Consider the following 48,911-nt stretch of genomic DNA (forward strand, 5'->3'; position numbering starts at 1 on the left):
CGCGGAAATGGGAAATAATGCTACACATGAGTTAGATATAGCGAGATGGGCTCTAGGTGTTAATTACCCAATATATGTTAATGTATTAGCTGATAAAAGATATTTTTTAGGTGATGGATGGGAAATGTATGATGAAATGCTAGCCAATTACAAGTTTGAAAATAATAAAATTATACAATGGGATGGAATAAGTAGGAATGCCTTTAATAAATACGGTAGAGATCGAGGAACCTTAATTTATGGGACAGATGGATCGGTTATGGTAGATCGAAATGGATATGAACTTTATGATCGACAAGGTAAATTAATAGAAGAAATGAAGTCGAGAAGCAGTGAAGGAGGAATTGCTCTTGGTGGTGGGGGGGATCTTTCGACAAGACATACAGTTAATTTCTTTAATGCTATAAGAGGTAAGGAAGCGTTAACATCTCCTATTAATATTGGGGCACTTTCTCAAATGTTAACACATTATGCAAATATTTCTTTCAGAATCAATAAAGGTTTTGATATAGATGGTATATCCGGAAGAATATTTGATAGAGAGGCTATGAAGCTATGGTCAAGAACTTATGAACCAGGTTGGGAACCAAAAATATAGATAGATGAAAAGAAGAAATTTTATAAAAGATGGAACTATCGCATCAGCATCTATATTGGTAGCTCCCTATGTTTTCAGTGATGTATTAAAGAGGTCTAGTCTCAATAAAATTAATGTTGGTGTTATAGGTACAGGAAATAGAGGGGCAGGGTTAATAAATATGATGAATGGAATTGAAAACCTTAATGTAATGGCAGGTTGCGATATTCTTCCATTTCATTTAAAAAATGGATTATCAAAAATACAAAGCAAAAAAGAAGCTTATCAGGACTATAGAAAATTATTAGAGAATAAAGATATTGATGCTGTAATCGTTTCAACACCAATTTATAACCATTCTCAAATAGCTGCAGATGCAATGGATGCAGGAAAACATGTGTATTGCGAAAAAACACTAGCTAAAGGTTACCCAGCCATTGGCAAATTGCTTAAACAGGAAAAAAGCTTTAATGGAATTTTTCAAACTGGACATCAATACCATAGCTCTCGTCTCTATACCCATATTGTAGATTTAATACAACAAGGAAAAGTAGGTGAAATTGTAGCGTTTGAATGCCAATGGAACAGACATGGGAATTGGAGAAGACCTGTTCCGGATCCTAGCTTTGAAAAGGCCATTAATTGGCGAATGTATAAAGAATATTCCGGAGGTTTAGTGGCCGAGTTATGTTCGCATCAAATTGATTTTGTAAACTGGGTATTGAAATCGACTCCTGAGCAGGTAATAGGGGTGGGAGGTATAGATTATTGGAAAGATGGCAGAGAAACCTATGATAATATTCATGTTATTTATAGTTATTCTAATGGTGTAAAAGCAAAATTTACATGCTTAACTAATAATGCTAAAGATGGTTATCAAATAAAAGTAATTGGTGATAAGGGTACTATAATTATAGATATGCATAAAGCATGGTTTTATCCAGAAGGAAGTTATAAAAATGAATTAACAGAGGTCGATGGCGTAAGTGGCGCTACTGTGCAATGGGATGGTCAAAAAGGAATTCCAATTCAGGTAAACCATTTAAACCCTACAAAACAAGCTTTGATTGATTTTAGCGAATCTATTAATAATAGTATTATGCCAAGGTCTAATCTTATTTCGGGCGCAAAAACAGCAGTTTGTGTACAAATGGCATTAGATGCGATGTACAACAATCAAACAGTGTCATGGAATACTAATTTATTTTCTAATTAAAATGATCAGAACATTAATTTTATGTCTATTCGTAAGCGCTACCGTTTTTGCTAAAACCAATTTGCCTTCCGTTTTTGGAAATCATATGGTTTTGCAGCAACAAGAAAATGTTTCGATTTGGGGTTGGGATACGCCGAATACAGAAATAGTTATTACCACAACTTGGGGCAAAAATGCCATTACAAAAACAAATGATGATGGGTCTTGGAGAACAAAGATTAGAACTCCCAAAGCCACTTTTAATCCTCAAACATTAACCATAAGAGGATCTTCATTGGTAACTTTTACCGATGTTTTAATTGGAGAAGTTTGGTTTTGTTCAGGGCAATCGAATATGGAAATGCCTTTAATTGGATTTAATAAATCATATGTTTTTAATTCTGAGGAATTTATTAATGCCGCAGAAAAAACAGATATCAGGCTTTTTAACAATGGAAGAGAAGCTAGCGTGATGCCTGAAGAAGGCCTAAATGGGAAATGGGAAAAATCCAGTAAAAATTCGGTAAGTAAATTTAGTGCCATTGGCTATATGTTTGGATTAAAGTTGTTTCAAAAGCTTAAAGTTCCTATAGGAATTATAGAATCTTCTTGGGGTGGCACACAAATACAATCTTGGATATCTCGAGAAGGACTATTAAAGTATAAAGACGTTAAAATACCAGAGGTTTTACCTTCTGATATAAATAAACAAAAGCGGCCAACATGTCTTTATAATGCAATGATTTTTCCATTTCAAGATTTTGCTATTAAGGGAATATTATGGTATCAGGGAGAATCAAACAGAGGCACCCCAGCACCCTATAAAGATTATTTGAAAACATTAATAAAAGATTGGAGATTACAATGGAAAGATAAAACATTGCCGTTTTATCTGGTTCAAATAGCACCTTATGCATACGATAAGAATAGGAATACAAATACTATTAATGCAGATTTAATTCGTGAAGCTCAAAAACAAGTTGCAAATGAGGTTTCAAACACAGGAATTGTAATTACTACTGATGTTGGAAATTGCGATGATATTCATCCACCACAAAAGGAGACTATTGCAGAAAGATTGTTAAACCTAGCGCTAGCGGAACAATATCACTTAAAAGGATTTGACTATAAAAGTCCAGAATACAAATCCTTGAAAATTAAAGAAAATAAAGCGGTTCTTAGATTTAAGTTTTTTAGTGATAAAAAAAGTAACAAAGCTTTTGATACCAATCAAGAAATTAAAAGTTTTTATGTAGCAGGTAAAGATCGACAATTTTATGAAGCCAAAGTTGTCGTAAATAAAAATCAAACCCTTACCGTTTTTAGTCCTCAAGTAAATGAAATAATAGCAGTACGATATGGCTTTGAAGATTGTTTGAAAGGAAGTCTGTTTAGTGTTTCCGGTTTGCCAGTTTCACCTTTTAGAACGGATAGTTGGAGCAAATAATAACGAGTACTTCTTTAAATCTGTTGGATAAATAGTTATAAGATATATAAAATGCAAAAAGAAAGATTCTTAATAAGCCTGGTGCTTTATATAAATATTTTAAATATTGGTTTTTCACAGGAAAACATTAAAAAAAGTGAAAAACCAAACATAATTTTTATTTTAACAGATGACCAACGTTTTGATGCTATTGGTTATGCAGGTAACAAATTTGTTGAAACGCCACAAATGGACGATTTAGCAAAATCAGGTACGTACTTTAGTACCGCCATTGTAACCACTCCTATTTGTGCCGCTAGTAGGGCAAGTATTTTAACTGGACTACATGAAAGAACCCATAATTTTAATTTTCAGACAGGTAATGTACGTGAGGAATACATGGCGAATTCGTATCCAGTATTATTAAAACAAAGCGGATACAAAACTGCATTTTTTGGTAAATATGGAGTACGATATGATGATTTGGAAAAACAATTTGATGTTTATGAATCCTATGACCGTAACAATGCCTATAATGATAAAAGAGGATATTTTTATAAGACTATAGACAAAGATACCGTTCATTTAACTAGGTATACAGGACAAAAAGCATTGGATTATTTAGATAATATAGATACAAATTGTCCTTTTAGTCTTTCATTGTGTTTTAGTGCTCCTCATGCACACGATAGTGCTGTAGATCAATATTTTTGGCAAAATACAACCGATAAATTATTACAAAATACAGTAATTCCAGAAGCAGATTTATCTAAGGATAAATATTTTGAATCACAACCAAAGTTTGTAAGAGACGGCTTTAATAGGTTAAGATGGACATGGCGATATGATACTCCAGAAAAATACCAACATAGCTTGAAAGGGTATTACAGAATGATTTCAGGAATAGACCTTGAAATAGCTAAAATTCGCGAAAAATTACAAGAAAAAGGATTAGATAAAAATACCGTAATTATTGTAATGGGTGATAATGGATATTTTTTAGGAGAACGTCAATTTGCTGGAAAGTGGATGATGTATGATAACTCCATTCGAGTGCCATTAATTATTTACGACCCACGAGTAAACCAACACCACGATGTTGAAGAGATGGTATTAAATATAGATGTTCCTAGCACTATTGCTGATCTTGCAGGAATAACTCCTCCAAAAACTTGGCAAGGAAAAAGTTTATTACCATTAGTGCAAAAAAGAGCTAAGACCATAGAAAGAGATACCATTTTAATAGAACATATCTGGGAGTTTGAACATATTCCACCAAGTGAAGGGGTTCGTACTAAGAATTGGAAATACTTCAGATATGTAAATGATAAATCTTTTGAAGAATTATATAACCTTAAAAAAGATCCCAAAGAAGTAAATAATCTAATCAATAATCCAAAATATAAAGCCATTGCTGCAGATTTAAGAGCCAAATGCGATGAATTAATTAAAAAGAATAGTGATTTATATAGAAGTGCTCCCTCTAATTTATCAGTAGAATTAATTAGAGACCCTAAGGATGTCTCGATTATAGATTTGCAGCCAGAGTTTAGTTGGACAATAGCTAAAGAATCTGTTTTTCAATCGGCATATCAAGTATTAGTTGCTTCATCAGAAGAAGAACTAGCTTTGAACCAAGGCAATATTTGGGACAGTAAACAGGTGCGTTCCAATATTTCAAGCAATGTAGAGTATAATGGAGCTCCTTTGGAAATAGGAAAAACATACTTTTGGAAAGTCCGAATTTGGGATGAAGACAATCGGCTGGTTGACTATTCAAATCCGCAAGCTTTTACTGTGGGAAAAGCCGATAAAATGATTTCTACTGAAAATAAATATCTGGTTGATAGAATACACCCCGTTAAATTTGAGAAAAGAGGACATGTTTATTTTATGGATTTTGGAAAAGATGCTTTTTCAACGTTGGAATTTACTTATAAGACCCAAAAAGTAGACACCTTAACAATTAGAATTGGAGAACAGTTGAATGGTAAAATCATTAACAGTAATCCAATAGAAAAAAGCCATATTCGTTATCAAGAATTAAAAGTAGAGGTAAGCCCAAGTCAAACCCATTACCAAATTAAAATAAAGGCAGATAAAAGAAATACATTGCCCAACAAAGCATTGGCATTACCGATAGGGTTTCCTGTTTTAATGCCTTTCAGATATGTAGAAATAGAAGGATTACAAGGAGATATTTCTAAAGATGACTTTCAACAATTAGCGTACCATGGATATTGGGAAGATAATGCAAGTAGCTTTAGCAGTTCAAATGATGTATTAAACCAAGTTTGGGATCTTTGCAAATACACAATTAAGGCAACTACATTTAATGGCCTATATGTAGATGGCGATAGAGAACGTATTCCTTATGAAGCAGATGCGTATTTAAACCAATTAAGTCATTATGCAACGGACAGGGAGTATGCAATTGCAAGAAGAACTATTGAGTATTTTATGGAACATCCAACATGGCCAACAGAATGGCAACTACATGTTGCCTTAATGTTTTATGCAGATTACATGTACACGGGAAATACAGAACTAATAGAAAAATATTATGATAAGTTAAAATACAAAACACTTTATGAGTTAGCGAATGAAGATGGTTTAATTTCCTCTGCTAATGTGACTCCTGAGTACATGAAAAAATTAGGTTTCGGCCCACTAGAAACAGAATTGAGAGATATTGTAGATTGGCCTTCTGCGGGTTGGGGAGGCGATCCTGAAAATAAAGGAGAAAGAGACGGATATGTATTTAAACCTTACAATACAGTTGTAAATGCTTTTTACTATCAAAACATGACAATTATGGCCAAATTTGCTGAAGTTTTGGGGAAATCTAAAGAAGCCGAGGATTTTAAAATAAGAGCTTTAAAAGTGAAACAAGCGCTTAACCAGAAAATGTTCAATAGTGAGCGTGGTATATATGTAGATGGTATTGGAACAGAGCATGCCTCTTTACATTCAAATATGTTGCCTTTAGCCTTTAATATGGTGCCTCAAGACAAATTAGGAACTGTTGTAAACTTTATAAAGTCAAGAGGAATGGCTTGTAGTGTTTATGGTGCTCAATATCTTCTAGAGGGCTTGTATAATGCAGGGGAAGAAGAATATACTTTACAACTTTTAACAAATAAAAGCGATAGAAGTTGGTACAATATGATTAGAGTTGGATCTACTATGACTATGGAGGCTTGGGATATAAAATATAAAAATAATTTAGATTGGAATCATGCTTGGGGTGCTGTGCCAGCAAACATCGTAACAAGGGAATTATGGGGAATTACACCTAAAACACCAGGCTTTAGAATTGCCAATATTAATCCTCAAATGGGAAATTTAAAAGAAAGTAGTATTCAGGTGCCTACTGTGCTGGGAGACATTAAGGCAAGTTATACTTTTAATTCTCCACGTTTACAGACTTACATTATTGAAATTCCAGCCAATATGGTTGCAGAATTCTCAATAAATCCATCTCCAGGTAAAGAACTAATGCATAACGGTAAAAAAGTAGCATCAGCATTTGGTTCAGTAAGATTAACCCCAGGGAAACATGAAATTAAGTTAGTAATCAATTCATTTTAATAGCCCCTAATAAGTTAATTTTTAAAACGGCCTCTTAACAAACTAAAGTATTGGGTAGCATTTTTAGATTAAGCTAATTGATGATTATGCTGTAATTAATCAGATATTATAACGCCGGTAAAAATATTTAAAACAAAAAAAGAAGAGAATGACGAATTTTAGAAATAATATCATTAGTTATTCAATAATATTTTGTTGTTCTTTTGCTTTTACACAAGAATTTGAACGCCCATTTATTTGGGTGAAAAAGGAAGATAAAAAGGAAATTCTTAGTAAAATCAAGGAACAAGAATGGGCTACTTCTTTTTATGGAGAATTTATTCAAAGAATAAATGATGATATTTCCGAATACAACAATAATCCCCAAAAGTTTTTAAATAATATCCCTTTTGATTGGTCTAAACAAAAAAAAGGGAAAACCCCTCCCTTAAAAACGTATCAAATTTTTAACAAATCAAATAATCTAGAGAGAAATCAGCTAAAAAATTATCTGCAAATAGGAATAGATTGTGGTGTACTTTATTTCTTAACAGAAAGAAAGGAATATGGGCAATGCGCTTTAGATATTTTGTATGCTTATATTGAGGGAATCACACAATTAAGTCCTTCAAAGGATAAACGAAATGGAGGCTGGGTTTATCCAAGCGACCATTTAAGAGAAGCTCGCGTTGTTGGAGCACAACTTCCTGTTTTATATGATTTTGTGGTTTCATATTTAAAGAAAGGAAATAAGCCTTATGATATAGGAGCAAAAACTAATGTTAAATTTCCTTATGAAAAAGCTCAATTTGTTTTTAGAACATATGCAAAATTAGCTATTGAGCATGGTCATACAGGGTCTAATTGGTCGGTTTTAGAATCTGTTAGTTTAATTCAAAATGCTTTAGCTCTGGAAAATGTTAATGATAGGAATTATTATTTAAGTTATTTTTTAAAACAAGGAACAGACCAACAAGATGCTTTACCGGATGTGGCAAAAAAATATATAAAAGAAGGCGATGTTTTTCCAGAAACCTCCCAATATTCAAACGTAGTATCAGAATATTTAACCAGGATGTTTTGGGTTTTAGAACGATATAATCCTGATTTAAAACTGACACAAGAATATGATAAAATTCTGTTTGCATTAGATAGATGGAACAGTATTAGTTACCCTAATGGCGAAATTATAAGGTTCGGCGATGGAAAACGCCATTTAGAAACACCTTATGAGGTTTATGAAATTGCATATTCTTTAGGTGAAAAAAACTCTGTACCATCATTAACACAAAAGTTTGGACCCTTAATTTCAGAAGTTTTAATACATGAAAAATACAATAAAGGGAATGTAGGAAAAAGATCAGTAAAGGTTGAGCCTTATTTTACGCCAACAAGATTACTTTGGTTGCAAAAAACAGAATCTTACTCTTTAGATCAGGCCGAACTACCTAGAACAGATGTTTTCGAGCATGCAGGCATTTATTTACAACGTAATTTAAGTGCAACAAAAGGACCTGAATATGGCTTGATGTGTTTTGTAGGAGGCGGGCACATGGTGCATGGTCATGCTAATGGTATGGATATGGAATTATATGGTTTGGGTGAAGTACTTGGTGTTGACAACGGAAGAGGAAAATATAGAGAAGACATTCATGAAAATTATTCAAGATTATATGCTGCACATAATACGGTTGTTGTAAATGGAGCAAGCCAAGGAGAAGGAGGATGGGCAAATTTAGGAATCAATAAAACCGAACTCTTGGTAATGGAACCTAAGCCATTGGAAAAAGCGTTGTCCCCTAATTATTCCTTTACAATTACGAGTTTTAAGGATGATAAAGGAGAAAAAGCAGAAGCTTTACAAACACGAACTCTAGCTCTAGTTAGAACATCTGATAAAACGGGTTATTATGTCGATGTATTTCGTTCAAAATCATCTTTATCCAATCAATATCACGATTATATATACCATAACATTGGCGATAAGCTGTTGTTTTTAAATAAAGATTTAAAATTAAGAAACGATGAAGAACGCTATCAAGCCAATGTTAAAGGAGATTGGCAACAACATAGAACATACAGAAATCCAGGTTGGCATTTTTTTAAGGATGTAAAGTCTTCAAATGTTTATAATAATGATGTTAGAGCTCAATTTGAAATTGAAAATATAAAAGAGAAAAGAGGATATATGAATCTTTTTATTATTGGGAATGATAATAGAGAGTATACCAAAGTAAAAGCACCACATACTTTTGAAGGCCCTAAACCATATGATACGTTGTCTACACCAACATTAGTAATCCGGCAAAAAGGGGCTGCATGGAATAACCCCTTTGCTGTTGTTTATGAACCCAATTTTAATAAAAATAACAATGAAGGAATTCAATCTGTAACTAAGTTACAGGAAAATGGTGTTTTTAAAGGTTTTAATATTATTAGCATTATAAATGGAAAAAAGATACAGCAATATGTTCTTATTCAAGAAAAGGATCAAGTGTATAGTAGCAAGGAGCTTGAATTGACCTTTAAAGGAACTTTTGCCATTATTACACAAAACTCTTTAAATAAACTTCAAGATGTTTATATAGGGGATGGAGAAAAACTGGTTTATCGAAATATTGTTATTGAACCCAATAATAAAAGTAAGCTTGAAGTCTATATTAATTTTTTAAAAAATAGGCCAGAGATAAATTCAAGAAACACTAATGTAAAGATTTATGAAAATTAAATATAATACATGGCTTTTCATGGTCCAAGGGGTAATATTTTTTAGTGTTTTTACCCTTTTTGGTCAACAATTGGAAAACGGTTTTAAAAATCCGCCGGAACGTGCTAAACCAAGAACCTGGATGCATGCTATGAGTGGGAATATTTCTAAACCCGGGCTAACCAAAGATTTGGAGGCTATAAAAGAAGTTGGTATAGGTGGAGTCCTGTTGTTTAATGTGTCTCATACTATTCCTCAAGGTAATGTGAATTTTAATTCAGAGAATCATCAAGAATTAATAGGACATGCAGCTAAAGAATGTGAACGTTTGGGCTTAAGTTTTGGTGTACATAATTGTGATGGATGGACTTCTAGTGGAGGGCCTTGGAATACCCCAGAAAATTCCATGAAGCAAGTCGTTTGGAATGAGAAAATTATTGAAGGTGGAAAAAAAAGCAATTTAACCTTAGAAAAACCAACAGTTAGAGAAGGATTTTATAAAGATATAGCGGTGGTTGCCTATCCATCATTATTTGCAGAATTAGAAGATAATTCAGTGAAACCCATCATCACATCATCCGATAAAACGTTCGACATCAAATTGGTTTCAGATGGAAAATGGGATAAAACATCTGTTTTACACGCTTCAGAGAAAGATAAAAACTGGGTTCAGTTTGATTTTGGAAAACCTTATGGAGTAAAATCAATATATATGCCACTCACAAAGGCGATTAACGGAAGTAGAAAATCAACTCTTTTAATATCAGATGATGGGGTAAATTTTAATGAAGCTCAAGCTTTTAATTTAAAACGATTGGGGAAGCGTGAATTTGCGATAGATGAGAGTTTTTCCGAAATAAAAGCAAGGTATTTTAGAATTATAATCGAGGATAATTATGAGATTATGGAAGTGAGCCTTAATAAAAGGCAAAATTATCCTAATTTTTTGGCCAAAACCTCCTTGTTTAAAATAGAAGATAGCAGATTAAAGCCTTTAGAAAGTGACGATGCATCTTCTATTATTAATATAAATGACATCATAGATTTAACACATGCGATGAATAGCGATGGTAATTTGAGTGTAAAGCTTCCTAAAGGGAATTGGACGATTTTGCGTTTTGGATTTACTTCAACAGGTGCCGTTAATTCTCCAGCCTCTGATGAAGGAAGAGGTCTTGAAGTTGATAAAATGAGTAAATCTGCTTTAAAAATCCACTACGATGCTTATGTAGGTAAAGTTGTTGAAAATACTAAAAATATTGCTCCAAGTGCTATGCAATATCTGGAGATTGATAGCTTTGAGGTAGGAGGGCAAAATTGGACAGATGGTTATGAGGCTATTTTCCTTGAAACATATGGGCATTCACTGATTCCTTTTTTGCCAGTTTATGCTGGTAGAATGGTAGAAAGTGCGCAGGCTACCGATGCGGTTTTATGGGAAATTAGAAAGCTTAACAGCGATTTAATTACCGAAAATTATTTTGGAGAATTCACAAAATTGACGCATGATGATGGACTTATTAGTTACATAGAACCGTATTCTTTTAATGCCCCTTTTAATGAATTAGACGCCGCAAAGCAAACCGATATACCTATGGGCGAGTTCTGGATGCACCAACGCTATCAAACAGAAACTGCTGTGTCTGGAGCACGCATTTATGGAAAAAAAATAATTTCAGCCGAGTCTTTTTCAGCGCAATCGCAAATCAATTGGAAAGGTCATCCGGGGATGTCCAAGACTACTGGAGATATGGCTTGGATTTTAGGAATCAATGAGTTTATGTTTCATCGATTTGCTCATCAAGCAAATACCAAAGTATTACCAGGTATGACGATGAGTCAGTGGGGTTCTCATATCGATAGAACTCAGACCTGGTGGTACAATGCCGGCGCCGCCTGGTTTAAATATTTAGCAAGAGGGTCATATTTGCTAAGGCAAGGCAATCCTGTATCCGATATGTTAGTTTATGTTGGTGAAGGTTCTCCCAATTCTGTGACTTCCAGAAATAGTTTTTCACATAACATTCCAGTAACAATTAATTACGATAATATAAACACGGATGCTCTGTTGAATAGGATAGAAGCTAAAGAAGGCATGCTGGTGTTGCCAGAAGGTACAAGCTATAAGTTATTGGCTTTGCACAACTGCGATATGCTAACTTTAAAGACTTTGAGGAAGCTAAATGAATTCTCTGAGCAGGGTATTATAATTGTGGGAAACAAGCCTAATGGGTTAGCTGGGTATTTAAAGTCTAGAGAAGAAACAGATGCATTCAATTATTTGGTAAATAAAATATGGAGTAGTAAAACCACGTTTTCTTCTTTTGATTGGAACACTATTTTCAGTACTAATAACTTAAGTTACGACCTAATAGTTTCTACACCAAGTAAAGAGATTCCTTATATACACAGAAAAACACAAAATGAAGATATTTACTTCATTTATAATCAAGATTCTATAGCCCAAAACGTTCATTTAAAATTTTCTATAAAAGGTAAACAGCCTGAATTATGGAATCCTATGACAGGGGATATTACTAGGCTGGCCTGTTATCAGGAAAATGACCAAGGCATGGTAACAGATGTTCAATTGAAGCCATTGGAATCTGTTTTTATAATTTTAAAAGAGCGCTCAAAAGACATCCATTCTATTGTGTCAATTAAAAGTTCATCAGAATCAAAGCCTACTTTTTACTACAATAAAAAGGATGAGATTGAAATGTTGGTTAACCAGAATGGAGATTACTCAGTGGTTTTTAATGATGAATCAGAAAAGACTGTTAAGGTTAACAATCTTCCTGAGAATAAAATTTTGAACAGTTCATGGCTACTACAATTTAAAGCGCCATACGGTTATGAAAATACTATTGTTATAGATTCACTTTATAATTTGACCAATTCGGAAATTTTTGATATTAAACATTTTTCGGGTACGGTGGACTATAGTTCGTCATTTACTTTATCTGAAAAAGAAATAAAACCAGATATTAAAATAAACTTAGACTTAGGAAAGGTAAGCATTGCGGCCAAGGTTTTTGTGAATGATAAAGAGGTCTCGGTTTTATGGGTTATGCCATATGCTGTTGATATAACAGACTATGTTAAGAAAGGAAAGAATACACTTAGAATAGAAGTCACAAATACATGGACTAACAGACTTATTGGTGATGAACATTATGAGAGAACTGATGGTTACAGTATTTCTGATTCTAAAATGCCAGATTGGTATATTAATAATGAACCAATGCCATTAGGAAAAAGGGTAACTTTTTCTGCCTATCCTTTTTATAAGAAGAACGACCCCTTAATGTCTTCAGGTTTGATTGGCCCAATTACTATTAACTTCAGTAAAGTAGTTATAAATAGTAATTAATAGTAAAGTATTTATAAGTAATGAAACAGGAATTTATGCACACAATTAAAACGAGTTTAATAATAGTTGTTATTATAACAAATACATTAGTCGTTGCTCAAAACCCAATAGTTCCAAACAAAGGATTGAACGATCCGCATATTCATATTTTTGATGATATAGCTTATTTGTATGCTTCACATGATAAGTCTATAGAGAATAAAGGGTTTGTTATGGAAGATTGGTGGGTTTGGTCATCTCCAGACCTAGTTAACTGGACAAGGCGTAGTACTTTAAAACCAGATAATACTTATATAGGAAAGTCTTTCCAGAGTTGTTGGGCAACAGATGTTGGTTATAAAAATGGTAAGTATTATTGGTATTTTTCTGAAGGTAATGAGCAAACAGGTGTTGTTGTTGGAGATTCTCCTGTTGGTCCTTGGAACGATCCATTAGGTAAACCTTTATTATCCTCTGAATTAACTCCAACGCACGAGTATGATATGGCCGTTTTCGAAGAAGATAATGGTGAACATTACATCTTTTTTGGAGTTTGGGATTATTACGTGGCCAAGTTAAATAACGATATGATCAGTCTTGCCGAGACACCAAAAAAAATCATCATCAATAATCCAAGAGGGCCTTATAATAGAGATGGGAATAATAAGAGTATGCCTACAGACGATAAACCATTTGTGCATAAATACAATAACAAATATTATTTGTCTTGGGGCTGTTTTTATGCCATGTCCGATAATTTGTATGGCCCATATGATTATGTTGATACAATTATTAAAGAAAGCAGTTTTGCAAAAGGTTATGCTAACCCAACATGGCCAAATGGGTTTTTACAAGGGCGACATGGTAGTTTTTTTGAGTGGCATAACCAGTGGTATTTTGCATACTGTGACATTAGCCAAACAAATAACAGATGGTTTAGGGATACATTTATAAGTTACGTGCATTATAAGGACAATGGAGAAATAGCAACTATTCGTGTGGATGGTGTAGGGGTAGGGCAATATGATGCTAATCAAGGTTTTATAGAAGCGGAAGATTATTTTAAAGCCAATGGAATACAAAAAACAGAAAATGTAATGGGTGGGTTTTCAATAAGGAGCAATGAGAATAGTGCTTTTGTAGTTTATCCAAACATTGAAAACTTAAAAGCTAAAAGCACCATTGAATTTGAAGTCCTGTCCAAAACAGAAACCGAAGTAGAAGTTAGAGATGGGTCCCCAACAGGAAAACTTTTATCTACTTGTAAGTTGCCAGGGAATACTACTAATGCCTTTATAAATGAAAGTTTTAAAATAAATGAGTTATATAACGGACAAACAATATGTTTGGTGTTTAAATCTTCGGCAAACTCTAATTTAAAACTAAACAGATTTAGGTTTAAATAAAATTTAAAAAACAAAAACATAATACTTTATATATTATCAATATGAAAATAAATTTATTAATTGTATTTACAATTTTAGGATTATTAACAACTTCCTGTTCTAAACCATCTCAAAAAGATTATAAAGATGCCTCACTTTCTATAGATGAGCGTGTTGAAGCCCTTTTACCTTTATTATCCATTGAAGAAAAGGTAGCGCAAATGCGAATTTTTCATGCTAATATTGGGGTTGAAGCCGACGATGAGGGACAGCTAAAACTTTCTGATAAGGTTGTAGAAAAATTAAAACTAGGTATTGCGGGTATCAAAAATCCGGCGGAACACATTAGTCCGTTGGCCGCAGCCAAGCTCAATAACGAACTTCAAAAATATATTATAGAACACAACCGCTGGGGTATTCCTGCATTGTTTGTAACGGAGTCTTATAATGGTGTAGATGCTGAAGGCTGTACAAAATTTGGAAGACCAATTACTTCATCAGCTTCTTTTAACCCAAGTTTGGTGAATCGTATTTGGGATGTGGTTGGAAGAGAAGCAAGGCTAAGAGGTATGCATATGTGCCATTCACCCGAAGCTGATATCGTTCGTGATCCACGTTTTGGACGTATGAGTGAAGCTTGCGGTGAAGACACCTATTTAACCACTCAAATGGTTACCAATGCAATTAAAGGTGTGCAAGGTGATTATGAAGGTTTGAGTAACGGTACGCATATTGGGGCGGTTGCTAAGCATTTTGCAGGATACGGACAAGTACTTGGAGGTACAAATTTTGCAGCTATTGAAATTTCAGAACGCACGTTGATTGATGAGATTTATCCACCTTTTGAAGCGGCGGTTAAGGAAGCCAGAACTTTGGGTATTATGGCTTCTCATGGTGATTTAAATGGAATAGCAAGTCACGGTAATCCAGAATTACTTAATGGTGTTTTGCGCGATCAATGGGGATTTGAAGGGTATGTGGTGTCAGATGCCAATGATATAGGTCGTTTGTTTTATTTTATGAAAGTAGCAGAATCACCAGAAGCAGCGGCTTTAATGGGGTTGACAGCTGGAGTTGATATCGATTTATATGCAGAAGATGCCTATTCTTATTTGCCAGAAATGGTTAAAAATAACCCAGACATAGAAAAATTGATTGATAAAGCGGTTAGACGTGTTTTACGTACAAAGTTTATTTTGGGCCTTTTTGATAATCCTTATGTTGATATTGATAAAGTAGAAAAAGAGGTTAGAAAGGAATCTTCACTGGAACTTGCTAAAGAGGCTGACTTAGAGTCTGTTATTTTGCTTAAGAATGATAATAATATTTTACCACTTTCGAAAGAGGGTAATAAAAAGATAGCGCTTTTGGGACCATTGGTAAGAGAAAATACACAAGTAGCTTTTGAAGCTATTAAGGGTAATACTAATACTTTTGTCACTGAAAAAGGATTTAAATTAACCGATGAAAATGCTAGTATACCTAAGCTTTTGCCTTACGATGCAGAGGCATTAGAAAAGCTTTTAACAATAGCTAAAACTTCAGATGTGGTTGTTTTATTTTTAGGAGGCGATGAATTTACATCTAAAGAAGCTTTCTTTAGTGGTGCTTTGGGAGATAGAGCGACCATAGATCCCGTAGGTATGCAAGATGAATTAATTCAGAAAGTCAAAGATTTAGGTAAACCAACTATTGTGGTGTTAAAGCATAGAAGAACCTTATCTATTAATACCATTTCAAAAGAAGCAGATGCGATTTTAGACGGATGGGACTTAAGTGAGTTCGGTGATAATTCTATGGCAAAGCTCATATTTGGGGAAATATCGCCTTCTGGCAAATTACCAGTTACCGTACCAAGATCCATTGGACAATTACCATTTCATTATAGTATGAAAGGCATTAATAATAAGAAAGGATATTTATTCCTGGAAAACGGTCCTCTTTATCCGTTTGGATTTGGGTTGAGTTACACCACATTTAAGTATTCTAATTTAAAAATATCGAATACAGAGATAACTCCGAACACTGAAATTACCGTTAGCGTAGATGTAACAAACACTGGTGATGTGGAAGCAAAAGAAGTAGTGCAGATGTATTTAAAAGATGAAATAGGTTCAGTTACTCGACCAAATAAAGAGTTAAAAGGTTTTGAGAAAATAATGTTAGCACCTGGAGAAACAAAAAGTGTAAGTTTCAAAGTTACACCAAAAATGCTGGAGTTTACAGGGTTAAAAATGGAGAGGATTTTGGAAGCGGGTGACTACACAGTAATGATAGGAACATCCTCTGAAGAAGGATTAAAAGGAAAATTTAAGTTAAGCAAATAGAATGAGAATGATAAAGTTTTGCAAGGTTATATCATTACTAGTATTAATCCAGTCTTGTGTAAGTAGCAAAGAAATGGTGAAAACTAGTCCTGATGATAGTATAGAAAATTCTATGGTTCTTGCTTTAGAATGGCAGGAACAACATCCCATATATTCATTAGACCCAACAGATTGGACAAATGGTGCTTACTACACAGGAGTAGTAAAAGCACATCAGGCAACCAACAACCAAGTCTTCTTGGCAGCCTTAAAAAATATGGGACATAAAAATGAATGGAAAACATGTTTCAGGTATTATCATGCAGATGATATTGCCATCTCTTATTCTTATTTGTACATAAATAAACTGCGTAAACATTTGGTTGATTTAAAACCTACAGATAATTTTATTTCTGATCACTTGTATAAAGACCATGAATGGAAACAAGGAAGTGATGAAGGTGATAAAAAGATACTTTGGTGGTGGTGCGATGCCTTATTTATGGCACCACCTGTACTGGTAGAATATGCAAATTTAAAAAATGACAGAATTTATTTAGATAGCATGCATCAATACTACATGCAAACGTATCAATTACTTTATGATAAAAAAGAGCATTTATTCGCCAGAGACCTTCGGTTTAAATGGACAGGTAAGGATACCGATCTAAAAGAGAAAAACGGTAAAAAAATATTTTGGTCGAGAGGGAATGGTTGGGTAATTGCGGGATTGGCTCTAATTATTGAAGGAATGCCTGTTGGTTATGAGCATAGACCTTTTTATGTAAACTTATTTCAGGAAATGGCATCAAAAATCAAAGAAACTCAACCTAAGGATGGTTTGTGGAGAACCAGTTTGCTATCTCCTGAATCTTTTAATCATGGAGAAGTAAGCGGAAGTGGATTTTTTACTTTTGCTTTGGCATGGGGAGTAAATAATGGACTTTTAGATAAGGAAACATATTTGCCAACTATTAATAAAGCATGGAAAGCTTTGAGAAGTTGTCAACAAGAAAATGGAAAAATAGGTTGGGTGCAAAATATTGGTGCAAGTCCAGAGCCTGCATCAAAAGATAGTTGGCAAAACTTTGGAACTGGGGCCTACTTATTAGCGGGAAGTGAAGTTTTAAAGTTAAAGTAAGATTTGAAATGAAAATCAAAAGGAATAATAATTATATAGTGAAAAAAGTAAGGATGATAATTGGTACGTGTTTAATTCTTTTGAATGTAAACATTTCTGTTGCTCAGCAAGAATTTGATAGAAAAAATATAGAAAACGCCATGGTTAAAGCCGTTGAATGGCAAGAGCAGCACCCTATTTTTGGTTCGGAACCAACAGATTGGACAAATGGAGCTTATTATACAGGGGTAGCAAGAGCTCATAAAGCTACTGATAATATGGTGTTTATTGCGGCTCTAAAAACTATGGGATATCGTAATGAATGGAAAACCCCATCTCGATATTATCACGCAGATGATATGGCTATTTCGTATCCCTACTTATATATACATAATAATCAATTAAGAAAAGATTTAGTTAATCTTGAGCCAACCAGTACTTTCATAAACAAACACTTATTTGAAGACAGTGACTGGAAACAGGGAAAAGGAGACAAAGAATTTAAAACAATCCTTTGGTGGTGGTGTGATGCCTTATTTATGGCGCCACCTGTAATTGTTGAGTATTCAAATCTTAAAAATGATAGAAAATACTTAGATGCTATGCATAAATATTATAAACAGACATATCATTTACTTTACGATAAACAAGAGCATTTGTTCTCGAGAGATACAAGGTTTTTATTAAGAGCTAAAGAAACAGATTTGAAAGAAGAGAATGGTAAAAAGATATTTTGGTCCAGGGGTAATGGTTGGGTTCTTGGAGGATTGGCTTTAATTTTAGAGTCCATGCCAAAAGATTACAAGCATAGAGATTTTTATGTGACTTTATTTAAAGAAATGTCTTTTAGAGTAAAAGAACTTCAAGGAGAAGATGGACTATGGTGTACCAGTTTGTTGTCTCCCGAATCCTATAAGCATGGAGAAGTAAGTGGTAGCGGATTTTTTACTTTTGCTTTAGCTTGGGGAATTAATAATGGTATTTTAGAGAAAGATCAATTTGAAAATACGGTTTTAAAAGCTTGGAAAGGCTTAGTAACTGCACAAGATAGCTCTGGAAAAGTAGGATGGGTACAAGATGTAGGATATGATCCAAAACCAGCATCTAAAGATAGTTGGCAAAATTTTGGAACCGGGGCATTTATTTTGGCTGGAAGTGAAATTTTAAAATTAAGGTTGCCGTGAGTATTATTAGAGCAATGATTATTTTACAACATAATCAAATCATTCAAACAGCAAAAATTATAAAATATTAATTTATAAAGTTTTGTCAAGTTTAAAGGATTCTATATTCTACAGTCTTGGAAAGACGGATAAAAGGAATTATTTACTCTGTTTAAGTATTATTTTCATCCTTAAACTAGTGCTATTGTACTAATATTGTTTTCAATAGTTCTGTTGAGTCTAAGCGAAAAATTATAAGAAAAGTAATTGATAGCTATGGAGAATAAATAATAGAATCTAAATATTAAAGTCTTTTAATCATTAAAAAAAAACACTATTTACTTGCAAGTTAAAATTTAAGAGAACAGGAACTTATAGATTAAATAAAAAATGTAGAAAAAAATGAAGTATGCTTACTAGGGAAAGCAATAACTAGACATAAAACTATATCTAAGAAAAGACAAATAAAAATTAAGGAAAGAATAATTTTTCAATAAATCCAGCTTAACCATGAGAAAATTATGCTCTTAAAAAATAGTATAACGACTTTTGTTTTCCTTGTATCGATTTTAGGTCACAGTTACGTGTCAAAAAATGAAAAACAAATAACTGATATCCCCAAGAAAAATACTGAAATTAAATTACTATCTATTCTTGACTACAATAAATTAATTTGTGTAAAAGAAAAGCTTCACAGTAAGGAATTTACAGATGTCTATATGAAAATTTTAGATAATGCAGAAAAAGTATTAAATGAAGGCCCGTTTTCTGTAGTAAACAAAACTCAAACACCACCTAGCGGTAATAAGCATGATTATTTAAGTTTGGGACCTTATTGGTGGCCAGATTCAAATAAAATTGATGGTTTGCCTTGGGTAAGGAAAGACGGTGAAATAAACCCACTTACAAGGGGTGAAAATGTTGATGAGCCGAGAAAGGACAAAATGTTTAGCAATGTTAATAAATTGTCTTTTGCTTATTTTTTTTCTGATGATGAAAAATATGCAACAAAACTTATAGAATTGTTAGAAACATGGTTTTTGAATTCATCAACCAAAATGAATCCCAATCTGAATTTTGCACAAGGAATTCCTGGTTTAAACACAGGACGTGGTATTGGTATTATTGAATTTGCTGGCATATCCAATGTTATTAATGCAATTGAAATTTTAGAATTGAAGAATGTTTTGGAAGAATCAATTTCTTTAGGATTAAGAAACTGGATGCGTAATTATTTAGATTGGTTGCAAACCAGCGAATTTGGTGTTTTTGAAAAAAATACTAAGAATAATCATGGGACCCATTATGATGTGCAGATTACCAGTTTGCTTTTATTCTTAAATAAAAATGAGGAAGCTAAAACGTATCTAGAATCTGTTAAAAAAAATAGAATTGATACCCAAATAGAACCTGATGGAAGGCAACCACATGAACTAGCCAGAACAAAATCGCTATCCTATAGCACTATGAACCTGGGAGGCTTTTTGCAATTAGCTTACTTGGCAACCAAAGTAAATGTAGATTTATGGCATTATGAATCAGAAAATGGAGCAAGTATCCAGAAAGCTTTTGAATTTTTAGAACCTTATGCAACTAGTAAAAAAGATTGGGAATATGAACAAATAACCAGTTTAGAAAAGTCAATTAGAAATCTCCAGCAACTCTTCGGTAAGACGGACCGGTTGTTTGGAATTGAAGGTTACCATATTATTGGAAAGGAAGATAGGTTTGATGATTTATTTTATAACTGTGATTAATATTCAGAAATATGCAGCGAATTGCTTTTAAAATGATTCTAAACGAAGGTCAGAAAGAAATCTATAAAAAACGCCATGATACTATTTGGCCAGAGCTTAAGAAGTTATTAAAGGATAATGGGATAAGTGAGTATTCAATTTTTTTAGATGAAGATACTAACACTCTATTTGCTTTTCAAAAAGTTACAAATGGTGCTGGCTCTCAAAATTTGGTGTCTAATCCTATAGTAAAAAAGTGGTGGGATTTTATGTCCGACATCATGAAAGTCAATTCAGATAATTCGCCTGTTACTATACCTTTAAAGGAAGTTTTTTACATGGATTAATATTTAAAACCTAAATAAGATATTAATGAAGAAAAAGAAGCAGGAGAATTATTCTCTATTTAAAATAAGTAAGGCTCTATTATATTGTGTTTTTTTCGCAATAGGAATTGCTCAAGCACAGCAGGAAGCTCCTTCTTGGTTGGATTTTGCCCAAAAAAGTGAAAACGGCCAATTAAATCAGGCAACTTTAAGCGATTATTCTTACACAGGTTATCATTTTTCAGAAAAGGAACTTCCAGATGTTTCAACCTGGAACACTATAAGTGTTTTGGATTATGGGGCAGTGGCCAATGATGACAATTATGATGATGCAGCCATAGTCGCAGCTATTTCAGCAGCAGAAGCGAGTGTCGTGCCAACCGTCGTTTATTTTCCAGCAGGCCGCTACAAGGTGTCCAGTACAGAAACCGAAAACACTCCAATAATGATCCGGGGAAGTCATATTGTACTCAAGGGAGCAGGAGCAGGTTTAGGAGGTACCGAAATATTTACAGATAAAAGAGGTAACCATCCGTACCGTTTTGAATTTAAGCCATTAAGTACCCCCAACACTAAAATTACTAACACAGCAGCTAAAAGAATACTGAAGGGTGATTTTGAAATAGAAGTGGAAAGCACAAATGGTCTGAGTGTGGGGCAAACCGTAGAGTTATACCATCAAGGGGGAGAGAATTTAGATGCTAATATGCCAGGTCTAACTTATAATTCTATATGGAATGTAGCAAATAATAACAGAGGAGTCAGAACCCTAGAAAAGCATGTTATCACAAAGATAGAAGGTAATAAAGTAACATTTAAAAATCCAGTTCAATATACTATTACGGCAGAGTTTACTGGCGCACAATTGAATCGATATGAAACAATTGAAGAAGTAGGTGTTGAGGATATCCTGTTTACAAGCGATTGGTTAAATTATCCTGAAGATTATAAGCATCATGCTAATGATATTGTAGATTATGGTTGGCGAGCATTGAAATTAACCAATGTTAAAAACGGATGGGTAAGAAACTGTGAATTTAAAGATTGGAATGAAATGCTCCAAATATCAACATGTATTGGGGTGACTGTAAAGGACATTGTATGTTCGGGTAAAAAAGGTCACAGTTCTTATTATGCGATATACTCATATGGTGTGTTATTTGATAATTGTGATGATATTGTAGACCAGGGATTAAGCAGAGATAATGTTAAAGGTCAAGGACATGGGCCAGGAATGCGTTGGTCAACAACCAGTACTGTATTTACAAATTGCCAAATGCAGTTTGATCAAAGTATAGATTGTCATGGGTTTCATCCTTACGGTAACTTATTGGAGAATGTTTACGGAGGTTGTTTTAGAGCTAATGGAGGCGCAGAGAATTCGTATCCAAATAGTGGTCCATATTTAACATTTTGGAATTTTGTTCATGATTCAAGATATAATAGCGTAACATTTAATTTTTGGGATCCAGTTAATAGAAGAACACATACATATGGTTATCCTAACTTTATAGGTTTTACAGCACCCGATCCCAACGAGAATGTCACTTTACAAAACACAGGTTTGAATGAGTTACAAGGCGAAAAGGCCTATCCATTATCATTATTTGATGCTCAATTACAGTTGCGACTTTATGGTGCTTATATGTCGGCATCATCTTCTAAGCCAGAATATTTAGCAAAATATGCAAATGATGGCAAGTCAGATACGAGATGGGAATCAGAATCCACAGGTGCGGGACAATGGTTAATGTTAGATTTGGGGAGTGTTGAAGGTGTAAGTTCGGTTGTTCTCAAAGAAGTGTCTAACAGAATAGGTAACTGGGAATTGGAGTATTGGAATGGTACAACTTGGGTAAATCTTGTAACTGGTAACGAAATTGGTTCTGAAAAGGTTATTAGTTTTGCTATGGTGAATACACGGAAAATTCGTTTTAATATTTTGAGCATGATTTCGGGACAAGAAAGTGCCTCCGCTAGCTTAAGCACTTTTCAAATAGCAACAACTTTATCGAATGATAATATTGAAAATTTGAATAAATCTATAAGAATTTATCCAAACCCTAATAGGGGAGTTTTTAAAATTAATTTGCCATTGACTTCTGCTAATACTAAAATAGATATATATGATGTTTCAGGACAATTAATATTTTCTCGATACAATATACTATCATCAAGAAAAATAGAAGTAGATATTTCAGATAAATCAAGTGGGATATATTTTTTAAAATTAAACTTAGAAAAACCTATGTTCTTTAAGCTTGTAAAGGAATAGATACCTATCAGAAAAAATAAATTGGCGAAACTTATTTATGCTTTTTAATAGATAAGGATTATTGCTTATGTTTTGAAAAAATATTAATCAAAAATATACTTAATGGGGTTCTAGATAATGAGGTAGTCAGAATATTAAATATACTTAAAGTGTTGGTTTCGATTGGAATACAATGATTGTTTTACCAGTAATAATGGCGCCACATTGAAGGTGGTCACGATTCGGAATTTGGGGATTCTAATGGTGCTTTTTTATGACATAAAAGAGATTTATATGAAGGAGGTATACATGGGCCATTCATTGTGTGTAAGTTTGATAAAGTAAAAGCCGGTATCGAAAGTAATTACATTAGTACTTTTTGGGATGTTCTGTATATATGTTCTGATGTGTTGAATCAAGCAATACCAAAGCAAGTCAATGACGTATCTATCGTAAATATTTTATTAGGTAATAGTATATCACAAAAAGAACACGAATTTTTACTTTTTGAATACATTGATAAAAAGTATTAAACACAAGCAAAGGCATTAAGAATGCTGGGTTGGAATGTGGTGCGTGATGGTCGGAAAATTAAAAGGGAAAATAGAAATGAATCCTTCAAAATATGGACTATTGAATTGTACAATTTAACATATGATGTTGGTGAGCAATCTAACCTTGCAGATAAATATCCAGAGTTGGTTAATAAAGCACAACAAATTATGAATTATGAGAGTGGCGATGTTTCAGCTCTTCTTGACAGCAGGAATGAAATGCTTGTCAAGATAATAGTATTGATTCATTTTGATTCTTTAATAGAAACTCTTAAAACAAGGTTTAATTTTTTTAATGAAAAACTGATCGGAATTTAATTACAGGTCGTTAAAAAAAGTGCTAATTAGTGAATAACATATATTACAAAATAATAAAGGAACTGAGTCATGAAAATAACATCCTTAATCATAGGAGCATTAATTTTAATAATCGTTTTTAATTGTCAAAGTGAGCCAGTAAAAGAGTTGGGTAGGCAGAGCTTGCTTTTTAATGACAATTGGCAATTTCAGCTAGTGAAAAATGATTCCTTAGTGCCAGAAACCCTAGATTTTTCCGAATGGAAGCCTGTTCAATTACCACATGATTGGAGCATAGAAGGTGATATCTCAGTAGACAATCTTTCTGGACATTTTGGAGGCTATTATCCTGGTGGAATAGGTTTTTATCAAAAAACTTTTGAATATGATTGTAATTGGAAAAATAGACTAATATCCATTACATTCGATGGCGTTTATAAAGACAGTGAGGTTTGGATTAATGGGCATTATCTGGGTAAAAGACCAAATGGTTACATCGGTTTTACTTATGATTTAACACCCTATTTAAAGGAAGGAAGTAATAATATTCGTTTGAAAGCTGATAATTCGAAACAACCAAATGCACGCTGGTATACGGGTAGCGGTATTTATAGGAATGTTTGGTTGAAGATAAAGGATAATATATCCGTTATTGAAGATGGGACATATATTAACTCTAATAATATTACCACTAGCAATGCCAACATCAATATTGAATCAACTATTGGTAACATCAATTCCAAAGATGCATCTGTACATATTAGTTTAGAGGTTTTTGATATGGATAATCACTTGGTAGCTGAAAAAACTATACAAAGGGTATTATCCGCATCTGACACTATTGCCATAAAAGAGCATCTAATAATAGATAATCCTAGACTGTGGTCTCCAGAAACACCAAATTTATATTCGGCAGTTCAAAAAATCTCTCAAAACGGAAAAGTTTTAGATACATATAAAACCACTTTTGGAATTAGAAATATTCGATTTGATGCTGAAACTGGTTTTTGGTTGAATGGAGAAAATATAAAAATAAAAGGAGTTAATAATCATCAGGACGGTGGTGCCGTTGGTGCAGCTGTACCAGATGACGTTCTTAGGAGAAGATTGGAGATATTAAAGAATATGGGGTGTAATGCCATAAGAACAGCACATAATCCATTTTCCCCAGAGTTTTACCAGATGTGTGATGAAATGGGATTTATGGTTATGGATGAAGCCTTTGATGAATGGATTGCTTCTTGGCCTTGGGAAAATTACAAGAATAAGGGAAAAGTCCCTTTTGGATACCATCTTGAATTCGATAAATGGGCTAATAAGGATTTAAAAGATTTAATATTAAGGGATCGTAATCATCCATCAATTATTATGTGGAGCGTTGGTAATGAAATTCCGGATCAATGTTACCCTGAAGGGCCAAAGCGATTAAAACCACTTCTAGATTTGGTACATAAATTAGATCCAACAAGACCTGTAACAGCAGGTTGCTGTTTTATGCATTTGGCTAATGATACAGGTTTTTCAAATTTACTAGATGTGGCAGGTTATAATGGTGGTGGCGGTTCTGTTTTTTATGAAAAAGACAAAGCAATTTATCCAGATAGAAAATTTATAGCTACAGAGATTCCACATTCATTTCAAACACGGGGTGTTTACAAAACACACACAGAAATGCGCAGCCCACAACAAGGTATTAATGTGCCTAATTTAACTAAGGAGGAAGTATTTCCGGAATTTTCTGAATTTTATTCGTCGTCTTATGATAATTCTAGTGTGCGTATATCGGCACGCGACTCTTGGAGAAGAACAGATAGTTTACCTTACGTAGCAGGAGAATTTCGTTGGACGGGATTCGATTATTTAGGAGAAGGGATTAAAGGCTGGCCTTCAAGGTTATGGAATTTTGGAATTTTAGATCTCTGTGGTTTTCCTAAGGATACTTATTATTTCTATAAAAGTCAATGGACTGATGACCCTATGGTTCATATGTTGCCACATTGGACTTGGCCAGGTAAGGAGGGTAAAATAATTCCAATATGGACATATTCAAATTCCGATGAAGTAGAGTTATTTTTAAATGGAAAATCTCTAGGTGTTAAGTCTAATGCAGGTAAAATGAATTTATCATGGGATGTGCCCTATGTGCCGGGAGAATTAAAAGCTATTGCTAAAATTAAAGGAGAAGTAGTGGCTGAGCAGGTGTATAAAACATCAAAGTCACCGGTTCAAATAGAAATTTTAGTGGATAAAGATAAACTTTTGGCAGATGGATTGAGTTGTGCCCATCTCGAAGTGAATATTTTAGATGAAGACGGAAATTTTGTACCTTATGCAAATAATCTTTTAACGTTTCAAGTAGAAGGCCCGGCAATAAATTTAGGTTTAGAAAATGGAGATCCGTTAGATTTATCTTCAAACAAAATAAATAAAAGAAAAGTCTTTAATGGTAAATGTTTAATGATTTTACAAACAACTAAACAGCCTGGAAATATTAAAGTTAAGGTGTCTTCACCAGATTTGAAATCAGAAGAAATATCAATTTTAAGTTTAGAATCGGTTTTATAAATAAAAAAAGTTAGTTTTTAAAAGAAATAGTAGAGGTTGTTTTATCCTTCTAAAATTTATGTTTTTAAGTTTTAATGAAGAAATTAGTAATTTCCAATTTTAACATGTCCTAATTTTTAAGGTAGTCAACAAGCCTAAATAATAGCTCATTATACTTAATGATAATTTGTTAACAAGAAAGGTGGTTTCATAATTATAAAACCACCTTTCTTGTTTTAGAGTTCATAGTCTTTTGTAAGACTATTTAGTGTGAAATTCTATTTAATTAGTTTAATCAAACTATTAATTTTTTAGATATCTTTTAGATATAAATCTGCCTTCGTCATCTCTTATTTTTACAATGTAAAGTCCTGAAGTTAAATTACTAGTATCAAATAACATTTTATCAGGATTTTTCAAATCTACACTTTGTCCTAAAATATTAAATACTTCTACTTTTGCTATTTTTATATCTTCAGTAGTAATTAATTTAAAATTGTTTTTGGAGGAGTATAATTTTATTTGTGAGTTTAATATCGCATTGTCTTTTACACTCAAAACTTTTGTGCCGTTGTAATCAGCGATAGCTTCCTCTGAAGAAAGAACTTTAGTATAAACTTTAAAATCATCATATCTGCCTCCAGAGCTTTGCCCAAAGGTATTACCTAACCTAAATGTCTGATAAACTTTATCTATTAAATTTCCATCCATGATTTCATTAGTTTCAACATAAAAAGCACCGTTTAAATATGCAGTTATTTTATCATTAACAGTATCAAAAGTAAAAACAAGATGGTTCCATTCGTCAACTACAAAATAAGGTTTAATGTAAACTCTACCATCATCAAAACCTGTTATGTATAGAGGAGAGCCTGGTTCAGAGTCGCTAAATTCTGTTGGATAAAAACCCGTATTGGTGGCCCAACCTTGATTTCTTTGGAAAAACAAAGCATTGCCACTGGCTTCTTCAAATTTTAATATCATACCATTACCTGCCCCATTCCATTTGTACCAAAAGCTCATACTCCAATCTGTATTGTTAATAGGTAAACTGGCAATTTCTAAAAAATTCTTTTGATCAACTAACTGAAAAACGTTTCCTCGAATGGGGTCGCTTACAATACCTGCTGTAATTGGGTTTGCCCCATTTGGTGTAAAAGTAGCAGTGATTGGGGATGCCCCTTCTGAATATGTTTCAGTTCCAGAGGTATTAGCTTGGTCAAATTTAAAATACACATTTGGGGTAGGTTCTTGCGCTATTATAAGTGAAGGTATCGTTAATAAAGCACCTAGAATAAAAGTAATTTTTTTCATAATTTATGTCTATTTAGTTATTGCTCTAAACTAAATAATTAGCATTCAAAATAAATGGATTAAGGTATCTGTAATATGGATTAAATTACTTTTGGCTTGTCTGATGTCTTGATTTTTAAATAGATGGAGGTGTTAAAAGTGATAGTGCGATATTGTTAAGGCTAGTTTAGAGTAGAGAATGGAAAGCAAAATATGTTATATAATTTTATTTTATTATTACATAAATAGAAGAGAACATAAGTTAATATGATCAGAATAATTATAAAATTTCAAACAGTGCAGAAGTTGGACACATTCAACCATAAAGCATGATGTAAGTCTTTTCTTTTGTAATAAAGAATTTTATGGGATGTATAATACTTATTTGCTCAAATTTTGTTTATAACTTCTTGGTGATTTACCCATGAAATTTTTAAATATCCGCGAAAAATATAATGGATCCTCAAAGCCTACTTTGAAACTTATTTCTTTTATGCTCAGTTCAGTATAGTTTAAGTATTCACATGCCTTTTGGGTCTTTTTTAAGTTGAAAAAGACTAAAACAGGATAGCCTGTTTTGAGTTTGAATTTTGAGTGAATATAAGATTTTGAGTAGTTAAATTTTTCAGAAAGTTCATCAAGAGTAATTTTTCTTTCTAGATTATTGGCTAGATAATCTTTAATTGAATTAACTAAAGTATCGCTATTATCTGAATTTAATTTGGAATCGAAATCATGATATATAAATGAGCTTATAAAATTTAAACTCAAAAGATTCGCATATTCAATATAGCTGTCGAGGTAGTTATTATCATATAAATTAAATATTTTATTAAACTGTTCAATTCGTTTAGTTGTAAAAGGTATGTTTTTATAATTGTAAGAGTGTGTTGTAGAATACCTTTTGTATAATTCTTCTGCTAAAGGGCCTTTGAAATGAAACCAATAAATACTCCAAGGGTCATTATCATTGGCTTTATATTCATGGCTAGTATGAATAGGAATGATGAAAAATTGATTTGGTAATATCTCAGTCTTTATGTTTTTAAGGCGAATTATTCCTTTTCCTTTGGTGCAGTAAATAAAAATAAATTCATTAGCTCCTTTTTTTCTAATACGTTCATGATGGTGGGCATTAGGATAGTAGCCTAAATCACTAACATAAAAATTTTGAGAGATTTTATTTTCTTTAATTTTTTTAATGATATCTTTTGGTAGAGCTATCATTTTTTGTCCAAGAAAACCTTCTTTAATAGTGTTATTATCCATATGTACTGTTGTAATGTCTATTTGTTTTGATGGTTTAGTTGTTAAATTTGATATTTAATCACACAAAAATAAGATATATACCAATTTTAATGATTTTTATGCGTTAAAATATTCAAATTGCTAAAAATGTTTAAAATTAGGTATTATAAACTCCTTGAAACATAGGATTTAGGTTAATCGTGTGATAAATACTAATCTTAAAGTAGAGATGTTTACTAATTAACGGATTAAAATGCATATAATAAATATTGGTATTTACTTTTAAACAGTCTGACATTGACACAAGTATTTTGAGGATTATTATAAAAGTTAATTTTGAAAGCTGATTTCTTCTTTAGAATGAAGAAATACATTGGTGCAGGAGTCTCATGAAATATAAGATTAAGGAAGAGATGGTCAAAATTGTAAGTAGTAAACCTTTAAAGGAAATGTAAATAATTTGTTAAAATAAATTAATTTAATTATACCAATAACGTACTAAAAAAATGAAATTAACAGGATACTTAAAGCCCATTTATTTATGAAATCATATCTGTTAGTTGCAGTGATACTCTTTGTAGTTTTCTTCAATAGTTGTAACAATTATTCTAAACAAGATGTGTTTCATGGTCTTAATTTAGACCCTGTCAACGATAGTTTGACCCTGCCAGGTAATTTTGGTTTGGTAGTTGTTTCAGAAGGTGTTGGTAAAGCTAGGCATATTTACGTAAGAGATAACGGGGATATTTATGTCAATCTTGAATCAAAAGTTGAAGACAGTAGTCTGGTGGCATTAAGGGATACTAATGGCGACGGATGGGCTGAAGATGTTAAATATTTTGATAATTACAGAGGTACAGGGATTGCTATTGATGGAAACTATTTGTATGCTTCTTCTCGAACCGAAGTGTTTCGCTATACCTTCGATGGAAATGAATTACTTCCTAACTTGAATAAAGATACTCTTATTTCAGGTTTTGAAGCAAAAAGTAACCATCATCCCAAGGGATTCACATTTGATAAATTAGGACATATATATGTTAATGTAGGTTCACCGTCCAATGCTTGTATGGAACAGTTTAGAACACCAAATTCTCTTGGTAAAGACCCTTGTCCTGAACTGGAATTTAATGCTGGTATTTGGAAATTCAATAAAAATAAAATTAATCAAACCCAACAGATCGATGGGATAAAATATGCAACAGGAATAAGAAATGCCATGGCCTTAGATTGGAGTGAAGCCAACGGCGGTTTATATGCTATATCACATGGTAGAGATCAATTAAACACATTGTGGCCAGGTCAATGGACTGATGAAGAAAACGCCGAGTTACCTTCGGAAGAATTTTTTAAGGTGGATGAAGGCGACGATTTTGGATGGCCATATTGTTATCATGATAGATTTCAAAACAAAAAAGTGTTGGCACCCGAGTATGGTGGAGATGGTAAGATTATAGGGCGTTGTGAAGATGTGAAAGAGCCTTTAATTGGTTTTCCAGCCCATTGGGCTCCAATGGATTTATTGTTTTACACAGGAGATATGTTTCCGGAGCGTTATAAAAATGGTGCGTTTATAGCATTTCATGGATCTTGGAATAGAGCGCCTCTCGAGCAGAAAGGACACCGCGTTGTTTTCGTGCCATTTAAAGATGGTAAATTAGCTACAGACAAATGGGAAGATTTTGCCGTAGGTTTTCCTCATACAGAACATGTTACCGGAAGCAGTCGCCCAAAATACAGACCAATTGGACTGGCGCAAGGACCAGATGGCTCTTTGTATATTGCTGACTCTAGAGTAGGTAAGATATGGAGAATTATCTATATGGGTAAATAATAAAGTTCTATAATATAGGTAATCGATGAAATTATTTTTAAGAAATACAAGGTGTAGGATATTGTGTATGGGATTTGTTATGTTTTTCATAGCGGGATGTAGAAATGAGAATTCAAAAATACATTCAACAGATATAACTGTTGAGAAAAAAAACGCTAAAATAGAAACTCCTGAATATTTAGAAGGCAAAAAATATTTTAATCAGTATTGCATGGCATGCCACATGCAAGATGGTATGGGGGTGCCAGGAATGAATCCGCCTTTGGTAAAAACATCTTGGGTTTTAGGAGATAAAGCGAGATTAATAGGTGTAGTGTTAAATGGTTTAAGTGGTGATATTGAGATAAATGGAGAGCTGTACAGTAATTCGATGGGGTCTTTTGCAACACTTGAAGATAAGGAAATAGCACTGGTTTTGTCATATGTAAGGCAAAGTTTTGGTAATGATGCTGGGCCTGTAACACAAGAAGAAGTTGCTAAAGTTAGGGCTTCAATCAAATAAAATATTGTATAAATTAGGTTAATTAAATTTTTTTTATTCGTATTTGCAGGATATAATTTCTTCAAATATTTATAATTTAATTGTGTGATGGTCTTGACTTAAAGGATTCAAACCATTAAAAATGGGAGATGTAATTATTATAGTCTTGGCATTTATTTCCTATTGTTAAATTGTAGGATTATTTTTCTATCACTAAGGTTACTCGCAATTCTACTGGTTGAAATCTCAAGAAGTTGAAAGAACCAGAAGTTATAGTATTAGTTTCAGTCTATGCATGAACCAAAGTTTTGTGAATAGCTTCATTAATATAACTACAATATGCTTTTTTTAGATTAACTAATTAATTAATTAATTAATAGAGTTTTAATTTTAAAATATTGATAAAGAAATATTATTGTCTATGTTTTAAGTTTTTGTGTCCATTTTTTTTGTTTAAGATTAAGTTAGGTTTGTAAATGTTATTACAGATTAAACACTTTTATAACGAGTGTTTATTGGGAGGTATGTGTTTCCTATATTAATTTTTCCAGCCATAATCCAAGTTTTTTTATGATTTGAAAGTAGGCTAGAAAATGTACTAAAGCGTTTATTGTAAAGTTGATTCCGTAATAAGCATTAAATCATTTGGAACTGAAAATAATAGTTCCTCTCAAAATTTTATTAATGAATAAAAGAATAAATAATGAATAGAAATATGTCATAATTTTTTTTAACTGAAACTAAACCAACTAAATAACTAATTAAAACATCAAACTAATGAAAGTCATATTAACTTTCCTGTTTTGTATGCTCTTACAAATTGTAAATTCCCAAGTGCAGTCAATAAAAAATGGAATTTCTTGGAAAGACACAGATGGTAATCGAATACAAGCGCATGGTGCCAGTATTATAAAGCATAATGGTTTGTATTATATGATAGGCGAAGATCGGTCTAACCAATTCATATTTAAAGGTGTGAATTTATATTCATCTTCAGATTTAATGAATTGGGAATTCAGAAACAATATAATTGATGAAAACACCAACAGTCATTTAAAAGATCGATTACGTATTACCGAACGTCCATGTATAATATATAATCAAGCGACGAATAAATTTGTAGTTTGGATAAAATATCAAAATGCCCAATATACAAATAACAAGGTGGGTATTTTTACCTCTAGTACGATTGATGGAAAATATACTTATATAAAAGAGTTTTTTCCAGATGGTTATGATTCAAATGATGGGAACTTGTTTCAGGATACCGATGGTAAAGCCTATTATATATCTACAAATAAAGCTAACGGTAGCCTCAATCTTTACACACTTTCTTCTGATTATTTAGATGTTGTAGACAGCACAATTTTGTTTCCTGGAGAAAATAAAGAAGCTCCAGTGATTTTCAAAAAAGATAATCTTTATTACATGTTGAGTTCAACTAAAACGGGTTGGGATCCTAATCAAATGCGTTTTAGTACTTCCACTTCTTTAAAAAGCGGGTGGTCAGCCTGGCAACTAGTGGGTAACAAAATAACGTTTGATTCTCAACCTACAGATGTAATAAAATTAACAGGTACAAACGGTACTAACTTTTATTATGTTGGGGATCGCTGGAAAGATTTGGGGCTTCGGGAATCTAAGATTGTTATGTTTCCTTTGAATGTAAATAATGGAAGTCTGAGTATGAATTATGTAAAGGAGTTTAAAATTGATTTAAGTACTAGTGACTGGATAGAATATGATGATAATGTTTATGTTCCGCAGGAAAATTGGAGTTTGGTTTCTGTTTCTAGTCAGGAATTGACGGGATCTTATATGGCGGTTAATGCTTTTGACGGAGATGATAATACAATGTGGCATACAAAATGGAGTGGAGGAGCAGATGCTCAACCGCACGAAATTGTTATCAATTTGGGAGCAAATTATGATGTTTCAGGATTCAGTTATGTGCCACGAAAAGACTCTAGCTTGAATGGAATTGTTAGAGACTTTCAACTATTTTTTAGTACAGATGGAATTAATTGGGGAGCACCGACAGCCTCTGGATGGTTAGGTTATAACACAGATGTATTTTTTGAGACAACTCAAGCACATTACATGAAATTTGTTAGTTATTCCGATTTTAATGGGACAAATTATACTTCTGCAGCTGAGTTGAAATTAATGATGAATAATGAATTTGAAAGCGGAGGAATAAATTCATATGTTAATGTAGACAGCCAAGGATGGTATACAGGAACAAACATTAATGTTAATATTGGCAGCCGTGTGGAATTTGGACCCCAGGCTTGGGATTTCAACGGAGGTCAAACCCAATTTTACGGTTTTTTTAGTTGGTATGGACCAAGCAATTATCACTCAACGGAAAGAGCTCCTATTATTGATAATATCCAAGCTAATCAATTAGGAGAGTATACGGTATACTATCTAGATGATCGTTTTTCCATGCAAAAGAAAACACTAAATATAAGAACAAATTCTCTTTCAACTGATGATGATAAAATTAATAGTAATGCTAACTATTTGTACCCTAATCCAGTAAGAGGGGGCATTTTAAATATCGGAAACTCTGCTATTGATACAAGTTATAGCGTTTATGATATTTCGGGAAAATTGTTAAACAAGAATAGAGGGAATACTATAGATGTATCATTGCTTAGACCAGGATATTACATTGCTGTTATAAATGGTAAAGGCTACAAGTTTATCAAAAACTAATAATAGATTAAGTAAACTATGTCCCTCTCTTTTATTTAAAACGCGTATTAATATTAAATATTTTTTAGGGTTATTTAAGTTCTGTAACTTTTAAATATATGTCCTTTTTAAAATGTTACCCGTATTTGGTTTAAAACGACTTAGATGCTGCTAGGATTGTTTTAAAAAAAACTTTTTACATAAATAAATCGCTTGATTATAAAAATTAACAATGCAACTAATATTAACAATAGAAACTAATAAAATTTAATTATGAAAAATCACCAAAAACTAAAAATTAAATTCCTAAAAAGAATATTCAAGTAAATTGAATGCTTTATCGTTAAATAGTTTTATGGTAAAACTATGTAGTATTAAAAATATTACCAACTTAAATATAAATATGAATTCTAATTTATGAACCAATTACAAAAACAAAAATTAGGTAATTCCAAAAGCGGGATTTTTCTTTTCGTCTTTTTAGTATGTAATATATTATGGGTAAACGCTCAGAATATAAATGTAAGAGGGCAAGTACTAGATTCTAAAGGCGTTCCCTTGCCAGGGGTTAATCTTTTAGAAAAAGGTACAAATAACGGGTCTGTTACCGATTTTGATGGAGAATTTACCATTAGTGTTAAAAATGAAAAGTCTATTTTAGTTTTAAGCTACATAGGCTTTAAAACTCAAGAAGTTCCAGTAAAAGATAATAAAATAATTAATATCGTTTTAGAAGAAGATACAGAGTCCTTAGATGAAATAGTAATTGTAGGATATGGCCAACAGAACAAAGTAACAGTAACAGGAGCGATCTCGTCAATAGGAACAGAAGAGTTAACGAGCTCTCCAAGTGCTAGTGTTGCAAATGCTTTAGCGGGTAAGGTAACTGGTTTAAACTCAATACAGTATTCGGGACAGCCCGGAGCAGATAGTGCACAACTTTTTATACGTGGTGTAGCTACATTGTCTCAGGGGAATTCGCAACCCTTAATTATGGTGGATGGTGTAGAACGTAGTTTTACGCAGATTGATCCAGAAGAAATCTCAGATATTACTATATTAAAAGATGCTTCTGCTACAGCTGTTTACGGTATAAGAGGAGCCAATGGTGTAGTGTTAGTAACCACAAAAAGAGGTAAAGTAGGTGAAGCCAAAATATCAGCGGGATATTCTTATGGTATACAATCCCCAGTAAGGCTACCTGACTTTGTAGATAGTTATACTTATGCCACTATTTATAATAGGGCTCAATTAGGAGATGGAATTGCAGAGGAGCAATTAAAGTTTTCACCAGAAGTAGTAGAAGCTTTTAGAACAAAATCCAATCCGGTATTATATTCAGATGTAAACTGGATGGATTACGTTATTCGTTCAACATCTCCAATGTCAAAGACTAATTTTAATGTTTCTGGGGGGACTGAAGGTGTAAGATATTTTATGTCTGCCAGTTATTTAAACCAAGAAGGAATGTTTAACACCTTTGGAACAGGTACAGGAGAAAACTTTATCTATAAGCGTTATAATTACCGTTCAAATATAGATATTGATGTAACTAAAACCACTGAACTCTCCTTTACACTTGGAGGGAGAAGTGAGCAAAGGCAAGAACCAGAAGTGGCAGAGTCTCAAGATCAGTTGTTCAGATTTTTATACAGATCTGTGCCTTACAGTTCACCGGGAATAGTTGATGGTAAATATGTTCAAGACAACGAAGAATATATTCCTGGAGCGACTATTGATGCATTATCACGTTATTATGGACGAGGTAGTTTTACACGTGTTACTACAGTTTATAATTTTGATTTAGCATTAAATCAAAACTTAGATGCAATTACAAAGGGGTTAAAGTTTGGAGTTAAGGGGTCTTACAATCGTAATGCGGTACAAACTAAAATCCGCCAGACCTCACCTGATGTTTACACTGCTTTTTATGCTAGAGATTTTGACGAGACCCTTGCAGCTGATGATGAAACATTAGTATTCCCAAAAACTTCAACGGGAGGCCGTGTAGGCTATAGTGAATCTTATGGAAAGGATAGAAGTTGGTATCTGGAAGCTACTTTAAACTATAACCGTAGGTTTGGAGACCACGAAGTAAGTGGTTTATTATTATACAACCAACGATCTAATTATTATCCTGGAGGTAATTTTAATTATTTGCCAAGTGGTTATGTAGGTAGTGCTGCACGTGCAACTTATAACTACAAAAGAAAGTATATGGCGGAGGTCAATATCGGGTATAATGGTTCTGAAAACTTTGCCAGAAACGTTAGATATGGATTTTTCCCAGCTTACTCTTTAGGTTGGGTAGCTAGTGAGGAATCTTTCCTTAAAAACAATTCGGTAATTAGTTATTTAAAATTGAGAGCTTCTTATGGAAAAGTAGGTAGTGATAATTTAGGTAGTAATAGATTTTTGTATTTACCAGACGGATATCAAGTAGGTACTGGAAATGATTCTTATAATTTTGGGGTAGATGTACCATCAAACCAAAACGGTTATATTGAAACCAGATTAGGAAACCCTCTAGTTACATGGGAAACTGCCATTAAGCAAAATTACGGGTTTGACCTTAAGCTTTTCAATAATAAATTAGCGCTAAATCTAGACTATTTTATTGAAAACAGAGAAGATATTTTAACCACAAGAAATACAGTTCCATCAATAGTAGCAGTAACCTTACCAGCAGTAAACATAGGTAAAGTACATAATGAAGGGTATGAAATTAATTTGAGATGGGATGATAAAATTGGATCTAGTTTTAACTACTGGATTAATCCTAACATGTCTTATGCTAAAAACGAAATTGTTTTTATGGATGAGATAAAACAAAATTATGATTACCAATATAGAACAGGTCAACCAGTAGGCCAGCCATTTGGGTACATATTTAGTGGTTTTTACAGTGAAGATGATTTTAATGTAGATGGAAGTTTGAAAGATACTTTTCCTGTTCCAGCTTCTTCTGTTCAGGCAGGTGATGCTATTTATCAAGATATAAATGGAGATGGGTTTATTGATACTCAAGACCAAAAACCTATTGGGTTTTCAGAGTATCCACAGTATACCTTTGGTTTAAATGCAGGTTTTAAATACAAGAATTTTGATTTTAGAATGTCTTGGGTAGGTACAGAAAATGTTTCTAGAATTTTAGGGGAAGTAAGACAACCATTTGGAGAAACAGATAACTCAACGTTGCTCCAGTGGTTTGCAGATAACAGTTGGACACCAGAAACAGCAGACACAGCAACACTTCCAAGAATAACTTTTAATAATCGTGCCAATAACTTTAGCAATTTATCTGAGTTGTACCAGTTGGATGCTTCATACATTCGATTGAAAACTTTAGAGATAGGATACAATATTAAGTCACCTTTTATTAAAAAGATTGGAATCAAAAATCTTAGGTTATATTCTAACGGATATAATTTGTTGACTTTTGATAAGTTGGACGGGTTGGTCGACCCAGAATCAGGTACAGGCAACAGAGCCACATATCCTGCTATGAAAATATATAATGTTGGTGTTAATTTGAACTTTTAAATTTAATAATCATGAAAAAGTATAGATTATTTTTACAAATAATAGCCAGCTTATCATTTGTAATGATAAGTTGTGAAGAAGTGGAAATAGGAGATAATTTTTTATCCAAACCACCAGGAGGTGATGTTACCATAGATTCAGTATATGCAAACTTAGAAAATGCAGAAGGCGCATTAACCTCTGCATATGCCACATTACCTTATGGGCTTCCTGTGGCATGGCAACAAGGGCGTGATAAAATGAATATGGATATTTTAGAAAGTCTGACGGATCTCTCTCAAAGTTATCTTACATGGGGTGGTGTAAACCGTTTTTATTATTCAGGGACTTATGATGCTGGATTGGAAAATTGGAATAATCACACCAAGTATAATTATTATAAAGAAGGTAGTTGGTTAGGTATCAGACGTGCATATACTTTTATAGAAAATATTGATCGCGTCCCTGATGCAGACCAAGCAACTATAGACAGACTAAAGGGAGAAGCTTTGATGATTATTGCCGTACAATATGCCGAAATGTTTAGATACTACGGAGGATTGCCATGGGTAAATAAAGCATTTAAAGCGACAGATGATACCTATACTCCAAGAATGACAGCAGAAGCAACCATGGACTCCATTGTAGGGGTTATAGACCGTGCAGCAGCTTTATTGCCATGGGAGGTTGAAGATTTAAGTAATAATGAAGGACGTTTTACTCGTGCCGCAGCCAAAGCTCTAAAAGTAAGAGTTTTACTTTTTGGAGCAAGCCCGTTATTTAATAGTACACAGCCTTTCCGGGAAGGAGAAGCATCTGATTTAAAAATGACATGGTTTGGAGATTATGATGCTGATCATTGGCAAAATGTAGTAGATGCATGTGAAGATTTTATTAACGACCTACAATCAAATGGGTTTTACAGTTTGGTAAATACAGGAAATCCTAGGCAAGACTTTAAAAGTGGTTACTATGATAGAGGCTTAACAGAAATTCTTATTACAACTCGCGATAGATTCAGGTCTAATTGGGGTTACTATTTTTATCAGGCATGTAATTTTGGTATAGCAAGACCCTCGCAAGAATTAGTGGATATGTACCCTATGGCAAATGGAAAAAGTATTGATGACCCAACCTCTGGATACGATGCAAGTAATCCATATATAAATAGGGATCCACGTTTGTACGAAACTGTTCTTGTAAACGGAGATAGCTATGTTGGTCGTAAAGCAGAATTGTATATTGGAGGAAGAGAAAGAACAGGTCAGAATGTGCCGGGCGCAGGATCAGGGTACAGGCTTCGTAAATTTTTCTTAGATGGAAATGCTGCCACCTCTATTAACTCTGTAGTACAATATCCATATTTACGTTTACCTGAAGTGTATTTAAGTTACGCCGAGGCTTTGAATGAACTTAATGATGGACCAACAGCAAAGGCTTATGAATACCTTAATAAAACAAGACAACGTGTAGGAGTAGGTGATGCGCCAACAGGTCTTACAAAAGAACAGTTTAGAGAAGAGGTGCTTACCGAGCGTGCAAGAGAATTTGCTTTTGAAGAAATACGTTGGTTTGATTTGGTTCGTTGGAAAATGCCGTTTATTCAGCCGCATGGCATGAATATTACTAGAGATAATGCTACAGGAAATTTATCATACGAGGTTTTTGAAACGACACCAAAAAGAGCATGGGTTGAGAGTTGGGATACTAAATGGTATTTAAATGCTTTTCCTTCAGACGAGGTCAATAAAGACTATGGTTTAGTTCAAAACCCAGGCTGGTAGGATTTAATATAAAACGAAACAAAATCTAGCATAAATAACTCAAGCTAATCGAAAAAAATAGAAAATGAATAACTATTCGAGAATAAAACGTAGTGTTCTTTGGTGTCTGCTGGTAAGTTTATCATGCGTGTCATATTCAGTAGTGGCACAAAACCAAAATGTAGCTATCACAAAGCAGGATTCTACGGCAATTAAAAATCAACTGCTTAATACATTGGTTTCAGAAACCATAGAAACAGGTAATAATGAACAATTAAGTAAACAACATTTAACATCAGCAATTAATAAGGTGTCTGGTAAAGAATTGGAGAAGACCCTATCTTTCAATCCTGCCAATTCACTTTATGGCCTTTTACCAGGTCTAACGGTTCTTCAAAATGGAGGATCAGCAGGGTTTAGAAATCCAAACTTATATGTAAGGGGATTAAACTCTTTAAACAGCAATGCTGTTTTGGTTTTGGTTGATGGTGTTGAAACTGATATAAGTACTATCGCTACTTTATCTATTGAGAGTGTGGAGGTATTAAAGGATGCGGCAGCTTTGGCAATTTATGGTCATCGTGGGGCCAATGGTGTTTTGTTGGTAACTACCAAGCAAGGTATACCTCAAAAAATGGATGTAAATGTTAACTATCAAAATGGTATAACTACAGCTGTTGGACATCCTGACTTTTTAGATGCCAGCGGTTATGCACAAGCATTTAACCAAGCAAGATTGAATGATGGACTAACTCCTTTGTATTCTCAGTCAGACATCCAAGCATATGCTAATGGCAGCTCACCTACCTTTCATCCTAATGTAAATTGGGTAGATGAAGCTTTGCGTGGCAGTGGAACCAAAATGAATTTCAATACGTCTTTTCGTGGAGGTAGTGACAAAGTATTATACTATGCAGCCATTAACTACCAAGCAGAAAATGGCTTGTATGATGATAAAGGGTTAGAAGAATATGAGACACAAATTAAATACGATCGTGTAAACTTTCGAACTAATTTAAATATTGATTTGACTTCAACAACAGATCTTGTTGCGCGTGTATATGGTAGTATAGATGAATTATACGAGCCAGGTTCAGGTAATGGAGGTGGTATAATTAGTGCTATTTATAACACTCCAGCAAATGCTTACCCTGTAGTAAACTATAACGGCAGATGGGGAGGTACTAATTTGTACGGAAATAATCCAGTGGCTCTTATCAATTCCACAGGGTATCGTAAAAATCAAGGTACAGCTATTGGTATTAATGCTACATTAAAACAAGACTTGGCGGCTGTTACCAAAGGATTATCAGGAGAGCTAACGTTAAGGCATCACAACCAAGCGACTTCAACAGATGGGCAGACTAAAGATTTCCTTTACGAAGAATTAACACAAAATGCGACAACCATGGATACGATTTCTCAATTATACGGTGAGGATTCGGCATTAAGTGCTTTTTCGGGTAATGGGTTTACAGAGAGGTTTACTAGTTTTATGGGGAAATTTAACTATGATAAACAGATTAATGATAATACCATTAATTCATTTGTGATGTTTAATCAAGATAAATATGTAGGAAGAGGTCAGTATACAACTTTTTTACGCCAAAATTTAGCAGCCAATATACACTATGGTTATAAAGATAAATATTTGGCCGACCTTACAGTATCTTATGCAGGATCTAGTGTGTTACCTAAAGATCGATTTGAGTTTTATCCAGCAGTATCCGCAGCATGGGTAGTTTCAGAAGAAGATTTTATTGCAGATGATTCATGGGTACAGTATCTAAAATTAAGAGGGTCTTTTGGATATGCAGGTAGTGATAGGATACAATTAAATACCGAAGATCAAAGTTATAGTGGTGTTGGGTCTTATTTATTTACACAAAATAACTCCACGGCTGGAAGTATAGCTGAAGGACGCTTAGGAGGAAATCCAAAGATGGAAAGAGCCATGATGGCTAATGCAGGTTTAGACGTTAATTTCTTTAAAAAATTAAATTTGTCGGTTGATGCTTTTTACAACAGAAGAACTAATATTTTAGTATCTACTGGCGGACTAACATCAGATGTTATAGGAGTGGGAGCTCCTTTACTTCCTGTAGGAGAGGTGGAAAATAAAGGGTTTGAAGCTTCGTTGACTTGGCAAGATCAAATATCAGATTTTAACTATTCAGCAACGGCTATGTTTTCTTATGCTAAAAATAAAATCATTGAATCGGGAGAAGCCCCGCAACCATATGAATATATGAGAAGAACAGGAAAGCCTATCGGGCAAGCTTTTGGCTTGATTTCAGATGGATTCTTTAGCAGCCAAACAGAAATAGACAATAGTCATCCACAATTATTCTCATCTTTATTGCCAGGTGATGTTAAATATGTAGACCAGAATGGAGATAATGTGATCGATAATTTTGATCAAGTAGCTATGGGTTACAGTTACATACCAGAGATGTATTTCTCATTAAATTTGCACGCAGATTACAAGGGACTTGGATTTAATGCTATTTTTCAGGGCGTTGCCAACTTAACTGTAAATTTAAACACTCCGAGTGTTTACAGACCGTTAGTAAACAACAGCAATATTACAACATTCTCAAATAATGCTTGGACGCCAAGTAATATGAATACAGCTACCTTACCAAGGTTAACAACATTAGATAACGATAATAACTATCGTAATAATGATATTTGGTTGAGAGATGGTGATTACATTAAATTGAGAGCTTTAGAGTTTTATTACAGTTTACCAAAAGTGTTCTTAAGTAAATTTGGCGTCGATTATTTTAAAATTTCATTACGAGGTACTAATCTTTTTTCTTGGGATGATATAGACCAATTAGACCCAGAAGCACTGTCCATTAACTATCCGTTAATTAAAACGTTTAATATGGGTGTGGAGTTTACTTTTTAGGTCAATTTAATTAATGATAAAAAAATCAAATATGAAATATATACAAATAGTTTTAATGGTTTTGAGCTTGTTTTTAAGTTCATGCGATTATCTAGATTATGATGAAAAAGATTATCTTCTGCAGGAGGATATTTATTCAGATTTAGAACGTGTAAATTCAGCTTTAACTGGTATTTATGTGGCGCTACCATCGGGTTTTAATCAAGAAGGAGGTGCTATGTTGGCCTCAGCTTCTGATGATGCTGTATTTGCACAAGACGCTAGTTCCATACATAAATATTTTAATGGAGCTTGGGGTCCTGCACAGACACTGGATTCTAAATGGAGCTATTTTACTGCCATTAGACGTGCTAACCGTTTATTGGAAGAAGTAGAAAAGTATCAGTATGAAGATCGTTTGTATGATAAGGATCCTGTATATGATGTGTTAATGGAAGAGTTGGAACGTAAGAAATTCGAGGCTAGAACACTACGCGCGTTTTACTACTTTGAACTAGCCAAACGTTATGGAGATATTCCTTTGATTTTGAAAACATTGACCGTCGAAGAAGCAAATTCGGTCTCTAAAAATTCTTTTCAGGAAATCATTGATTTTGTAGTGAGCGAATGTACAGCTGCGGCCCCTAATTTACCTCTTAGCTATCAAAATGAACGAGAAAAGGAAACCGGCCGTGTAACAAGAGGGGCAGCATTGGCAATAAAAGCAAAAGCATTATTATATGCAGCGAGTCCTTTACATAATGCATCTAATAATCAACAAGCGTGGCGAGATGCAGCACAAGCGGCTTACGAGGTCATAGATTTAGGCCAATATTCGCTTAACTCAAATTATTCATCAGTATTTAATAATTACAATGCAAATAATAGAGAATTGATCTTAGAGAGTAGAGAAGGACCAAGTAATTATTTTGAAAGAACAAACTTTCCAGTAGGCTATGTGGGGGGGCAATCAGGAAATACACCAACTCAAAATTTAGTAGATGCCTATGAAATGAAGGCTACAGGTCTTGCGATTGATCACCCAAGTTCTGGTTATAATCCAAACAACCCATATGCCGGAAGAGATCCACGATTAGCTGAAACTGTTATTTATAATGGTTCTAATTTTAAGGGGCAGACAGTTGAAGTTTTTGAGGGTGGACGTAATGGATCCCCTTTGCGATATGCCACAGAAACAGGTTATTACTTGAGAAAATATGTGGATCAAACTATAAACTTAGAAATTCCTAATGTTACTCAAAAAGAACATACATGGGTGTTGTTTAGATATGCAGAGGTATTACTTAATTACGCAGAAGCGATGAACGAAGCTTATGGGCCAGAAGATCCAGCAACATTTGGTATGACTGCCTTACAAGCCGTTAATGAGATTCGTGCCAGATCTAGCGTTAGTATGCCTCCTTTTCCATCTGGAATGTCTAAAGAAGAGTTTAGAACAAAGTTAAGAAATGAAAGGCGTGTAGAGTTAGCTTTTGAGGCGCATAGATTTTGGGATATACGTCGTTGGAAAATAGCAGAAGAAACTACCAATATTTATAAAATGGAGGTAACAAATACAGGAAGTAGTTTTACATACACTAAAGAACTTTTAGAAACTAGACCATTTGAGTCTAAAATGTATTTATATCCTATACCTTTTTCGGAAACGGTTGTCAATCCTAATATGATACAAAATGCAGGGTGGTAAAATATTAATATCATAGAAATTTATAAAGGCTGTCTTGATTCAAACGAGACAGCCTTTATTATTAAAGGCTCTTAAGATAAAATTATCAAAGACTTTTTTGTTACTATTTTGTTTTTCTGACTTATTCATGGAATAAATAGTACTAGAAATATGATTTATTATAACAGTTTTATTTAAATGATGAGAAATATAGGCTTGAATTTTTACATACTTGTTTTGCTAGTTATATTTTGTAATATAGCACATGCTACAACGGGTTTTGGTTCATTAACAGATTCAAATATTGAATATGTTGGAAGATGGGATAAATGTGATAAAAATGTATTTCGTAGTTATTGGGGGGGAGCTTATTTAAAGGTGACCTTTACAGGAAGAACAATAAAGATAAAACTTGCTAAGGCTGCAAATATTTATGTAAGTGTCGATGGTTTAGGCTATAAAAAATATAGCAATGCTAAAGGTGTAGTAGATTTAACACCAAATATATTGCAAAATGAGATACATACTTTGGTTGTAGTTGCTAATTATGCTAACGACGAGATACATTTTCAAGGATTTATTTTAGAAAAGGAGGGAATAACTTTAGCTCAGCCAGAAAAGGATATTATTGAGTTTGTTGGTAACTCTATAACTTCAGGACAAAACACAACAATGGGTAATTTGTCTGCCTACCCATGGCTAACAGGAGAGGCATTGCAAGTTGATCATACTCAAATTTCACAACCAGGAATTACATTAGTTGATGGCTATTACTATAATGCTAATTGGGCACCCAAGAGAGGGCAAAGTGTTCAATATTTTTTGATGAAAACATCAAATCACGAAATAAGCTCAACTTGGAACTTTAGTGTATATACCCCAAAAGTACTTGTAATTAATATTGGTACAAATGATTATAATCTTAAAGTGCCTAATGAACTTTTTGAATCTACTTACCAGCTTTTTGTTCAAAGAATTCGAAGAAAATATCCGAATACAGAAATATTTTTAATGGAAACATTTGCTGGCTATTATACAGAAGAAATACGAAATGTTGTTAATATGTGTTTAGATTCAGGTGATTCTAAAATTCATTTTGTAGAAACTAAGAATTGGTTGCTAAAGCCTAATGATTACGTTGACCAAAATCATCCTAATGATATTGGTCATAAGAAAATAGCAGAAAAATTGTCAGAAGTATTGAAAGATTATATCAACTAAAATAATACGACTATTAAAAGTTGATATTTTCGTGAATTTGACTTATTTAGAACTGGTTGTTAGTAGAATATTATTATTTCGATAAATTTCAACACCATTAGTCTTGTTGAGATTTATGTTTGCGTATTCCATGCGAGGGATATTTTCTAAAGCATCATATGGACGGTTATAATATAATATCCATCCAAATTTGGGTTGCTCTCTTACTTGGTCTAAATCATCAAAAATATAGCTATCGAGTACTCCTCTCGTGCCATTGAAACGTACTATTTAAGCATTCTTAGTAGACTTTCTTGTTAAACTTTATTTTGCGTAATACAGCCCATTGTGCAGTTGTATTAGCAGTAAATTCAGAACTGTTATTTATGCGGGTACGATCTGGTTTACCTAGTCTGTTAATTAGACGATTTAGGACATAAGCTATCTTTTTACTTGTTATTAATAATCTAACTCTAAATGTAATGCTTCCCGATTAAAATCATAAACAATAGTAAGCACTCTATATTTTCTTTTTTTCATTTGTTGAACTTCGATTTGAAATTCTACGGAAGAATAAAGAAGGTTTTTAGAATATCAAAAGAGCACATTGTTTTATAAAGCCTAATAAAAGGAATTTTTTACCACTGTTTAAGTATTATTTTCATCCTTAAATTAGTGTTATCATGTTAATATTGTTGTAGTTATGTTTTTGTAAACATGAGAGATTTTAAGGATAACAGAACGAGTAATAAAAATATTTCCGTTGTCAATGCAGGTTACAGATTTTTTATCTATTTGTAAATTTTGATTATTGGCTATATTAAAAAGTAAGAATAGCCTTAAGATAGATATAAGTAATTGTCAAAAAAGTAAAGTGCTTAGTCGTTATAGAGAATAAACCATATAAACTAAATTTTAAAACCATTCAATTATGAAAAAAATTACTTTAAAACAAATTTACTTAGTCGTTTTCTGCATTGTTGGAGTACAAGTTTTTGCTCAACAATTTACTCCAACGGGTTATTATAAAATAAAAAGTGTTCTTACAGGAAATTATATAACATTTGAAGAAGTTGTAGCATCAGCCGGTAGTGGAAATTCAGTTTCCGTACTTCCGGTAATAAATTCTAATTCTCAAATTTTTAATTTCATCGCCAGTGGTCGTGCCGATTTTAACGGAAAAAAGGCATACAATATAAATTGTGCTACAGGTAATGGTATATTTAGAGCTGAAAGTTCAAATGTATGGGTGAGTGGTGATATGGCACCAAATACTTCAAATCCAAGAAATTTTGTGATTAATGAATTGGGAGTGAATGCTGATACTGGAGATATGATGTATAGTTTTTTGGCAACGACTTCTCAAGCCAGAACTATATCTGTAGATGAAGCTAATTCTAATTGTAGGTATTTATTAGGAGAAGCAGGATCTACACAGTGGTATTTAGAGCCGGCAACTGTATTGAGTACCGATAAATTAGATTTAAGTAATGTATTCATTTCTAATCCTGTAAAAAATGAATTGGTTATATCTGGTTTAAATAATAATGTAGAACGAGTTAATATTTATAATGTTTCTGGCCGGCTTGTGTTGTCATCAATAGTAAAAGAGCAATCATTGAATTTAGATATTAGTTCATTTACTAAAGGAGTGTATTTTATAGAAATGAAGGGAACACTTGGTAGTTTAACAAAAAAGATAATTAAACAATAATTTAAGTGAAACGCAGTAATAAATTAATATAGATAAAAACATTCTGCATTTATGATTATTAGTAAATGTAGAATGTTTTTATAGTAATTATAATGTTAAGATTTTAAATATTTACAATTGAGTTTCTTTTGATTATTTCTTATAAAACCAATCCCGGTGTAAGACAAATTACGGAATTAAATAAAATATGAAAGACGGTGAAGTAACCCTTTTTTTAGTGCAAGGGCGAATTTTAGCGTATGTAGATAAAGTAAAATGTTTATTAATATATAATGTCTTTCACGAGCGTATTTTTTTAGGTTGAGAAAACACCTATTGGTTTGAGAATATGTATCTGGGAAGAAAATGAATTTAAATCAAACTAAGCAAAAATAAAGCAGACTTGTTTAAACTAAATTACACATTAATGAAAAAAAAGAAGCAGGAGAATTATTCTCTATTTAAAATAAGTAAGGCTCTATTATATTGTGTTTTTTTCGCAATAGGAATTGCTCAAGCACAGCAGGAAGCTCCTTCTTGGTTGGATTTTGCCCAAAAAAGTGAAAACGGCCAATTAAATCAGGCAACTTTAAGCGATTATTCTTACACAGGTTATCATTTTTCAGAAAAGGAACTTCCAGATGTTTCAACCTGGAACACTATAAGTGTTTTGGATTATGGGGCAGTGGCCAATGATGACAATTATGATGATGCAGCCATAGTCGCAGCTATTTCAGCAGCAGAAGCGAGTGTCGTGCCAACCGTCGTTTATTTTCCAGCAGGCCGCTACAAGGTGTCCAGTACAGAAACCGAAAACACTCCAATAATGATCCGGGGAAGTCATATTGTACTCAAGGGAGCAGGAGCAGGTTTAGGAGGTACCGAAATATTTACAGATAAAAGAGGTAACCATCCGTACCGTTTTGAATTTAAGCCATTAAGTACCCCCAACACTAAAATTACTAACACAGCAGCTAAAAGAATACTGAAGGGTGATTTTGAAATAGAAGTGGAAAGCACAAATGGTCTGAGTGTGGGGCAAACCGTAGAGTTATACCATCAAGGGGGAGAGAATTTAGATGCTAATATGCCAGGTCTAACTTATAATTCTATATGGAATGTAGCAAATAATAACAGAGGAGTCAGAACCCTAGAAAAGCATGTTATCACAAAGATAGAAGGTAATAAAGTAACATTTAAAAATCCAGTTCAATATACTATTACGGCAGAGTTTACTGGCGCACAATTGAATCGATATGAAACAATTGAAGAAGTAGGTGTTGAGGATATCCTGTTTACAAGCGATTGGTTAAATTATCCTGAAGATTATAAGCATCATGCTAATGATATTGTAGATTATGGTTGGCGAGCATTGAAATTAACCAATGTTAAAAACGGATGGGTAAGAAACTGTGAATTTAAAGATTGGAATGAAATGCTCCAAATATCAACATGTATTGGGGTGACTGTAAAGGACATTGTATGTTCGGGTAAAAAAGGTCACAGTTCTTATTATGCGATATACTCATATGGTGTGTTATTTGATAATTGTGATGATATTGTAGACCAGGGATTAAGCAGAGATAATGTTAAAGGTCAAGGACATGGGCCAGGAATGCGTTGGTCAACAACCAGTACTGTATTTACAAATTGCCAAATGCAGTTTGATCAAAGTATAGATTGTCATGGGTTTCATCCTTACGGTAACTTATTGGAGAATGTTTACGGAGGTTGTTTTAGAGCTAATGGAGGCGCAGAGAATTCGTATCCAAATAGTGGTCCATATTTAACATTTTGGAATTTTGTTCATGATTCAAGATATAATAGCGTAACATTTAATTTTTGGGATCCAGTTAATAGAAGAACACATACATATGGTTATCCTAACTTTATAGGTTTTACAGCACCCGATCCCAACGAGAATGTCACTTTACAAAACACAGGTTTGAATGAGTTACAAGGCGAAAAGGCCTATCCATTATCATTATTTGATGCTCAATTACAGTTGCGACTTTATGGTGCTTATATGTCGGCATCATCTTCTAAGCCAGAATATTTAGCAAAATATGCAAATGATGGCAAGTC

At 33.3% G+C, this 48,911-nt stretch carries 27 protein-coding genes (1 of these 27 only partly in view); 25 read left to right on the top strand and 2 right to left on the bottom strand.

Going from position 1 to position 48,911, the window contains the following annotated elements; translation table 11 throughout:
- The 15 genes from ICJ84_RS04960 to ICJ84_RS05030 form a co-directional block, all read left to right on the top strand.
- Positions 1–598: the 3' portion of a Gfo/Idh/MocA family protein gene (locus ICJ84_RS04960; protein ID WP_188215229.1), read on the top strand. The gene continues 746 nt to the left of window position 1, outside the view; the window shows 598 of its 1,344 coding nt (coding positions 747–1,344); its start codon lies off the left edge, out of view; its stop codon occupies positions 596–598.
- A 4-nt stretch (positions 599–602) separates the two neighbouring features.
- A complete protein-coding gene (locus ICJ84_RS04965; RefSeq protein WP_188215230.1) occupies positions 603–1,793 on the top strand; it encodes a Gfo/Idh/MocA family protein in 1,191 nt (396 codons plus the stop codon).
- Between the two features lie 91 nt (positions 1,794–1,884).
- Positions 1,885–3,219, top strand: coding sequence for a sialate O-acetylesterase (locus ICJ84_RS04970; RefSeq protein WP_188215231.1), 1,335 nt, complete (start codon positions 1,885–1,887; stop codon positions 3,217–3,219).
- Positions 3,220–3,270: 51 nt separating this feature from the next.
- Positions 3,271–6,789, top strand: coding sequence for an alpha-L-rhamnosidase-related protein (locus tag ICJ84_RS04975; protein ID WP_188215232.1), 3,519 nt, complete (start codon positions 3,271–3,273; stop codon positions 6,787–6,789).
- Between the two features lie 148 nt (positions 6,790–6,937).
- Positions 6,938–9,496: a heparinase II/III domain-containing protein gene (locus ICJ84_RS04980; RefSeq protein ID WP_188215233.1), complete on the top strand. Its 2,559-nt coding sequence runs from the start codon at positions 6,938–6,940 to the stop codon at positions 9,494–9,496.
- Positions 9,486–12,848, top strand: a complete 3,363-nt coding sequence (locus ICJ84_RS04985) for a glycosyl hydrolase (RefSeq protein WP_188215234.1) — start codon at positions 9,486–9,488, stop codon at positions 12,846–12,848. The genes ICJ84_RS04980 and ICJ84_RS04985 overlap by 11 nt, the downstream gene beginning before the upstream one ends.
- A 35-nt stretch (positions 12,849–12,883) precedes the next feature.
- Positions 12,884–14,233, top strand: coding sequence for a family 43 glycosylhydrolase (locus ICJ84_RS04990; RefSeq protein WP_188215235.1), 1,350 nt, complete (start codon positions 12,884–12,886; stop codon positions 14,231–14,233).
- A 41-nt stretch (positions 14,234–14,274) separates the two neighbouring features.
- On the top strand, positions 14,275–16,539 hold the full coding sequence (locus ICJ84_RS04995; RefSeq protein ID WP_188215236.1) for a glycoside hydrolase family 3 N-terminal domain-containing protein: 2,265 nt from the start codon (positions 14,275–14,277) through the stop codon (positions 16,537–16,539).
- Positions 16,540–16,612: 73 nt separating this feature from the next.
- Positions 16,613–17,659, top strand: coding sequence for a glycoside hydrolase family 88/105 protein (locus ICJ84_RS05000; protein WP_241748686.1), 1,047 nt, complete (start codon positions 16,613–16,615; stop codon positions 17,657–17,659).
- Positions 17,660–17,712: 53 nt separating this feature from the next.
- Positions 17,713–18,822: a glycoside hydrolase family 88/105 protein gene (locus ICJ84_RS05005; RefSeq protein WP_188215238.1), complete on the top strand. Its 1,110-nt coding sequence runs from the start codon at positions 17,713–17,715 to the stop codon at positions 18,820–18,822.
- A gap of 500 nt (positions 18,823–19,322) precedes the next feature.
- Positions 19,323–20,558: an alginate lyase family protein gene (locus ICJ84_RS05010; RefSeq protein WP_188215239.1), complete on the top strand. Its 1,236-nt coding sequence runs from the start codon at positions 19,323–19,325 to the stop codon at positions 20,556–20,558.
- Positions 20,559–20,569: 11 nt separating this feature from the next.
- Positions 20,570–20,884, top strand: coding sequence for an L-rhamnose mutarotase (rhaM, locus tag ICJ84_RS05015; RefSeq protein WP_188215240.1), 315 nt, complete (start codon positions 20,570–20,572; stop codon positions 20,882–20,884).
- A 25-nt stretch (positions 20,885–20,909) separates the two neighbouring features.
- Complete coding sequence (locus tag ICJ84_RS05020) at positions 20,910–23,138, top strand: DUF4955 domain-containing protein (protein ID WP_188215241.1); 2,229 nt, start codon at positions 20,910–20,912, stop codon at positions 23,136–23,138.
- 533 nt (positions 23,139–23,671) lie between these two features.
- Positions 23,672–23,989, top strand: a complete 318-nt coding sequence (locus ICJ84_RS05025; protein ID WP_188215242.1) for a hypothetical protein — start codon at positions 23,672–23,674, stop codon at positions 23,987–23,989.
- Positions 23,990–24,058: 69 nt separating this feature from the next.
- On the top strand, positions 24,059–26,533 hold the full coding sequence (locus ICJ84_RS05030) for a glycoside hydrolase family 2 TIM barrel-domain containing protein (protein ID WP_188215243.1): 2,475 nt from the start codon (positions 24,059–24,061) through the stop codon (positions 26,531–26,533).
- 282 nt (positions 26,534–26,815) lie between these two features.
- On the opposite strand, the gene ICJ84_RS05035 is transcribed toward ICJ84_RS05030, so the two are convergent.
- On the bottom strand, positions 26,816–27,826 hold the full coding sequence (locus tag ICJ84_RS05035) for a LamG-like jellyroll fold domain-containing protein (protein ID WP_188215244.1): 1,011 nt from the start codon (positions 27,824–27,826) through the stop codon (positions 26,816–26,818).
- A gap of 360 nt (positions 27,827–28,186) precedes the next feature.
- Positions 28,187–29,074 carry an AraC family transcriptional regulator gene (locus ICJ84_RS05040; RefSeq protein ID WP_188215245.1) on the bottom strand — a complete coding sequence of 296 codons (888 nt, stop codon included), beginning with the start codon at positions 29,072–29,074 and terminating at the stop codon, positions 28,187–28,189.
- 520 nt (positions 29,075–29,594) lie between these two features.
- Between ICJ84_RS05040 and ICJ84_RS05045 the strand changes: the two genes are divergently transcribed.
- The 10 genes from ICJ84_RS05045 to ICJ84_RS05090 all read left to right on the top strand — a co-directional run.
- Positions 29,595–30,887, top strand: a complete 1,293-nt coding sequence (locus ICJ84_RS05045; RefSeq protein ID WP_188215246.1) for a PQQ-dependent sugar dehydrogenase — start codon at positions 29,595–29,597, stop codon at positions 30,885–30,887.
- A gap of 67 nt (positions 30,888–30,954) precedes the next feature.
- Positions 30,955–31,389, top strand: a complete 435-nt coding sequence (locus ICJ84_RS05050) for a c-type cytochrome (RefSeq protein ID WP_206688675.1) — start codon at positions 30,955–30,957, stop codon at positions 31,387–31,389.
- 756 nt (positions 31,390–32,145) lie between these two features.
- Positions 32,146–34,089, top strand: coding sequence for a family 43 glycosylhydrolase (locus tag ICJ84_RS05055; protein WP_188215248.1), 1,944 nt, complete (start codon positions 32,146–32,148; stop codon positions 34,087–34,089).
- Between the two features lie 396 nt (positions 34,090–34,485).
- Complete coding sequence (locus ICJ84_RS05060) at positions 34,486–37,611, top strand: SusC/RagA family TonB-linked outer membrane protein (RefSeq protein ID WP_188215249.1); 3,126 nt, start codon at positions 34,486–34,488, stop codon at positions 37,609–37,611.
- Positions 37,612–37,622: 11 nt separating this feature from the next.
- The gene (locus ICJ84_RS05065; RefSeq protein WP_188215250.1) at positions 37,623–39,374 is read left to right on the top strand and encodes a RagB/SusD family nutrient uptake outer membrane protein; all 1,752 of its coding nucleotides are present in this window, start codon (positions 37,623–37,625) and stop codon (positions 39,372–39,374) included.
- 64 nt (positions 39,375–39,438) lie between these two features.
- Positions 39,439–42,267, top strand: coding sequence for a SusC/RagA family TonB-linked outer membrane protein (locus ICJ84_RS05070; protein WP_188215251.1), 2,829 nt, complete (start codon positions 39,439–39,441; stop codon positions 42,265–42,267).
- 31 nt (positions 42,268–42,298) lie between these two features.
- Positions 42,299–43,954: a RagB/SusD family nutrient uptake outer membrane protein gene (locus tag ICJ84_RS05075; RefSeq protein WP_206688676.1), complete on the top strand. Its 1,656-nt coding sequence runs from the start codon at positions 42,299–42,301 to the stop codon at positions 43,952–43,954.
- A 177-nt stretch (positions 43,955–44,131) separates the two neighbouring features.
- A complete protein-coding gene (locus tag ICJ84_RS05080; RefSeq protein ID WP_188215252.1) occupies positions 44,132–45,154 on the top strand; it encodes an SGNH/GDSL hydrolase family protein in 1,023 nt (340 codons plus the stop codon).
- 910 nt (positions 45,155–46,064) lie between these two features.
- On the top strand, positions 46,065–46,847 hold the full coding sequence (locus ICJ84_RS05085; protein ID WP_188215253.1) for a T9SS type A sorting domain-containing protein: 783 nt from the start codon (positions 46,065–46,067) through the stop codon (positions 46,845–46,847).
- Positions 46,848–47,253: 406 nt separating this feature from the next.
- On the top strand, positions 47,254–48,911 hold a 1,658-nt coding region (locus ICJ84_RS05090), incomplete at its 3' end, for a DUF4955 domain-containing protein (RefSeq protein ID WP_188215254.1).

Origin of the sequence: Aestuariibaculum suncheonense, from assembly GCF_014596935.1 — a bacterium.
Taxonomy (GTDB): Bacteria; Bacteroidota; Bacteroidia; order Flavobacteriales; family Flavobacteriaceae; genus Aestuariibaculum; species Aestuariibaculum suncheonense.

Bases quoted from the DNA above. Each gene is read 5' to 3' on its own strand.
- ICJ84_RS05065 (WP_188215250.1), top strand. From the start codon at position 37,623: ATGAAAAAGTATAGATTATTTTTACAAATAATAGCCAGCTTATCATTT.
- ICJ84_RS05010 (WP_188215239.1), top strand. From the start codon at position 19,323: ATGCTCTTAAAAAATAGTATAACGACTTTTGTTTTCCTTGTATCGATT.
- ICJ84_RS05070 (WP_188215251.1), top strand. From the start codon at position 39,439: ATGAATAACTATTCGAGAATAAAACGTAGTGTTCTTTGGTGTCTGCTG.
- ICJ84_RS05075 (WP_206688676.1), top strand. From the start codon at position 42,299: ATGAAATATATACAAATAGTTTTAATGGTTTTGAGCTTGTTTTTAAGT.
- ICJ84_RS04990 (WP_188215235.1), top strand. From the start codon at position 12,884: ATGCACACAATTAAAACGAGTTTAATAATAGTTGTTATTATAACAAAT.
- ICJ84_RS04995 (WP_188215236.1), top strand. From the start codon at position 14,275: ATGAAAATAAATTTATTAATTGTATTTACAATTTTAGGATTATTAACA.
- ICJ84_RS04975 (WP_188215232.1), top strand. From the start codon at position 3,271: ATGCAAAAAGAAAGATTCTTAATAAGCCTGGTGCTTTATATAAATATT.
- ICJ84_RS04965 (WP_188215230.1), top strand. From the start codon at position 603: ATGAAAAGAAGAAATTTTATAAAAGATGGAACTATCGCATCAGCATCT.
- ICJ84_RS05000 (WP_241748686.1), top strand. From the start codon at position 16,613: ATGGTGAAAACTAGTCCTGATGATAGTATAGAAAATTCTATGGTTCTT.
- ICJ84_RS05050 (WP_206688675.1), top strand. From the start codon at position 30,955: ATGGGATTTGTTATGTTTTTCATAGCGGGATGTAGAAATGAGAATTCA.
- ICJ84_RS05030 (WP_188215243.1), top strand. From the start codon at position 24,059: ATGAAAATAACATCCTTAATCATAGGAGCATTAATTTTAATAATCGTT.
- ICJ84_RS04980 (WP_188215233.1), top strand. From the start codon at position 6,938: ATGACGAATTTTAGAAATAATATCATTAGTTATTCAATAATATTTTGT.
- ICJ84_RS05020 (WP_188215241.1), top strand. From the start codon at position 20,910: ATGAAGAAAAAGAAGCAGGAGAATTATTCTCTATTTAAAATAAGTAAG.
- ICJ84_RS05055 (WP_188215248.1), top strand. From the start codon at position 32,146: ATGAAAGTCATATTAACTTTCCTGTTTTGTATGCTCTTACAAATTGTA.
- ICJ84_RS05035 (WP_188215244.1), bottom strand. From the start codon at position 27,826: ATGAAAAAAATTACTTTTATTCTAGGTGCTTTATTAACGATACCTTCA.
- ICJ84_RS05005 (WP_188215238.1), top strand. From the start codon at position 17,713: ATGATAATTGGTACGTGTTTAATTCTTTTGAATGTAAACATTTCTGTT.
- ICJ84_RS05040 (WP_188215245.1), bottom strand. From the start codon at position 29,074: ATGGATAATAACACTATTAAAGAAGGTTTTCTTGGACAAAAAATGATA.
- ICJ84_RS05085 (WP_188215253.1), top strand. From the start codon at position 46,065: ATGAAAAAAATTACTTTAAAACAAATTTACTTAGTCGTTTTCTGCATT.
- ICJ84_RS05080 (WP_188215252.1), top strand. From the start codon at position 44,132: ATGATGAGAAATATAGGCTTGAATTTTTACATACTTGTTTTGCTAGTT.
- ICJ84_RS05025 (WP_188215242.1), top strand. From the start codon at position 23,672: ATGCTGGGTTGGAATGTGGTGCGTGATGGTCGGAAAATTAAAAGGGAA.
- ICJ84_RS04985 (WP_188215234.1), top strand. From the start codon at position 9,486: ATGAAAATTAAATATAATACATGGCTTTTCATGGTCCAAGGGGTAATA.
- rhaM (WP_188215240.1), top strand. From the start codon at position 20,570: ATGCAGCGAATTGCTTTTAAAATGATTCTAAACGAAGGTCAGAAAGAA.
- ICJ84_RS05060 (WP_188215249.1), top strand. From the start codon at position 34,486: ATGAACCAATTACAAAAACAAAAATTAGGTAATTCCAAAAGCGGGATT.
- ICJ84_RS05045 (WP_188215246.1), top strand. From the start codon at position 29,595: ATGAAATCATATCTGTTAGTTGCAGTGATACTCTTTGTAGTTTTCTTC.